Here is a 57,396-nt window from a genome sequence, read left to right as displayed (position 1 = left end):
GCGGTCCATTTCCAGCGGGTGGCCGATGGATTCATGGATCTGCAGCATCATCTGGTCGGGCATCAGCAGCAGGTCGCGCACACCGCTCGGGGTGTTCGGCGCCAGCAGCAGTTGCAGGGACTGGTCAGCGACCTTGGCCCCGGCACCGACCAGGCCGCAACGCTCAATCACGTCCAGGCCGCCCTGCTGGCCGAAGTTGTCCCGGCCCAGGGTGCGGGTCTGGCTGTCCTGACCGTCGAAGGCTGTGGTGCTGAAGCCTGGGTAGATAAAACGCTGGGCCTGGCGCAGTTCGGCGCCGGCGGTGTTCAGGTAGATCTGCTCGATGTTGCTGACGCCAAGGCTGGCCTGCCAGTTCACCAGGCGGCTGTCATTCGGCACGCTGGCCGACTCTTGGGCGAGCAGGGCGTAGCAGTCGCCCAGAGACGGGAAAGCTTGCTCGAGGTTGGGTGAGCAGTAGTCGAAGCGGCCGGTGGCCACCGGTTGTTCGCGCAGGTCGAGCAGGGCGCGCCCGGCGATCTGCCGGGCCAGTGCCTCAGCCTGCTCCAGAGCGCGTTGCAAGCCGGATTGCGACAGGTCGGCGGTGGCCGCGTAGGTTTCCACGCCATTGAGGCGCACGGTGAGCATTGCGCCTTCGTCGCGGCCGAGGAACGGCGGCTCGGCGATATTCTTGCGCACCGACAGGTGCTGCTGGCTCTGCTGCACATAACGCAGGGAGAAAAATTCGCCACTGCTGCGCAGGGCGGCGAAGCGCTGGCGCAGCAATGCGGTCAACTCGAACATGCGGGAACCTCCGTGTGCGCGGTGGTTCCCCCTCAGAACCACTCGTCGTGCATGCTCAGGCAGGTATCGTCACGGGCCGCGAGCAATGCCAGCTCATTATGGCAGCCCGGCACTTCCCAGGTCAGGAAATAACGCGCCGCCTGCAATTTGCCCAGGTAGAAGTCGCGATCGGCCGGGTTGCCGCGGGCCAGACCCTGTTCGGCACGGACCGCCTGCTCCAGCCAGCGCCAGCCGATCACGCAGTGGCCGAAGGCCTTGAGGTACAGCGCCGAGTTGGCCAGGGCAGTGTTGACCTGACCCTGGGCCAGATCAGCGAGCAGGCCCAGGGTTACTTCCTGCAGGCGGTTGAGCAACTGCTCCAGCGGTACCCGCAGGCGATCCAGGCTGCTGTGTTGGTGGGCTTGCTCGCAAGTCGTGGCGATCAGGCGGACCAGTTGCTTGAGCCCGGCACCACCGTTCTGCGCCAGTTTGCGCCCGAGCAGGTCCAGCGACTGGATACCGTGGGTGCCTTCGTGAATGGGATTCAGGCGGTTGTCGCGGTAGTACTGTTCGACCGGGTACTCGCGGGTGTAACCATGGCCGCCAAGAATCTGGATGGCCAGCTCGTTGGCCTTCAGGCAAAACTCCGAAGGCCAGGATTTGACGATCGGCGTCAGCAGGTCGAGCAGTTCCTGGGCCTGTTGGCGAACCGCTTCGCTCCCGCCGCTCTGAGTGTCATCAAACAGCCGCGCCGCGTACAGGCCCAGGTCGAAGGCGCCTTCGACGTAGGCCTTCTGGGTCAGCAGCATGCGTTTCACATCGCTGTGGCTGATGATCGGCACGGCGGCGGTGGCCGGATCCTTGTTGTCTGGCAGGCGTCCCTGCGGCCGCTGACGGGCGTACTCCAACGAATACAGGTAGCCGGCATAACCGAGCATCACAGCGCCCATGCCGACGCCGATGCGCGCCTCGTTCATCATCTGGAACATGCAGGCCAGCCCCTGGTGCGGCTTGCCCAGCAGATAACCGACGCACTGACCGTTGTCGCCGAAGTTCAGCGCTGTCGAGGTGGTGCCGCGCCAACCCATCTTGTGGAACAGACCGGCCAGCAGTACATCGTTGCGCGGGCCCGGGCTACCGTCGGCATTGACCAGGAACTTGGGCACGATAAACAGCGAAATGCCCTTCACCCCGGGCGGCGCATCCGGCAGCTTGGCCAGGACCATATGCACGATGTTTTCCGACAGTGGATGGTCGCCGGCGGAAATGAAAATCTTGTTGCCGCGCAGCCGATAGCTGCCATCGCCAGCCGGTTCGGCGCGGGTGCGGATATCGGCCAGGGACGAACCGGCGTGCGGCTCGGTGAGGGCCATGGTGCCGAAGAAACGGCCTTCGATCATCGGCTGCAGGAACAGGCGTTTCTGCTCGTCGCTGCCAAAGCTTTCAATCAGGTTGGCGGCGCCCATGGTCAGGAACGGGTAGGCCGTGGTCCCGGCGTTGGCGGCCTGGAAGTGGGCGAAGCAGGCTTGCGACAGCAGGGTCGGCAACTGCATGCCACCGGCTTCGAAGTCACGGCAGGCATTGAGAAAGCCGGCCTCAAGGAAGGCATCCACCGCAGGCTTAACCTCGGGAATCAACACGGCTTCGCCATTTTCAAAACGCGGCTCGTGCTCATCGCCTTTGCGGTTGTGCGGGGCGAAGTACTTTTCGGCGATGGTCCGCGCGGTGGCCAGGGCGGCGTCGAAGGTTTCGCGGTTGTGCTCGGTAAAGCGCGGGCGTTGGGTCAGGGCCTCGGCGTCGAGCACTTCGTAGAGTTCGAAGGCCAGGTTGCGGGCGCTGAGCAGAGTCTCGGACATGGCGGCATTCCTGTCTGGGGATGGGCCGAGTCTAGGTAGTGACGTTGCTACTGCACAGCGAAATAGATGCGGGTGATGGCAGGGCACAAGGCGTTTGGGAATGTTCGTACCCTTGCTTCGGAGCCAGAGGGCAGATCTGTGATGCACGAGCAGGCTTAGATGGTCGGCCCATTACCGAAGGCCGTAGCCATGACCACTAACAGCACCGCTTCGATGAGCCCTGACCTCCCTGATACCCCAGGCAGCGGGCCAATGTTCTTCGTCGTATCGATCAGAAAGATGATTGTGATGAACCTGTTCACCTTTGGTCTTTATTGGGCTTTTTGCCATTACCAAAGCTGGGCGCTCTACCGGCGGGAAACCGGGGAGCGAGTGTTGCCGCTGGTAAGAAGCATCTTCGGCATTCTGTTTCTTTACAGCCTGCTGAGCAGGGTCGATCGGCAATTGCACCTGTCTGGTCGAAGCTACAGGTGGTCGCCGTTCTGGTTGGTATGCGCCTTGATCCTGCTGACAGCGCTCTCGTTGTGGGCAAATCAGATGATGGAGCTGGCGCCGCTGCCGTTGTTGAGTGCGGTATTGGCTATGGATGTCTTGATACTTTGGGTGGTGGCCAGAATTCAGGGGGCGATAAATACCTGCGTGGGCGACCCGAAAGGCCAGTCAAATTCCCGGTTGTCACTCCTGAACTGGGCATGGATGTCGGTTGGAATCCTGGTTTGGGTAGTACTGGTGTCTTTTCTCGTGGTTTTGCTGGCGGGGTTTTTCATCGTGACGTTTGCTGATGCCTGAGGCCTTCAGTCGTCAGCCTATGAATCAGCTCCCACTTATAACCCGGTATTGGTGGGGTGGGATGGATGCATTTTTTATTGTCTTGTATGTCCAGGGCAGTCTTCGTAGAGGTCAGATCCTCTATTACACCGACGCCCAAAACATGATCGGGTTGCTTCAGGATCATGGCATTTTCGCCAAGTGGCTCGCGGGTATGAGCTTCACCTTGCATCTGTCGATCATTGTCAGCTGTTTGCTGTTGTTGGCGGGGCGGAAGTCGGGGGTTTATCTCGGTTTGCTACAGATTCCATTTCGGCTGATGTTCATGGTGCCGTCCATTTCGATTCTATTGGTATGGGCAAAGCTGTCGCCAGCCTACAGCCTCTGGCTCATGCTTGTTTTGGTCATTGCTTCCGAGGTCGTGAAGGCGGGTAGCCTGTGGTGGCTGTTACATCATCAGCGTGCGAAATTTCTGGGCTAGAAAGCATCGCGGGCCAAGCCTGCTCCTACGTTGTAGGAGCGGGCTTGACCCGCGATAGAGGCGCCGCAGGCTATCAGCCGATAGTCATCAGGCTCGCGTTGCCACCGGCAGCTGCGGTGTTGACGCTCAGCGCGCGCTCGATCACCAGGCGCTCCAGGGCAATCGCGGTTTCACCCGACGACAGGCCGTGAACACCGACGATGGCACCGGCGCGCTTGGCCACCTGCTCGCACACGGCGCGCAGTTGGTCGGAGTCGCCGTGATGAAGGACGGCGTCGAACACCACTTCGTCCTTGTTCCAGTCGGCCACCAGCTGGATGCGCGCTTGCACTTCCTTCGGCAGACGATTGCGCAGGGTCTTGCTCAACTCGCCTTCCGGCCAGACAGCCGAGCTACCTACGGCCAGGACCGCGGCCAACTGGGTCAGCAGGTCAGCTTCGACCTCGGCCAGGCACAGCACGTGCTCGCGCGGCAGGATGGTGTAGCTGTTGCGCTCGCCAGTCGGGCCCGCCAGCAGGCGGCTGATACCGCTTTGCGATTGCTGGGCGAACTGTTCGCACAAGCCGCTCAGGTCGTTCAGCTGATTGCTCGCCGCCCAGGTTTTGAGGGCTTGCAGCGGTTTGCTCAGGCTGTCGCGCAGGCGGGTGTCCGGGGCGTTTTCGCCGTCGGTGCGCTGGAACGACTGCTCGATGGCGCCGGCCGGACGGGTCGACAGCAGGCGGTACAGGTACAGCGGGCCACCGGCTTTCGGGCCGGTACCCGACAGGCCTTCACCACCGAACGGCTGTACGCCGACCACGGCACCGACGATGTTGCGGTTGACGTAGACGTTACCGGCGTTGACGTTGTCGATGACCTTGGCAATGGTTTCGTCGATCCGGGTGTGCACACCCAGGGTCAGGCCGTAACCGGACGCGTTGATCTGCTCGATCAGCTGGTCGAGGTTCTTGCGGTTGTAGCGCACCACGTGCAGTACCGGGCCGAAGATCTCGCGTTGCAGCTCGTCGAAGCTTTCCAGTTCGATCAGGGTTGGCATCACGAAGGTGCCGCGCTTGATCTCTTCACCATCGGCGATTGCCATCTGGTACACGGTACGGCCTTTGTCGCGCATACCCTGGATGTGCTTCTCGATACCCGCCTTGGCTTCGGCGTCGATCACCGGGCCAATGTCCACGGCCAGGCGCTCGGGGTTACCCAGACGACTTTCAGCCATGGCGCCCTTGAGCATTTCGATGACGCGGTCGGCGGAATCTTCCTGCAGGCAGAGTACGCGCAGCGCCGAGCAACGCTGACCGGCGCTGTCGAAGGCCGACGACACTACGTCGATGACCACTTGTTCGGTGAGCGCCGAAGAGTCGACGATCATCGCGTTCTGGCCACCGGTTTCGGCGATCAGCGGGATCGGGCGGCCCTGGGCATCCAGGCGGCCGGCGATGTTGCGTTGCAGCAGGCGCGCAACTTCGGTGGAACCGGTGAACATCACGCCTTTGACCCGGTCATCACCGACCAGACGGGCGCCGACGGTTTCACCGCGGCCTGGCAGCAGTTGCACCACGCCTTCCGGAATACCGGCTTCGAGCAGCAGGCGCACGGCCTGGGCTGCAACCAGCGGCGTTTGTTCGGCCGGCTTGGCCAGCACCGGGTTGCCAGCGGCAAGCGCAGCGGCAACCTGGCCGCTGAAGATCGCCAGCGGGAAGTTCCATGGGCTGATGCATACCACCGGACCCAGTGGGCGGTGGGCGTCATTGCTGAAATCGTTACGTGCCTGCACGGCGTAGTAGCGCAGGAAGTCGACTGCTTCACGCACTTCGGCAATGGCGTTGGCGAAGGTCTTGCCGGCTTCACGGGCAAGCAGGCCCATCAGCGGCTGGATCTCGGCTTCCATTAGGTCGGCGGCACGTTCCAGGATCGCCGCGCGTTCGGCTGGCGGGGTGGCCTGCCAGATCGGCGCGGCATTGAGGGCGCACTGGATGGCGTTGTCGACGTCGGTAACGGTGGCTTCCTGAACATGACCGACCACATCGCGCAGATCGGACGGGTTCAATACCGGTGCCGCTGCCTCATTACTCGAAGCGCAACCGAGCATCGGCGCGGCTTTCCAGTCATTGTGGGCAGTGGCCAGCAGGGCGCAGGACAGCGAAGCCAGGCGGTGTTCGTTGGCCAGGTCGATACCGGCGGAGTTGGCCCGCTCGGCGCCATACAGGTCGCGCGGCAGCGGAATGCGTGGGTGCGGCAGGCCGAAGTTGCCTTCCTGGGTGGCCATCTGCTCGATGGTGGCGACCGGGTCGGCGACCAGTTCCTGGATCGAGATCGACTGGTCGGCAATACGGTTGACGAACGAGGTGTTGGCGCCGTTTTCCAGCAGGCGGCGAACCAGGTAGGCCAGCAGGGTTTCATGGGTGCCGACTGGTGCGTACACGCGGCACGGACGGTTCAGCTTGCCATCGGCGACCTTGCCGACAACCTGTTCGTACAGCGGCTCGCCCATGCCGTGCAGGCACTGGAACTCGTACTGGCCCGGGTAATAGTTCTGACCCGCAATGTGGTAGATGGCCGACAGGGTGTGAGCGTTGTGGGTGGCGAACTGCGGGTAGATGACTTCTGGCACCGACAGCAGTTTGCGTGCGCAAGCAATGTAGGAAACGTCGGTGTACACCTTGCGGGTGTAGACCGGGTAGCCTTCCAGGCCTTCGACCTGGGCGCGCTTGATCTCGCTGTCCCAGTAGGCGCCTTTTACCAGGCGGATCATCAGGCGATGGCGGCTGCGGCGGGCCAGGTCGATGACGTAGTCGATTACATACGGGCAGCGCTTCTGGTACGCCTGGATAACGAAACCGATACCGTTCCAGCCGGTCAGTTGCGGCTCGAAGCACAGGCGCTCGAGCAGGTCCAGCGACAGCTCCAGGCGGTCGGCTTCTTCGGCGTCGATGTTCAGGCCGATGTCGTATTGCTTGGCCAGCAGGGTCAGCGACAGCAGGCGCGGGTACAGCTCTTCCATGACGCGCTCGTACTGGGCGCGGCTGTAGCGTGGGTGCAGGGCCGAGAGCTTGATCGAGATGCCCGGGCCTTCATAGATGCCGCGGCCGTGGGAGGCCTTGCCGATCGAGTGGATGGCCTGCTCGTAGGACGCCAGGTACTTCTGTGCGTCATGTTCGGTCAGAGCGGCTTCACCGAGCATGTCGTAGGAGTAACGGAAGCCTTTGGCTTCGAACTTGCTGGCGTTGGCCAGGGCCTCGGCGATGGTTTCGCCGGTCACGAACTGCTCGCCCATCAGGCGCATGGCCATGTCGACGCCCTTGCGGATCATCGGCTCGCCGCTCTTGCCGATGATGCGGCTGAGCGAAGAGGTGAGGCCGGATTCATTGTGGGTCGAGACCAGCTTGCCGGTCAGCAGCAGGCCCCAGGTGGCAGCGTTGACGAACAGCGACGGGCTGTTGCCCAGGTGCGGCTGCCAGTTGCCGGTACTGATCTTGTCGCGGATCAGGGCGTCGCGAGTGCCTTTATCGGGGATGCGCAGCAGCGCTTCGGCCAGGCACATCAGCGCCACGCCTTCTTGGGACGACAGGGAAAATTCCTGCAGCAGGCCCTGAACAATGCCGGCACGGCCGCCAGCGCTCTTCTGGTTACGCAGTTTTTCGGCGATGCCGGCGGCCAGCTTGTTGGTGGCTTCGGCCATGGCGGCCGGCAGGCGTGCCTGCTCCAGCAGCATCGGCACCACTTCCGGCTCGGGGCGGCGGTAGGCGGCGGTGATGGCCGAGCGCAGTACCGATTGCGGCAGGATGCTCTCGGCGAACTCGAGGAAGCACTGGTGGGCGTGGTCGGCCTGGACTTCGCCGGCATCGTCGGCATGAATGCCTGGCTGACCGTTGAGTTCGGTCAGGGTGGCGCCACCCTCGAGCTTCTCCAGGTAATTGAAGATCGCTTGCTTGATCAACCAGTGCGGCGTGCGGTCGATGGACGTCGCAGCTGCTTTGAGTCGCTCACGGGTAGGGTCGTCGAGTTTGACCCCAAGGGTGGTCGTCGCCATTTCTTATCCTCATTATTGCCACAGGTTGTGGCTTAAGCTGGCGCCAAGATTATCCGTGCGCGAATTTGGGTGCAACCTAGTGCAACCCAAAATATGTAGGAAATAAGTGCTACTCGTCCGGAGGGTAAAACCACACAGCAAAAATGGCTGTTTGTGGTGCGTTTTCTTCTGATAACGGTGGTTCTTGCTCCGAAAGGGAGCAAAAAACGGCTGTTACGCTAAAAATCCGACGAGGTGCAACTTGAAAGTAAAAACAGGTTGCACCCTCTTTGCGTTGTTGCATAGGATTCGCGGCCTGGGTGCAACCTCCTCTGAGGCTGTCGCTACATAAAAACAAACGCCAGGGCGCAACAATGAGTGTAAGCAATCCAACCTTGATCACGTTCGTGATCTACATCGCGGCAATGGTGCTGATCGGCTTCATGGCCTATCGCTCTACCAACAACCTTTCTGATTACATTCTTGGCGGTCGCAGCCTCGGCAGCGTGGTCACCGCGCTTTCGGCCGGTGCGTCGGACATGAGTGGCTGGCTGTTGATGGGCCTGCCGGGCGCTATCTACATGTCGGGTCTGTCGGAAAGCTGGATCGCCATCGGCCTGATCGTCGGTGCCTACCTGAACTGGCTGTTCGTCGCCGGCCGCCTGCGCGTGCAGACCGAGCACAACGGTGATGCACTGACCCTGCCGGATTACTTCTCCAGCCGTTTCGAAGACAACAGCGGGTTGCTGCGGATCATCTCCGCGGTGGTAATCCTGGTGTTCTTCACCATCTATTGCGCCTCCGGCATCGTTGCCGGCGCCCGTCTGTTCGAAAGTACCTTCGGCATGTCCTACGAGACAGCGCTGTGGGCTGGCGCAGCGGCGACCATTGCCTACACCTTTGTTGGTGGCTTCCTGGCGGTGAGCTGGACCGATACCGTCCAGGCCACACTGATGATCTTCGCCCTGATCCTGACTCCGGTGATCGTGCTGATCGCAACCGGTGGCTTTGACACGACTTTTGCCGCCATCGAGCTGAAGGATGCGGGCAACTTCGACATGCTCAAGGGCACTACCTTCATCGGCATTATCTCGCTGATGGGCTGGGGTCTGGGCTACTTCGGCCAGCCGCATATCCTGGCGCGCTTCATGGCCGCTGACTCGGTCAAGTCGATCGCTAAAGCCCGTCGCATTTCCATGACCTGGATGATCCTCTGCCTGGTGGGTACCTGCGCCGTTGGTTTCTTCGGTATCGCCTACTTCTCAGCGCATCCTGAAGTGGCCGGTCCGGTTACCGAGAACCACGAGCGTGTGTTCATCGAGCTGGCCAAGATCCTCTTCAACCCTTGGATTGCCGGTGTTCTGCTGTCGGCCATCCTGGCGGCGGTCATGAGTACCCTGAGCTGCCAGCTGCTGGTGTGCTCCAGCGCCCTGACCGAAGACTTCTACAAGACCTTCCTGCGCAAGGGTGCCTCGCAGCTGGAGCTGGTCTGGGTCGGTCGCGCCATGGTGCTGCTGGTGGCCGTGGTTGCCATCCTCATCGCTTCCAACCCTGAGAACCGCGTACTGGGCCTGGTCAGCTACGCCTGGGCAGGCTTCGGTGCCGCCTTCGGTCCGGTGGTGCTGATCTCGGTCCTGTGGAAAGGCATGACCCGTGACGGCGCACTGGCCGGTATCCTGGTGGGTGCGATCACCGTTGTGGTGTGGAAGCACTTCTCCATCTGGGGTCTGTACGAGATCATCCCGGGCTTCATTCTCGGCGCCCTGGCGATCTACTTCGTCAGCCGGGCCGGCAACCCGTCGAAAGGCATGGTGTCGCGCTTCGAAGCTGCCGACGAGGCGTTCAAGGCCGGTCGCTGATCGGCTGCTGAGCTTCGCCTGACAACGGCCCGGCCTCGCAAGAGCCCGGGTCGTTGTCGTTTTGGCGGCCCGTGCCTGACGCCGCCCGCATGACAAGGTAAACTGCGCGGTCTTGCAGGAGTTGCCATGAACTATCGTCACGCCTTCCACGCCGGTAACCACGCCGACGTCTTCAAACACCTTGTGCTGACCCGCCTCATCGCTTTGATGTCGCGCAAGGAACAGCCGTTTGCCTACCTCGACACCCACGCAGGCCTCGGGCTTTATGACCTGCAGGGCGACCAGGCGACGCGTACCGGCGAGTGGCTGGAAGGTATCGGCCGTCTCTGGGGGCGCGACGACCTGCCGGAGGTAACCGCAGATTACCTGCGCATCCTGCGCAAGATGAACCCTGACGGCGAGCTGCGCTACTACCCGGGTTCCCCGGAGCTGGCCCGGCGCCTGGCCCGCCAGCAGGACCGTGTGCTGCTCAACGAGAAGCACCCCGAAGACGGCCGCCTGCTCAAGGACAACATGAAGAAGGACCCGCGCGTCGCCGTGCACCTGGGCGAGGGCTGGCATGTACCGCGGGCCTTGCTGCCAGTGCAGGAAAAGCGTGCAGTGATGCTGATCGACCCGCCGTTCGAGCAGGCCGACGAGCTCAAGCGCTGCACCCAGGCGATGAAAGAGACCATCAGTCGCATGCGCCAGACCGTCGCAGCCATCTGGTACCCGATCAAGGATCAGCGCCAGCTGGTGCGTTTCTACCAGGACCTGACCAGCACCGGTGCGCCGAAGCTGCTGCGGATCGAGCTCTATGTGCATCCGCAGGACAGCCCGCAGGGCCTTAACGGTTCTGGCCTGGCAATTGCCAACCCGCCATGGGGCCTGGAAGAGGAGCTGCGTGCACTGCTGCCGTGGCTGGCTCAGGTGCTGGCGCAGACCCAGGGTAGCTGGCGGATGGATTGGTTGATCGCCGAATAACCGCTGTAGGAGCGGGCTTGCCCCGCGATGCGGTATGTCTGAATGTATGCAATCGCGGGGCAAGCCCGCTCCTACGCTTTGCGTTATAATCCCGCGCTTTGGCTGCCGCCCGCCCCAACGGCCCGCGCGCATATTTACAGATTGAAGAGGCTAGACCCTTGGCATTGACGATTCTTGGCCTGTCCGGCGCCCTTAGTCATGACCCTTCCGCGGCCCTGTACATCGACGGCAAGCTGATTGCCGCCGCTGAAGAAGAGCGCTTCGTGCGCGATAAACATGCAAAGAACCGCATGCCCTACGAATCGGCGAAGTTCTGCCTGGAACAGGCCGGTATCAAACCGTCCGACGTTGACGTGGTAGCGATCCCGTTCGCCCCGATCAGCCTGTTCGGCAAGGCACGCTGGCACTACGCCAAGCGTTATTGGTATGCCCCGGACCGCGCCCTTGACGCGATCCTGATGGGCAACCGTCGCTACAAGCGCTACCGCAAGAAGATCGTCTGGTGCCTGGAGCAGCTGGGCTTCGACCCGAAAAAGGTCAAGATCGAGCCGGTCGAGCACCACCTGGCTCACGCCTCCAGCGCCTACCACTGCTCCGGCTTCAAGGAGAAGACCGCGATCCTCGGTATCGACGGTAAAGGCGAATACGCCACGACCTTCTTCGGCTACGGCGAAAACGGCAAGATCCACAAGATCAAGGAATTCTTCGATCCGGACTCGCTGGGCGGCCTGTATGGCGCGATCACCGAGTTCCTCGGCTTCGAAATGCTCGATGGCGAGTTCAAGGTCATGGGCATGGCGCCTTATGGCGATGCCAGCAAGTACGATTTCTCGCGCCTGGCCTCGTTCGAGAACGGCGAGCTGGTGATCAACACCGACTACGCCAACGTCATCGGCCTGCGTCGTTATAAAGAGAAGGGCAAAGGCTTCTACTTCTCGCCGAAGCTGATCGAGTGGCTGGGCCCGAAACGCGAAGGCGACATCGCCGACGAGCCGTACATTCACTACGCCGCGAGCATGCAGGCGCTGTTCGAGAAGCTCGCCCTGCAGATGATCGACCACTACCTGGGCGACATCCTCAAGGAGACTGGCAAGCTGGCCTTCGCCGGCGGTTGCGCGTTGAACGTCAAGCTCAACCAGAAGATCATTGCCCGTCCTGACCTCAAGGAGCTGTTCGTCCAGCCGGCTTCCGGCGACGCCGGTACTGCGGTCGGTGCTGCTGCCTATGTGTCTCACGCCCGTGGTGTGCCGGTCGAGAAGATGGAACACGTCTACCTCGGCCCTGCGTACTCCAACGAAGACGTGATCGCCGCCTGTGCCCGTCACCCGAGCCAGCCGAAATGGCGCAAGCTGGAGAACATGCCCGAGCAGATCGCCAAGATCATGGTCGACGGCAACCCGGTGGCCTGGTTCCAGGGCCGTATGGAGTTCGGTCCGCGCGCCCTCGGCGGTCGCTCGATCATCGGTTGCCCAAGTGTGGAAGGCGTTGCCGACCGCATCAACCACCAGATCAAGTTCCGCGAGCGCTGGAGGCCTTTCTGCCCGTCGATGCTCGACACCGTTGCCCCGCAGATGATCAAGATCGATCACCCGGCGCCGTTCATGACCTTCACCTTCGAAGTGGCCGAAGAGTGGAAGACCCGCGTGCCGGAAGTCGTCCACGAAGACGGCACCTCGCGGGCCCAGGTGCTCAAGCGCGAGTACAACCCGCGCTACTACGACATGATGAAGGCGCTGGAGACCCTGACCGGCAACGGCGTGTCGCTGAACACCTCGCTCAACCGTCGTGGCGAGCCGATGATCTGCTCGCCGACCGATGCGCTGAACATGTTCTTCGGCTCGGACCTGCAGTACCTGATCATGGAAGACATCCTGGTGGTCAAGGACGGCGCGGACACTTATGACGTCCAGGGCTGAAAAACGCGTCCTGCAGTTCTGTCATGGCTATGACGGTCCGTTTCTGGACTGCGCGCGCCAGTACGCCAGCCTGTTCGACGGCAGCGGCTACAAGGTCACCACGGTGTTCCTGACTGGCGCAGCCGACCCTCAGGTAGCGGCCGGCTGCGCCTCGGACGAAGTGATCTTCCTCGAGTTCAGCTCCAAGGCCATCCGTGGCCTGAAGCTGGGGGCGATCCGCGCATTGCGGCGGATCGTCGCCAGTCGCCAGTTCAGCTTCTGCATCGCGCACCGCTTCAAGCCGATCTATATCGCCTTGCTCGGCAGCCGCTTGCCGGTGATCGGCGTGCACCACGCCTTTGGTGACTACCTGCGTGGTAGCCGCCAGCTGTTTGCCAACCTGTTCAGCAAGCGCCTGAGCCTGCTCGGTGTTTCTGATGCGGTGCGCGACGACATGCGCAAGTGCCTGCCCAAGTGGCCGCTCGAGCGTATCCAGACTCTCTACAACCGCATCGACATCGAGGCGCTGCAGTCCAGCCAGGTACCTGCCGCGCAGGCGCGCGAGGCGTTGGGCCTGGATCAGCAGGCATGGATTGTCGGCAACGTCGGCCGCCTGCATCCGGACAAGGACCAGGCCACCTTGCTGCGTGGTTTTGCCCAGGCCCTGCCGCAACTGCCGGCCGGTGCTCGGCTGGCAATCCTCGGCAAAGGCCGTCTTGAGCAAGCGCTCAAGGCTCAGGCCGCCGAACTGGGAATTGCCGCGCAAGTGGATTTTCTCGGTCAGGTACCTGACGCCCGTCGTTACTTCCGTGCCTTCGACGCCTTCGCCTTGAGCTCCGACCACGAGCCGTTCGGCATGGTCCTGCTCGAAGCCATGGTCGCCGGTGTGCCGCTGCTGGCCACGGCTTGTGGCGGCGCGGTCGAGGTGGTCGAAGGTGTTGGCATCCTGTTCCCGCTGGGCGACGCCGAGCGCCTGGGGCAAGGCTTGCAGCACCTGGCCGCGCTGGACGAAGGGCAGCGCCAGGAATGTGCCGGGCGCATGCTCGAACGCCTGCGTGAGCGTTTCTCCGATGCCGCGGTGCGCGACGCCTTCTGGCAACTGCCGCACGTTCGTGCACTGACGGCGGAGGCCTGATGCTCAACCATATTCAAGGCTGGCGTGAGCGCGGCTGGACGCAGATCGATGCGCCTGCCTACGCCCAAGCCTGGGAAAAATTTGGTGGCAGTGTCGCCACTCATCCGCTGGTGGTCGAGCAACTGGCTGACCTGGCGCAAATTCCGGTGCGTTACCTGGGCTGGGAGCGCGACGGCGAGCTCAAGGCCGCGATTCCTACCTGGGGCCGCTACCTGGCGCTGTCCAAGGATGTGCTCAAGCGTCAGGGTAAAAAAGGCCTGTATGACCTGGGCAACGCCGAGCTGATCCTGCCTGCCGCCGCCGATGCCCAGGCGCCGCTGCGGCACGCCGGGCGCTATCTGTCCGAGCTCAATCAGGGTCGTTTTGCCCATCTCAAGCCGCAGACCGAAGCGCTGGCCATGGCGCGTATGCCGGAAGACCTGTCGAAGAAGTTTCGTTACAACCAGCGCCGCGAACTGCGTTTGCTGGAAGAGGCGGGCGGTCAGGTACGGCCGGTCACGGATTTCTCCAGTGCTGAACTTGCCGCAATCTACTGCGACCTGTTCCAGCGCCGGTGGGAGTTCCCGGCTACCGGTGCCGAACGCATGGCCGAGGTGATCGAGCGCCTGCGTGAGCTGTTGATCGGGTCGGTGCTGTTTCTTGACGATGCACCAATTGCCATCCAGTTGGTCTATCGGGTCGAAGCGTCGGAGTGGATCAGCGTTGAATACATCAACGGTGGTGTCGACCCGCAAACCAAGGCATTCAGCCCTGGCAGCGTACTGAGCTTCCTCAATACCCAGGCTGCCTGGGAAGACGCCCGTGCGCGCAACAAACCCCTGCGTTTCTCCTTCGGTCGTGCCGATCGCGAGTACAAGGACCGTTGGTGCAATCCCGTGCCGGTGTTTCAGGTGTGAGTCGCAAGCAGCAGTTGCTCAAGCGCCACCGGCGCAACAAGCGCCTGGGGCTGCTGGTCGGCCTGCTGGTACTGCTCGCCCTGGGCATTTTCGTTCAGTGGTGGCTGCCGCTGCTGTTGTTGCCGCTGCTGTGGGTAGCCCACGAGGCATGGTTTGCCGATCACCTGTTCTACTCTCCGGCCGAGGACTATCAATATCAGTTCCCGCCAGATTGCGTGGCGCATTCGGCCGAGCTGGTCGATGGCCTTGTGCACCTGCAGTCGCCGCTGCAGCTGGGCGGTGACGAAACGCTAATCCTGCAGGTGCGCCTGAAGGGTAGCTGGCTGGGGCGTTTCCTCGATCCTGCGGTAAGCCTGGGAAGTGAAGACGTTCAGACTTTCGAGCGGGGCGTAAACGGCCTTCGTTACCTGAACCTTACCGGGCTTGCCGAACCGCTTACGGCTGGGCGCCTGCGCCTGCGTGGGCGCTACTGTCGACTGATGGGTGAGGCGCAGCTGTGGGTTGCACCTTGCGCTGACCTGCGCCAGCGCCGGGTGATGGTGATCGCACCCCATGCCGACGATGCCGAACTCGCGGCGTTTGGCCTCTACAGCCAGGCTGAGGAAACCTGGGTGGTGACCTTGACTGCCGGCGAAATCGAAGCCGAACACTATCAGCAAATGGGTCTGGAAAAGTCCGAAGCTGCGCGCCTTAAGGGCCGTTTGCGGGCCTGGGACAGCATCGCCGTGCCACGCTGGGCAGGTGTCCCGGAGTCGCGTTGTGTGCAGCTTGGGTACTTCTGCCTGCAGCTCCCGGCCATGCAGGCCGCGCCTGCAGAGCCAATGGCTTCGCGAGAAGCCGGGCTTGTCGATACCCGCCTGTTCCGCCAGTTCAACCCGCTGTCCCTGCCGGGTGACCAGGACGGTGCGCCGACCTGGAACAACCTGCTGGCCGATTTGCGTGCACTGTTGCTCAAGGCCCGGCCGCAGGTGCTGGTGATGCCGCACCCGACCCTCGATCCGCACCCGGACCACATCTGCGCCCAGGCTGCTGTGCTTGAGGCGCTGCAGGGCCTGGAATGGCAGCCTGAAACCCTGTTGTGTTATGCCAACCATTTGCACGACAACGACCGCTGGCCCATGGGCGATAGCGGTGCGGGTATTGCCTTGCCGCCGCAACTCGAAGCGACCCAGGCCTGGACGCCCTATAGCCTGGTGCTGGGCCTGCCAGCCCAATGCGACAAGGCCATGGCCTTGGGCATGATGCATGACCTGCAGCCGCCTGCACCGTTCAAACGCCGCCTGCGCCGCCTGTTGCAACGCTGGCTGGCCGGGCGTCGGCCTTCGCCTTATGGCGAGAACGAGTTTTTCCGCAAGGCTGTGCGTCGACATGAACTGTTCTGGCGTCGTGACCTCTGATCATGACGCTGCAAGATTGAAAGCTGTGGCCCGAGCGCCGCAAGGAAAACGATGAAAGTTCTATTTCTGGTGCAGAAAGAACAACGGGCGATCCTCGATCGTTTGTATGACGGCGTTGCCGCGCATTGCGACTGCGACCTGCGCTGGCTGAGCAGCGACGACCAACGCAATCTGCGCAGTTATTTCCGTCGCGAGATCGACGTCGACAAGTACGACAGGATCGTGTTCTTCCTGCGTTTCAAGCAAGAGATTCGCCAGGTCGGTTTCATTCGCACGGTGCCCAACCTGGTCATCCTCGAACATGATGCCTACCAGAACTACATCCCGTGCAAGTACACCGGCAAGTTCAGTGCCCACTACCGCCAGTTGCCCTGGGCGCGGGTGATCAGCTCGGGTTACATGGTCAGTGAACGCCTGCGCCAGGAAGGCTTCGATGCCGAGTTCGTGCCCAAGGGCTACGATCAGCAGTTGCTGGCTGACCAGGGGCGCGAGCGGGATATCGAACTGGCCTTCGTCGGCAGCACCAACAGTGTTGCCTACAGCGGCCGCAAGGCCCTGCTCGATGAGTTGGCACAAGTGGAAAACCTGCTGGTGACACGCACCAATTCGGGCGAAGAATATTGCGACACACTCAACCGCATCCGTTTCTTTGTAAGCGCCGATGTCGGCATGGGCGAGTACATGATCAAGAATTTCGAGGCGATGGCCTGTGGCTGCGTTTTGCTGGCTTATGACCAGGGTGAAACGGAAAACCGCGCCCTGGGCTTGAAAGACATGCATAACGTGGTGCTGTATGACAGCATTGCCGCGTTGCAAGAGAAGCTGAAAGTGTTGCGTGGCGACCCTGCATTGGTCGAGCGTATCGGCAACAACGGTCGTGAGCTGGCCGTCTCGCAATTCAGCTTCGCTCAGGTAGGTCGTAGCATCGTGGAAAAAATGCAGCCACCTCTTCGTCCCCGTCCAGCCCTGTCCGGCTGGCAACGCTTGCGTTTGAGACTGGGCATATGAGCCGGCTGTCCTGGAACCAGGGAAGTAGTCTCGAACATCTGAATACAGTTTATGGGGAGGGGATCCGGTGCGATTCTGCCAAGATAGCGACGTAACCCTGGTGGTCACCAGTTGCGGGCGCTTCGATTTGCTTAAGCTCACGCTGGAAAGTTTTGACCGGTTCAATACCGCGCCTATTCGTGAAGTGTTCATCACCGAGGACTCGGGGGATGAAGCGGTTCACGAGGCTGTGCCCGAGCATTGGAAACCGCACTGCAAGGTTTTCGTCAATCGCCCGAAACTGGGTCAACTGGCTTCGATCGACCTTGCCTACAGTCATGTAAAAACCTCTTACATCTTTCATTGCGAGGATGACTGGGAGTTCTACCGGCCTGGTTTCGTCGAAGACTCGCATTCGATCCTGGCGGTCAGCCCTGAACTGCTTCAGGTTTGGCTGCGCAGTTATGTCTATGACCTGAAACTGCACAGCCCCTATATTCATCTTGGCGAGCGCCAGGTGATTGCCGGTGTTCCTTGCTACCCGTTGCTGTCGGACAAACCTGAATGGCAAAGCTTCTCGCTGAACCCGGGCTTGCGCCGCTTGAGCGATTATCAGCGCTGTGCGCCGTTCGCCGCCTATGCTGGTGAAAAGGCTCTATCAAAACGCTATGCCGAATTGAACCTGACCGGCGTAAGCCTGGAGGGTGATGCCGTGTTGCATACCGGCTTCGGCATGCATGTAAGTCTTCCAGAAGAGCGCCAGCGTAAAGCCCGGCGGCGTCAGCGTGAGCGGATGAAGCTGGCAGTAACCTTGTTGATCGGCTTGGCAGTGGGAGTGGGTATTGGCTTTCTTGCGAATTGAGTCAATTGGTTTGCCCGTTATCCAGTCCGATATAAGGGGTGTTTCCCCGTGAGTATCGTCAACATCATGTGGGCTGGCGGTTCGCCGTACGTTTCGGTGCACAAGGTGCATCAGCAGATTTTGTCCCAGGCCGAGCCCGGGGCAAAGGTCTTCAACTGGTTGTTGCAGGGACAGGGCTCTTGCTGCAGTTGTGAGTCGACACGTGAATGGCAACTGTCTCACCGCTTGGTGAAAGGTCGGCATGTCTGGGGACTTTTGCGCCCTTGGTTGCGCGGGCGTTTTCGGCAGGCGCTGGAGCACGTCAATGCCCAAGTGGTGTTGCTTGATGGTTTGGGTGTGTTGCGCTTGCTCTTGCCAATATTGCGAGAAATGCCGGCTGTGCGAGTGGCGGCGGTGTTCCATGGCAAAACCCGGTTGCGCCGTTCGGATATCGCCTTGCTGCGTGACTTCCCTGCTTTGCGCCTAACCATTGTTGCGGTGTCGCAAACCTTGGCCCAGGCCATCGAGCAGGACCTGGGTATGCCTGTCCAGGTGTTGCGTACGGCCCTGGAGCCAGAGGCTTTTCGTTCTGAACTGCTGGATCGCTCGGCCGCCCGCCAGGCGCTCGGGTTATCGAACGATGTCACCGTGATGGGCGCTGTGGGGCGTCTGGTCGATAGCAAGGGGTTCGAGTACCTGCTTGACGCCTTTGCCCAGGCCAGCTTGCAGCAGCCTCAACTGCACCTGGCCATTCTTGGCGAGGGGGTGCAGCGCTCGTTGTTGGAGGCTCGTATCAAGACGTTGAGGCTTGAACAAAAGGTTTCGCTGGTGGGGCATTGTAATGGTCTTGCCCGGCTTTATCGCGCCTTTGACTGGGTGCTTGTCCCGTCCTATTCCGAAGGTCTGGGCCTTGTTCTGCAAGAGGCAGTGATTGCCGATGTGCCGGTGTTATGCAGTGATATATCGGTGTTTCGCGAGCAATTGGGTTCGGCCGGTTGGTATGCCTCTGCCGGCGACATAGATGCCTGGGCTCAGGCAATTGCGGAATGCGCCACTTTGAATGCCGCTGAAGTTGCCCGGACGCAGTTTAAGGCATTGGAGCCTGAGCAAGCCTGGCAGCGCTCAAGCCTGATCGCTAAAACGCTGCTACGTCAGCCCTGAGCAATTCAGCCCAGTAGCTCGCGCTCCAATTCTGCCAGCGGGAACTGCTCGGCGAGCTGTTCTCGAGCGATGTAGCGAGCAAAGTGCTGCACATTGCGCTTGACCATGCGCGCCGAAAGAGGGCCGCGCAGAAAGCGCATGTCCGCGACATCGATCAAGCCCAGTTGTTGGTCCGGAGTCACGACGATGTTGCCTAAGTGCAACGACCGAAAATAGATCCCGGACTGGTGCAGCCTGCGAACCAGTGTTACCAGTTCGGGCAGACGTACCTGCCAGTCGAAGCCGGGTTGGCGAGACAACTGACGCAAGGTTTCTCCTGGCAGCGGCTGGTACAACACCGCGGTCATCCCCGGCGCATCAAGCTTGTAGTGCTTCAGTACCTTGAGCGTAGGAATTCCCTTTTTTTCTAGCTGCACAGCATTGTCGATAAAACGTTGGGAGTACGGGCGCAGTAGCGCAGATGAAATTAACCGCTTGCGCCTGAACAGCTTGAGGATATTTCCATCGGTAAGCAGGTAGACTTTGGCGCCGTAACTGTCGGCCTCCAGGATCTGGGCGCCAATGATCAGCTGGTTGAAGTCGTCCTGGGGGAGCCGGGAAGAATGCATGAATAGTGGCCTTGTCATCATCGGGCAAGCAAATGACCGGCAATAATGCCGAAAAGTTTAAGGATGCACCATGGCGGTGTTGGTTAATCGATGGGGAGTATCATGATCTACACGCGGCGCTGGGCTCAGGTCTGGCTGGCAATTGGCCTGTTGTGGTTCCTGGCGGCAATCGCCCTGGCTCCGAGTAACAAGATTTATCAGCAAGGCCTGCTTGCATTTTTGTGGCTGCCTACCCTGGCACTAATGTGGTCAGCACGTCGGTTGCTGCTCGAAACCTGGAGTGCCCAGCGCATGCTTTGGCTTTCCATCGCCCTGCTGCTTGGATGGTGTGTGTTGAGCCTTGTCTGGAGCAGCGTCGAAGAGCCTGGGCGTGAGGTGAAACGTCTTGTTTACATCGCTGTGTTCCTGCTGTTTTTCCCGTTGATGGCCAATGCCGATGGCACGCGGGTAATGCGGCTGCTGAACTGGGGGGGGATGGGCCTGGCTGTTGCTGCGGTCTATTCGATTGTTTTGTTCTATGGTGTTCAGACGCAACCCTGGGTTACCCGGTTGGCGGGTGTTGGGGAGATATCTCACCCGATTCTCGGGGCTTACGTGATCGCTGCTGCGATTATCTGGATGCTTCACTGGCCGCCGCAAAACCGTTGGCTCCAGGGTGTCTGGGGCTTGGCTTTGCTGGCTCTTGGGGTTTTCCTGGTACTTTGCCAAAGCCGTGGCGCAGCCCTGGCGCTGCTGATATCCGTGGTGGCCATGCCAATCTGGTGTCGTGATCGTCGCAGTTGCTGGATAGCAGGCGCTGCCGTGGCAGCTGCGGTAGCAGGTTTCGTGTTAATGCAGGCGCTGATCATGTCCCGTGGGGCGTCCTATCGTCCGGAAATTTTCCAGGCGAGCCTGCAAATGATTGCCGAGCACCCTGTGCTTGGCCTTGGCCTGGGCTCCTTCTACCAAGTGGTCGTTGCAGGTATCCAGTTTGACCACACGCACAACATGTTCACCCACATCGCTGTTGAGCTGGGCATTCCCGGCATGCTGCTGTGGCTGGCGGTCTGGTTGAGTGTTCTACGCGAAATCTGGAAAGCCCGTGATACCACCTTCGGCCAGGGCCTGATGGGGTTGTGGCTGTTCTCCACCCTGGCCATGCAATTCGATGCCGCCAGCCTCACCGGCACCCCGCGTGCCGAGTGGTTTATCAGTTGGCTGCCGGTCGGTCTGGCCACTGTCCTGGTCTGGGTGCGTGCCCGGGCTCCAGGCTGTGATAAAATTTCCGGTTCTATCTGAACAGCGAGCTCGACGATGGCCGAAACACCGCGAGAGGCGGAGCAGAGCTCCAGCCTGAAAATCTACTTCCGGCTACTGAGCTATGTGAAGCCGTACATCGGCATTTTTTTGCTGAGTATCCTCGGCTTTGTGATTTTTGCCTCGACCCAGCCAATGCTGGCCGGGATTCTCAAGTACTTCGTCGATGGCTTGAGCAACCCCCAGGCGGTGTTGTTCCCCAGCGTTCCTTACCTCAAGGACTTGCAGCTGCTGCAGGCCGTGCCATTGCTGATCGTGCTGATCGCAGCCTGGCAGGGCCTGGGTTCGTTCCTGGGCAACTATTTCCTGGCCAAGGTCTCCCTGGGCCTGGTGCATGACCTGCGGGTCGAGTTGTTCAACAAGCTGCTGGTGTTGCCCAACCGCTATTTCGATAACCACAACTCCGGCCACCTGATTTCACGCATCACCTTCAACGTGACCATGGTCACCGGCGCTGCGACCGATGCGATCAAGGTCGTGATCCGTGAAGGCCTGACCGTGGTGTTCCTGTTCGTCTATCTGCTGTGGATGAACTGGAAACTGACCCTGGTGATGCTGGCGATCCTGCCGGTGATTGCCCTGATGGTTGGCACCGCGAGCAAGAAGTTCCGCAAGCAGAGCAAGAAGATCCAGGTGGCCATGGGCGATGTCACCCACGTTGCCTCGGAAACCATCCAGGGCTACCGGGTAGTGCGCAGCTTTGGTGGCGAAAGCTACGAACAGCAACGTTTTGCCAATGCCAGCCAGAGCAACACCGACAAGCAGCTGCGCATGACCAAGACTGGCGCGGTGTATACGCCGATGCTGCAACTGGTGATCTACACCGCCATGGCTACATTGATGTTCCTGGTGCTGTTCCTGCGCGGTGATGCCACTGCCGGTGATCTGGTGGCCTACATCACTGCGGCGGGCTTGCTGCCCAAGCCTATCCGCCAGCTGTCCGAAGTCAGCTCGACCATCCAGAAAGGCCTGGCCGGTGCCGAGAGCATCTTTGAGCAGCTGGACGAGGCGCCAGAAGTCGATAGCGGCACTGTCGAGCTGGACCGCGTCGTTGGTCGTCTTGAAGTGCGCAACCTGAACTTCACCTATCCGGGGACTGATCGTCAGGTCCTCACCGATATCAACTTTACCGCCGAACCTGGTCAGATGATCGCCCTGGTGGGGCGTTCAGGCAGTGGCAAATCGACCCTGGCGGCGTTGATTCCGCGCTTCTATCACCATGATCAGGGGCAGATTCTGCTCGATGGTGTGGAGATCGAGAACTACCGCCTGCGCAACCTGCGCAAGCACGTCGCTCAGGTGACCCAGCATGTGACCCTGTTCAACGACACCGTGGCCAACAACATCGCCTATGGCGATCTGGCCGGGGCGCCGCGGAACGAGATCGAAGCCGCTGCTGCCGATGCTTATGCCAAGGAGTTCGTCGAGCAACTGCCCAAGGGCTTCGACACTCAGGTCGGCGAGAACGGCGTGCTGCTCTCCGGTGGCCAGCGCCAGCGTCTGGCGATTGCCCGGGCGTTGCTCAAGAATGCGCCGTTGCTGATTCTCGACGAAGCCACTTCGGCCCTCGACACCGAATCCGAGCGGCACATCCAGGCAGCCCTGGATCACGTCATGCAGGGACGCACCACCCTGGTGATCGCCCACCGGCTGTCGACCATCGAAAAAGCCGACATAATCCTGGTCATGGACCAGGGCAAGCTGGTCGAGCGTGGTACCCATACCGAGTTGCTGGCTGCCAATGGCTATTATGCCCGGCTGCACGCCATGGGCCTGGATGAGCCGGCCAAGGCCGACATCACCTGAGTTGCTTGCGCCGGGGCCTGTTGTGCCCCGGCTGCCTTTCCCTGGAGCGCTTGGCAACAAGGCGGTAAACAAGCCTTCGCTTTGCCTGTGCTAATATCCTGCCCCTGTTAATTATTTTGTATATGGGTTGCCCATGAAGTTGTCCATGCCGCGTTTCGATCAAGCCCCGGTACTGGTGGTGGGCGATGTCATGCTCGACCGCTACTGGCATGGCGGTACCTCACGGATCTCGCCTGAAGCACCGGTACCGGTGGTCAAGGTCGAACAGATCGAGGACCGTCCCGGTGGTGCGGCCAACGTTGCCTTGAACATTGCAGCCCTGGGGGCTCCGGCGGCGCTGGTCGGCGTGACCGGCCAGGACGAGGCTGCCGACAGCCTCGCCAATAGCCTGCTGGCTGCTGGCGTACGCTCGATCTTCCAGCGCATCGCCCATCAGCCGACCATCGTCAAGCTGCGGGTCATGAGCCGCCACCAGCAACTGCTGCGTATCGATTTCGAAGAGCCTTTCGCCACCGACCCGCTGTCCCTGGGCGCTGAGGTCGACGCGTTGCTCGATGGCGTCAAGGTGTTGGTGCTGTCGGACTACGGCAAGGGTGCGTTGAAAAACCACCAAAGCCTGATCCAGGCCGCACGGGCCAAGGGCATTCCGGTGCTGGCCGACCCCAAGGGCAAGGATTTCTCGATCTACCGTGGCGCCAGCCTGATTACCCCGAACCTCAGCGAATTCGAAACCATCGTTGGCCGTTGCGCCGACGAGGCTGAACTGGTGGCCAAGGGCGCCCAGTTGATGAGCGAGCTGGAGCTGGGTGCCTTGCTGGTGACCCGCGGTGAGCACGGCATGACCCTGCTGCGCCCCGACCACCCGGCCCTGCACCTGCCAGCCCGTGCCCGTGAAGTGTTCGACGTGACCGGTGCTGGCGATACGGTGATCTCGACCCTGGCCGCCGCCATTGCCGCCGGCGAAGAGCTGCCCCATGCAGTGGGCCTGGCAAATCTTGCCGCTGGTATCGTGGTCGGCAAGCTGGGTACCGCGGCCATCAGCGCCCCGGAACTGCGTCGTGCGATCCAGCGCGAAGAGGGTTCCGAGCGTGGTGTATTAAGTCTCGACCAGTTGCTGCTGGCCATCGACGATGCTCGCGCGCACAACGAGAAGATCGTCTTCACCAACGGTTGCTTCGACATTTTGCATGCCGGCCACGTGACCTATCTGGAACAGGCCCGAGCCCAGGGCGATCGCCTGATTGTCGCGGTCAACGACGATGCGTCGGTCAGCCGCCTGAAAGGTCCGGGCCGGCCGATCAACAGCGTTGACCGGCGTATGGCCGTGCTGGCGGGCCTCGGCGCAGTGGACTGGGTCATCAGCTTCCCTGAAGGCACGCCGGAAAACCTGCTGAGCCAGGTCAAACCGGACGTGTTGGTCAAGGGTGGCGACTATGGCATCGACCAGGTGGTCGGCGCCGATATCGTCAAGGCCTACGGCGGTACCGTCAAGGTGCTGGGGCTGGTGGAGAACAGCTCGACCACCGCCATCGTCGAGAAGATCCGCAAGAACTGAAGGGCATAGCGCCGCAGGAAGGGCCGGGCGACGCTCGCTTGCCCCGCGATTGTTCCTACTTGCGCACCCCGCCACGCGCCATCTGCAACAACTCCCGCGCCCTGCCGGTCAGCCGCTTCAAGCCGCTGTCCGGCTTCGCCGGCGTCAGGCCTTGCTGCCTGACCCAATCCTTCCAGCGAATCCGCTCATCCCTGACCAGCCATCCTTCCTGCCGGGCAAAGCTTTCCGCCAGGTACAGTCCACGAGTGCTGGCCGGTACCAGGCGATCCTTGCTCAGGGTAAAGAGCTCGGCGCGTGGTTGGCCATCGTCCAGGGGCATCAGATATAGATCGGGACGCTTGCGGTTGAGACGGGCGACGAGCTGGTCGCCTTCAAGACGTTCATCGACGTGGAACAGGCTCAGTGATTTCGCCTCGCGTGGCACTTGCAGGCACAGGTCGTAAATCAGCTGCAGCGAGGCGGTCGGCAAGTGCACATAGGCGCGCGGGCGCTCCAGTAACTGCAGGTTGGCGCAGCGCACCGGGCGCGCTGCGCCGGACTGCGGGGTAAGCACAAAGGGCAGGGCTTCGCGGTAGTGCAGGGCGTCAGCATAGGGCGCCGGCAGCCAGGTGTCGTTGAAGCGCCCGCCAAGCCAGCCTTCCGGGGTTTCCAGCAGGCATTCTTCAGCAACCTCCTGAATCGCCGTATGCAGCGGCAGGTTCAGCTCCTGGGCTGGCACATATCCTGAAATCAATTTCAGCACCACATCGCCCCGGTCCTGGCGGCGTTGGCGTACAAGCACCCAGTAATCGCGATTTTGCCAGCGCAGGGTCAGGCGCACCGAGACACCGAGGTTGGCCAGCTCGACGGCGAAGCGCTGGCTGTCGGCAAGCTGGATCGGTTTGCGCCGTTGCAGGGTCTGGGCAAAGTTCAGGGGCACGCCGATGCTCTGGTAGACGAGGCCCTCGGGGCTGGCCTCGACGTGCAGGGGCAGGGTCTTGAAGTTGCTCGGGTTCTTGCGGATCAGCGTTCGCGGCATGTCGGCTCCTTCTTGCGTTGGGGTCGGCCGCGGCGGCGGCGTGGATGTCAGCGGCGCAGGACGTTGGCAACGGTTGCCACGTTATGCGCCAGGTGCAGCGGGTTGATGGTGCCGACAATAGCACTGCTGACGCCGGGGTGGGCAAACAGCAATTCGAAGCTGGCACGCACCGGGTCGACACCCGGACTCAGGCACACATGACCACTGGCCAGGGCCTTTTTCACCAGGATCGCCTTGCCGTGTTCGGCGGCGTAGTCGATCACCGGGCGTTCAGCCTGCTCGTTGAGATTGTAGGTGACCATGGCGCAATCGCCGCGCTCTAGTGCCTTGAGGCCGCCTGCTGCGGTCTTGCCGGAAAGGCCGAAACCACGGATCTTGCCTTCCTGCTTCAGCGCTTCAAGAGTCTGGTAGACCTCCTCGTGTTCGAGGATATGCAGGTCATTGCCGTCGGAGTGCACCAGCACCAGGTCGATGCAGTCGGTTTCCAGGCGCTTGAGACTGCGCTCGACGGAGAAACGCGTGTGTGCTGCGCTGAAATCGAAGCGCGACCGGCCGTCTTCGAACTCTTCACCCACCTTGCTGACGATCACCCAGTGATCGCGCTGGCCGCGCAACAGCGGGCCCAGGCGTTCTTCGCTGCGGCCATAGGCTGGCGCGGTGTCGATCAGGTTAATGCCCAGTTCGCGGGCCTGGGCCAGCAGCATCCGTGCTTCGTCGTCGTCAGGAATGGTAAAGCCGCTGGGGTATTTGACGCCCTGGTCGCGACCGAGCTTGACGGTGCCCAGGCCGAGGGGCGAAACCGTCAGGCCGGTACCGCCGAGAGGACGACGCAAGTCATGCAGGGTCGGCAGGCTCATGGCAGCAATTGCTCCCACACCGGCAAGGCCATGGGCGGCCGGGGCAGTTCGGGCAAGGCGGCCTGGCCGGCTGGCTTGATGCCGTCGCGCTCAAGGTTGGCCAGCACCCGGTCACTGAAGTCCGGAGCCAACGCCAGTTTGGTCGGCCAGCCGACCAGCAGGCGTTGCTGCTCGGCGAGAAAAGCGTTGTCGGGGCGTACCAGGCCCGATTGAGCGGGCTCGGCGCGGTCAATGCGCACGGTCGCCCAGCGCACCTGGCTCAAGTCGATCCACGGCAGCAGGTTGGCGACTTCTTTTTTCGCCGCGGCGATCTGCGCTTCAGGCTCGCGAGCTACGCCGTCGGCTTCGGCCAGGTCGCCGCCCAGGTACCAGACCCACTGGCCGTCAGCGGCCGGATGGCTAGTGACGGTAATACGCGGCTTTGGCCCGCCGCCCAGGCAGTGGGCGTACAGCGGCTTGAGGCTGGCGCCCTTGGCCATGACCATGTGCAGCGGCCGGCGCTGCATGGCCGGCTGGCTCAGGCCCAGGGCCTCGAGCAAGGCGGCATTGCCGGCGCCGGCGCTGAGCACGACGCGTTGGGCGCGGATTTCGCGACCATCGACGCGCAAGCCGAGCAACTCGCCATTGTCGTTCAAGGGTTCGATGGTCTGCGCGGCGAGCAGGCTGTCACCGGCCAATTCCGCAAGCTTGTTGAGCAGGCTCGGTACGTCGATGACCAGTTCGGCCAGGCGATAGACCTTGCCCTTGAAGGCGCGGTCTTGCAGGGCAGGTGGCAACTGATCGCCCTTGACCTGATCGACGCGGCCACGCACCGCCTTGCTGGCAAAGAAACTGGTGAGATTGCCGGCCAGGGTGCCGGGTGACCACAGGTAGTGGGCTTCGGACAGCAGGCGCACACCGGACAGGTCCAGCTCGCCATTGCCGGCCAGGGCCTCGCGCCAGCGCCGGGGCATGTCGGCGATGGCTTCCGATGCGCCGGTCAGGGCACCGTGCAGGGCGTATTTGGCACCGCCATGGATGATCCCCTGGGATTTGAGGGTCTGCTCGCCACCGAGGCTGGCGCGTTCCACCAGCACTGTCGAATAGCCGAGCCGGCGCAGGCGGGCATTGAGCCAGAGGCCTGCGACCCCAGCGCCGACGATCAGCACATCGGTGGAAATTACGGTTGGCATGCATGAACCTCACAAGCTTGGACAGACGCCCAGTATACAGCCTGTGAGCCATTGCACCCGGTTGCGGATCAATGCCCGGCGGTTTTCGAGAAGACCTGGATCACCACCACGCCACCAACGATCATGGCCATGCCGAGCATCGCCGGCACATCCAGCTTCTGCCCGTAGATCACCAGTGCCGCGATGCTGATCAGGACAATCCCCAGGCCCGACCAGATCGCATAGGCAATGCCAACCGGAATGCTGCGCACCACCAGGGTCAGCATCCAGAACGCCACCGCGTAGCCACACACCATCAGCAGTAGCGGCAGGGGCGTACTCAGGCCCTTGACGGCTTTCATCGAAGCGGTGGCGATGACTTCGGCGCAGATGGCGATAGCCAGGTAGGTGTAGGCGTTCATGTCGGTGATCCTCTGTTCTGGCTGGGCATTCTAGAGCAAGCCTGAATGGGGTAAAGTCATTACCTATCTTTTCTGGAGATAGGTTGCATGGCCGAGCAGTGGAATCTGGAGCAGTTGCGCATGTTCGTGCGGGTCGCCGAGTTGCGCTCGTTCTCGGCGGTGGCGCGCGAGCAACGCAAGGCGCAATCGGCGGTGAGCAACGGCATTGCCCTGTTGGAGACCGACCTCGGTGTGACCCTGTTCGAGCGCAGCAGCGGCCGCCAGCCACGCCTGACCGAGGCTGGCGCGACCTTGCTGGAAGATGCCCGCGAACTGTTGCGCCAGTGCGAACGCCTGGACGGCCGGGCCCTGGCCCTGATGCGCGGGCAAGAGGCGCAGTTGCGTGTGGCCCAGGATGAGGCCATGCCCTATCAACCGGTGATCGACAGCCTCGATGAACTGGCCCGGCAGTTCCCCTTGCTCGAAGTGCAGATGGCCAGTGGCGCCCAGGGTGACGTGGCGCGCAAGCTGATCGAACGACGCGCCGATCTCGGGCTGTTGTTCCACCATGACCAGATGCCGGTGTCCCTGGAGCGCCGGGCGGTGGGGCGGATCGAGATGGTCACGGCGTGTGCAGTGGATCATCCACTGACTCGGCTGGAGCGGGTTACCCGCCAGGACCTGGCCCGCCACCGCCAGTTGCTGATCACCCCGCAGGAAAGCGGCTACCCCGGTGGCGAGCCGATCAGCCCGCAGATCTGGCGCGCCGACAGCTTCTACGCCATGGCCGAATTGCTCATGCGCGGCCTCGGCTGGGCCTGGCTGCCACGGCATGTGGTGCAGTACCCCACCTATCAGACGCAGATGGTCGAGCTGGCCAGCGAATGGACGCCGCCGGCGCTGGTGGTCGAACTGGTGTGGCGGCGTGACGAGCCTTTAGGCCCTGCCGCGCAGTGGTTGGCTGAACGCTTCGCAGTGCACTTGCGCGCAATTGGCTAGTACACTTCGGCGCCATGAACAGAACCCTCTATACCTTGCTGTTTCACCTGGGCCTGCCGCTGGTTGCGCTGCGCCTGTTCCTGCGTTCGCGCAAGGCGCCGGCCTATGGTCAGCGCATTGGTGAGCGATTTGCCCTGAACCTGCCGGCCATGGCCAAAGGCGGCATCTGGGTGCACGCGGTGTCGGTGGGCGAGAGCATTGCCGCCGCGCCGATGATTCGCGCCTTGCTGCAGGCTTATCCTCAGCTGCCGGTCACCATCACCTGCATGACCCCGACCGGCTCCGAGCGGGTCCGGGCGATGTTTGCCGATGAGCCGCGGATTCAGCATTGCTACCTGCCATACGACTTGCCCTGGGCTGCCGGGCGCTTTCTCGATCACGTGCAGCCCACGCTTGCGGTGATCATGGAAACCGAGCTGTGGCCCAACCACATTCACCAGTGCGCCAAACGGGGCATTCCCGTGGCCCTGGCCAACGCGCGGTTGTCCGAGCGCTCGGCCCGGGGCTATGCGCGCTTTGCCGGGCTGACCCGGCCGATGCTGGCCGAGATGAGCCTGATCGCGGTGCAGACCGAAACCGAGGCGCAGCGTTTCCGCCAACTGGGTGCGCGCTCCGAATGGGTGCAGGTTACCGGTTCAATCAAGTTCGACCTGAGTATCGATGAGCAACTGTTGCCCCGCGCCCGTGCCTTGCGTGAGCAGTGGCAGGCCGGCCAGCGGCCCGTATGGATCGCGGCCAGTACCCATGAAGGCGAAGACGAGATCATCCTCGCCGCCCACCGGCAGTTGCGAGAGCACCATGCCGATGCCCTGCTGATTCTGGTGCCACGTCATCCGGAACGCTTCAACAGCGTGTTCGAGTTGTGCCGGGGGCAGTTCCCGACGGTTCGCCGCTCCAGTGGCGAACCGGTGGCTGCTGATGCCGCAGTGCTGCTCGGCGACACCATGGGCGAGCTGCTGTTTCTCTATGCCCTGGCCGATATCGCCTTCGTTGGTGGCAGCCTGGTGCCTAACGGTGGGCACAACCTGTTGGAGCCGGCGGCGTTGTCGTTGCCGGTGCTCAGTGGTCCGCACCTGTTCAACTTCCTCGAGATCGCGGCGATGCTGCGTGAGGCCGGTGCCTTGCAGGAAGTCGATGATGCCCAGGGGCTGGCGGCCGAGGTGCGGCGGCTGGTCGAGTTGCCGCGAGATGCGCAGCGCATGGGGGCGGCGGGGTTGGCGGTGATGAAGGCCAACCAGGGGGCGTTGCAGCGCTTGCTGGATGCGCTGGGGCGGTTGATCTAGGCAGGCTTCGCCTGCCATCGCCGGCAAGACCGGCTCCCACAGGTTTTTGTGGGAGCCGGTCTTGCCGGCGATTGCTTTTCAGGGCCGGGCTTCGAAATTGGCCTTGGCCGCTGCTGCCAGGTCGGGCGGCAGGAAGTCCTTGTCCGGGTTGTAGTCCGGCTTCAGGTAGCGGCTCAGGTCGGTCAGATCCTGCGGGCTGAGAGTGCCGGCAGCTTGCTTCAGGCGCAGGTTGTCGAGGATGTAGTCATAGCGGGTATTGTTGTAATCACGCACCGAGGTGTACAGCTGACGCTGGGCATCGAGCACGTCGACGATGTTGCGGGTACCCACCTGGTAGCCGATTTCCGTGGCTTCCAGCGCGCTCTGGTTGGAGATGATCGACTGCTTGCGCGCTTGCACCTGCTCCACGTCGGTGTTCACCGCGCGGTGCAGGTTGCGGGTGTTTTCCACCACCTGGCGGCGCAGGCTCTCGCGCTGCTGTTCGGTCTGGCTCAGGCGCTGGTAGGCCTCGCGCACCTGCGAGCTGGTCAGGCCGCCGCTGTAGATCGGGATGTTCAGTTGCAGGCCGATGCTGGTCTGCTCGACATCGCCGCTGTAATTCTGCCCGGTGAGGTTGGGGTTGGTGAAGTCCAGGCTGTCGTTGTCGCCTTTCTGGAAGCGCGCTACCGCGTCCACGGTCGGCGCGTGTCCGGCCTTGCGCTGGCGCAGGGTTTCTTCGGCGGCGCTCACCGCGTAGTTGGTGGCGAGCAGGTTGAGGTTCTGCTTGCCGGCGGTCTCGACCCAGGCCTTGGCGTCGTTCGGTGTCGGCAGTTGCACCGGCAAGGTGTGGACGATGCCCTGGACCGAGTTGTAGTCGCGGTTGGTCAGGGTGATCAGCGCCTCGAAGGCGTCGTCGACCTGGCGCTGGGCAACGATGCGGTTGGCCCGGGCGGTGTCGTAGCTGGCCTGGGATTGCAGCACGTCGGTCTTGTCCGAGAGGCCAACGTCAAAGCGCTCGTTGGACTGGTCGAGCTGGCGCTTGAACGCCGCTTCTTCGGCCTTGGTCGAGGCCAGGGTGTCCTGGGCACGCAGCACGGCGAAATAATTTTCGGCGCTTTGTAGAATCAGGTTCTGCTCGGTTGCCGACAGCTCCAGGGCTGCTTGCTCGTTGACCGCTTCGGCGGCCTGCAACTGGAACCAGCGGTCCGCGCGGAACACCGGCTGCGCCAGGGTCGCGGACCAGGAGTTGCCGCTGCGGTTGGCGGTGGCCGAGGGGCTGTCTATCTTGGTACGGCTGTTCATCATCTCGGCGCCGGCCGAGAGGTTCGGCAGCAGGCCGGCACGGGCCTGAGGCACCACTTCCTTCTGGGCGCCGTAGTTGGCGCGGGCGGCCGCCAGGTCGGCGTTATTGTTCACGGCTTCCTGGTAGACACTGACCAGGTCGGTCTTCGCCGACAGGGGCACATCCGCTGCCCAGGCCATTCCGTTGGTAGCACAAGACACGGCGAGGGCCAGTGAAAGTTTGCGCAGCATAGGGCAATCCTTGAACGGTGAGTATTTCTGAACCGGTGAGTGTAGTTGCGCCGGCATTTTGCAACAATCCGCTATTTGCGCCATTTATCGTGTCCGTGTCCAGATGCTTGGCTTTGCATGCCACTCCAGTCTAGACTGGCCCCGTTCTTGTCGGGGTGCCTTGCGTTGAGGCTGAGATCGGATAATCCGGATCCCGTTGAACCTGATCAGGTTAGCGCCTGCGTAGGGAACAAGATTTCTCGCTTTCCCGGCGAGTCTCTTGTGCCAGGTCCGGGAATGTCGAGTCAGCCAACACAGCTGCAGGCATCACCGCGCATTTGGCACAGCACCACTCATGGTGCGTCCGTGCCTTTCAGGTTCTCCCCGACATTCCACTGCTAGGAAGCCGTCTGGAGAGCCTGTGATGAGTAAACAAGAAAAATATACCAATCTGAGTGAATCGGCCCAGGTCGATCAACAGTCCGTACAGCCGTTCACCCGCTCGCGCAAAATCTATGTCGAAGGCTCGCGCCCGGACATCCGCGTGCCCATGCGTGAAATCAGCCTCGACGACACCCCCACCGATTTCGGCGGCGAAGCCAACGCCCCGGTGCTGGTCTATGACACCTCCGGCCCCTACACCGATCCCAACGTCATCATCGATGTGCGCAAGGGCCTGGGCGACGTACGCTCGGCCTGGATCGACGCCCGCGGCGACACCGAGCGCCTGGACGGGCTGTCGTCGAACTTCGGCCAGCAGCGCCTGGCCGATGCCGAGCTGACCAAGCTGCGTTTCGCCCACGTGCGCAACCCGCGCCGGGCCAAGGCCGGCGCCAACGTCAGCCAGATGCACTATGCGCGCAAGGGCATCATTACCGCCGAGATGGAATACGTTGCCATCCGCGAAAACATGAAGCTGCAGGAGGCCCGCGCCGCCGGTCTGCTCAAGCAGCAACATGCCGGGCACAGCTTCGGTGCCAGCATTCCGAAAGAAATCACCGCCGAATTCGTCCGTGACGAGATCGCCCGCGGCCGCGCGATCATCCCGGCCAACATCAACCACGTGGAGCTGGAGCCGATGATCATCGGCCGCAACTTCCTGGTGAAGATCAACGGCAACATCGGCAACAGCGCCCTGGGTTCGTCCATCGAAGAAGAAGTGGCCAAGCTGACCTGGGGCATCCGCTGGGGTTCGGACACGGTGATGGACCTGTCCACCGGCAAGCACATCCACGAAACCCGCGAGTGGATCATCCGCAACTCGCCGGTGCCGATCGGTACCGTGCCGATCTACCAGGCGCTGGAAAAGGTCAACGGTGTGGCCGAAGACCTGACCTGGGAGCTGTTCCGCGACACCCTGATCGAGCAGGCCGAGCAGGGCGTGGACTACTTCACCATCCACGCCGGCGTGCTGCTGCGCTATGTGCCGCTGACTGCCAAGCGCGTCACCGGCATCGTCAGTCGCGGTGGCTCGATCATGGCCAAGTGGTGCCTGGCGCACCACAAAGAGAACTTCCTTTACACCCACTTCGACGAAATCTGCGAAATCATGAAGGCCTACGACGTCAGCTTCTCGCTCGGCGACGGTCTGCGTCCGGGCTCGATTGCCGACGCCAACGACGAAGCGCAGTTCGGCGAGCTGGAAACCCTCGGCGAGCTGACCAAGATTGCCTGGAAGCATGACGTCCAGTGCATGATCGAAGGCCCGGGCCACGTGCCGATGCAACTGATCAAGGAGAACATGGACAAGCAGCTCGAATGCTGCGACGAAGCGCCGTTCTACACCCTTGGCCCGCTGACCACCGACATTGCCCCGGGTTACGACCACATCACCTCGGGGATCGGTGCGGCGATGATCGGCTGGTTCGGCTGCGCCATGCTCTGCTACGTCACGCCAAAGGAGCACCTGGGCCTGCCGAACAAGGATGACGTCAAGACCGGCATCATCACCTACAAGATCGCCGCGCACGCTGCGGACCTGGCCAAAGGTCATCCGGGCGCGCAAATCCGCGACAACGCGCTGTCCAAGGCGCGCTTCGAGTTCCGCTGGGAAGACCAGTTCAACCTCGGCCTGGACCCGGACACCGCGCGCAGCTTCCACGACGAGACGCTGCCCAAGGACTCGGCCAAGGTCGCACACTTCTGCTCCATGTGCGGGCCGAAGTTCTGCTCGATGAAAATCACCCAGGAAGTGCGTGAATACGCCGCCAACCAGCGCATCGAAGCGGTGGACGTGGCGGTCGAGGATGGCATGCGCGAGCAGGCCGAACGGTTCCGCCAGGAAGGCAGCCAGTTGTACAAAAAGGTCTGATCGGGCTGTTCAGGCGGTGTGCTGGCGCGCACCGCATCGCCGGCAAGGCCGGCTCCCACAAGGGCCCTGCAGTCAGGCTTTTGTGGGAGCTGGCCTTGCCAGCGATAGGGCCCCGAAGAACAACAAATTACCTCCTGTCGAGACCACTCTCGTGAGCACACCCAGCCAGTTTTCCCCCGATCATCCGGTCACCGCCGCGCAACGCGTGCTCAGCGGCCGCGACCTCTGTTCCTTGTGGTTTTCCCTCGGCATTGGCCTGATGGTGCTGCAGACCGGCGCCTTGCTCGGCCCCGGCCTGGGCCTGGCCAATGCGGTGCTGGCGATCATCATCGGCACCAGCGTCGGCGTGCTGCTGCTCGCTGCCGTCGCGGTCATCGGCAGCGACACCGGCCTGTCGTCCATGGCCGCCCTGCGTCGCAGCCTGGGCCGCAATGGCGCGCGCCTGCCGGCCATGCTCAACCTGCTGCAACTGATCGGCTGGGGTTCGTTCGAAATCATCGTCATGCGTGATGCCGCCAGCTTGCTCAGCGAGCGCGCCTTCGGCGCAGGCAGTGCGCTGACCAATCCTTTGCTGTGGACCTTGTGCTTCGGCGCTTTGGCCACCTTGCTGGCGGTCAGCGGGCCGTTGACCTTCGTGCGCAAGATCCTGCGCAAGTGGGGCATCTGGCTGCTGATCGGTGCTTGCCTGTGGCTGACCTGGAACCTGGTTGCCAAGGCCGATCTGGCCGCGCTGTGGGCGCGTGCCGGTGATGGCTCGATGCCGCTGGCTATCGGCATTGATATCGCGATCGCCATGCCACTGTCGTGGCTGCCGCTGATTGCCGATTACTCACGCTTCAGCCAGCGTGCCAGCCGGGTATTTGCCGGCACGGCGCTGGGCTACTTCGTTGGCAACGTGTGGATGATGAGTCTGGGCGTGGCCTACACCCTGGCGTTTGCTCCGGCCGGCGAGGTCAATACCCTGCTGCTGGCGCTGGCCGGCGCGGGCCTGGGCATTCCGCTGCTGCTGATCCTGCTCGACGAGTCGGAAAAGGCCTTCGCCGACATTCACTCGGCGGCCGTCTCCAGCGGATTGCTGGTGCGCCTGAAGGTCGAGCACCTGGCCCTGGCCATCGGCGTGTTGTGCACCCTGATCGCCAGTTTCGCGCCGCTGGCGCAGTACCAGAACTTTCTCTTGCTGATCGGCTCGGTGTTCGCGCCACTGTTCGGGGTGGTGCTGGTCGATCACTTCATCGTCCGTCGCCGCCGCAGCGATGCCAGCCCGATCCACAGCCTGCACTGGCCGGCATTGTTGGCCTGGGCGATTGGTGTAGCGGCTTACCATCTGCTGGCGCACTACGCCCCGAACGTCGGCTCGACCCTGCCGGCCTTGCTGCTGGCAGGGTTGGTGTACTGGACGGCAGCGCCGGCGGTCAGCCGCGACCGGGAAACAACTCCGGCTTGATTACGCCGTTCAGGCGCGGGTAGGGGATTTTCAGCTCGATGTGGCCCATGGAGTACGGGGCGATGGCATAGACCTCGTACTTCAGCACCACCGCACCGTAGGTCAGGGCGATGTGCGGGGTCTGGCGGAACGGCCAGGTCTTGACGAATTCGGCGTCCTTGTCCATGCCGGTGCTGATCAGCCAGCCTTTGTGGGCTTCTTCGGCGGTTTTCCAGAAGGTCGCTTCCTGGCCCGGTACCAGCATGTCCTGCAGGGTCAGAACCTTGTCCTGCTGGCGCGAATAGTTGATGAAGCCGCGCCCGGGCATGCCGTGGGCGCCGCCGGTATCGAGATAGCTGGACAGTTCGATGATCACCAGTCCGTCATGCTGCTCGCGTACCTTGGCTTGCAGGTAGCTGCTGTTGCGGCTTTCGGCGCTGGCCATGAACTGTTCTTCATAGGCTTTGAGCGAGCTGGGCAGGGCGCTGCGCTCGTTGTCCTGGGTCAGTTGCAGCAGGCGTTTCTCGACGATCCCGTCCAGCTTGGGGTTGGCCGGGAAGTGGATGGTGTCGATGTTGACCAGCGGGCAATCGGCATTGCTGCAACCGGGCTTGATGTGCTCCCAACGGTCGCGCTTGACCTCCAGCGGCGTGCGCATATTAGGCTGGAACAGGCTCTGACAAGCGCCCAGGGCCAGGGCCAGCACGGCCACGGAAGTCAGTTTCACAAGCGTCATGATGATCCTTGTAAGGCAAAGGTGATCGGACTTGGACCGTCGGCAAGGCCTTCAGTTCGCCACTAAGCTGAATAGACCAGCGGGGTGTCTATCCTCGCAGCCTGGACGGTATCTTTAAAGAGGTGAAACACGGCGGTGCGCAGGTTAGGATGGCGCGATGCGGTAAATGAGGTAATGAGGATTCCCATGTCAGACACGTTCAACAACGCAACGCCCGGCAAGGTCGAGATCATCGATCAGGTCAATTGCTACAAGGGCTTTTACCGGCTCGACAAGGTGCGTCTGCGCCACGAGCTGTTTGCCGGAGGCATGGGCCGCGAGATCAGCCGCGAGCTGTTCGTGCGTCACGATGCTGTGTGCGTGCTGCCTTACGATGCCCAACGCGATGAAGTGGTACTGATCGAGCAGTTCCGGGTCGGCGCCATGGGCAAGGTCGAAAACCCCTGGTTGATCGAACTGGTCGCCGGTCTGATCGACAAGGACGAGCAACCGGAAGAAGTTGCGCACCGCGAAGCCGAGGAGGAAGCTGGGCTTGTGTTCAGTACGCTGTGGCCGATGACCCGATATTTTCCGTCACCGGGTGGCAGCGACGAGTTTGTGCATCTTTATCTGGGCCGTTGCAGCAGCGTTGGGGCCGGAGGCCTGCACGGGCTGGAGGAAGAGGGCGAGGATATTCGCGTCAAGGTCTGGGCGTTCGAGGATGCGCTGCAGGCCGTGCGCGACGGCAAAATTGCCAACGCGGCAACCATCATTGCCTTGCAATGGCTGGCCTTGAACCGCGCTGAAGTAAGGGGGCTATGGTCGTGAATCTGCTGCGCGAGCGCTACCGGGTCGATCTGGTCGGGTTGCAGGCTGCCTGCGAGGCCAACTATGCGCGCTTGATGCGCCTGTTGCCCGACATGCGCAGCACCCAGAGCTCGCGCCGGATCGGCATGACCCAAGGCGACCAGATGCTCGGCGTCCTGGTTCTCGATGTAGTGCTCGCCTGCCCCTACACCACTACCCTGCGCGTGCGCCAGGAGCACAGCTTGCCCTGGCTGCCGGTGCCGCAGCTGGAGGTGCAGGTCTACCACGACGCGCGCATGGCCGAGGTGGTCAGCGCCGAGCACGCCCGGCGTTTTCGCAGCATCTATCCGTACCCCAATGCCGCCATGCACCAGCCGGACGAAAAAGCCCAGCTCAATCTGTTCCTCGGTGAGTGGCTGAGCCATTGCCTGGCCTGTGGCCATGAGCTGGCCGTCGTTCGCTGAAATGTGATGGCGGTCGTTTTCGAGTATTTGCGCAAAGCCCGCCAGCCGCCATAATCGCGCTGAATCCGTTCAAGGAGTCGGCCCTTGCCGCAACCATCGATCCCACTTCGCGACGCGCCGGTGTACCTGGTGCAACTGACCGACAGTCATCTGTTTGCCGACCCGCAAGGCACGCTGCTGGGCATGAACACCCGCGACAGCCTGCAGCGCGTGATTGAACGGGTGCGCGACGAGCAACCGCGGATCGACCTGGTGCTGGCCACCGGTGACCTGTCCCAGGATGGCTCGGTGGAGTCCTACACCTGTTTTCGTGACCTGACCGCCAGCCTCCAGGCCCCGGCGCGCTGGCTTGCCGGCAACCATGACGAACCGTTGCCGATGGAGCAGGCGACGCAGGGCACCGCGCTGCTCGATCCCGTGGTGGATATGGGCAACTGGCGAATTCTGATGCTCAACTCGGCAGTGTCGGGTTCGGTGCCGGGGTTGCTCGATGACGGGCAGCTCCGCTTGCTTGAGCAGGCCTTGAGCGAAGCGCCCGAACGCCATCACCTGATCTGCTTCCATCACCAGCCGGTGCCTATCGAATGCGCCTGGATGGCGCCGATCGGCTTGCGCAACGCTGATGCGCTGTTTGCCGTACTCAAAGGTTATCCACAGGTGCGCGCCTTGCTCTGGGGGCATATCCACCAGGAATGGGACCAGGTTCGCGACGGCGTGCGGCTATTGGCCTCACCGTCGACCTGCATCCAGTTCGAGCCGCGCAGTGAAGACTTCAAGGTTGGCGAGCAGGCCCCCGGCTACCGCTGGCTGCGCCTGCAGCCGGATGGCTCGATCGACACCGGCGTGTCGCGGGTGACTGGCTTCGAATTCACTGTCGATTACGAAGGCGACGGCTACTAGAGTGTTGCCAAATCGCTGAAACTGCTCCATCTGCTGTCGAACAGGCTAAAATGCGCGCTTTCCTGCCTGGCGTTCCAGGCACTCAAGGCGCATCGGGGGCGGCATGTCGGGTTCGATTCTCTATATTCACGGGTTCAACAGCGCGCCGTCGTCGAAGAAGGCCTGCCAGCTGGTAGCGGTCATGGAGCAGTTGGGGCTGGGCGAGCGTCTGCGGGTTCCGGCTCTGCATCATCACCCGCGCCAGGCCATCGCCCAGCTGCAAGCTGCCATTGCCGAGCTCGAATCGCCATTACTGGTCGGCAGCTCGCTCGGCGGCTACTATGCCACCCATCTGGCCGAGCGCCACGGGCTCAAGGCCCTGCTGATCAATCCGGCGGTCAACCCGCACCGGCTGTTCGACGGCTACCTGGGACCCCAGCAGAACCTCTACACCGGCGAAACCTGGGAACTGACCCTGGACCACGTGCAGGCCCTGGCCGAACTGGAAGTGCCAGCGCCGATCGATGCTGGGCGCTTTCAGGTGTGGCTGCAAACCGCCGATGAAACCCTGGACTACCGCCAGGCCGAGCAGTTCTACCGTGCCTGCGCGCTGCGCATCCAGGCCGGTGGCGACCATAGCTTCCAGGGTTTTGCCGAACGCTTGCCGACCCTGCTGAGCTTTGCCGGTATTGCCCCGCAGCAGTATCAAACGCTCGATTTTTCTGTATTTTGATAACCTATTTTCACCCACGACTGACGACGAGAACCCATGGCCATTCCCAGCGCTAGTGCCTATAACGCAGACGCCATCGAAGTCCTCTCCGGCCTTGACCCGGTGCGCAAGCGCCCGGGCATGTACACCGATACCAGCCGGCCGAACCACCTGGCCCAGGAAGTGATCGACAACAGTGTCGACGAAGCCCTGGCCGGGCACGCCAAGTCGGTGCAGGTGATCCTCCACGCCGACCATTCCCTGGAAGTGTCCGACGATGGTCGCGGCATGCCGGTGGACATCCACCCTGAAGAAGGCGTCTCCGGGGTCGAGCTGATCCTCACCAAACTGCACGCCGGCGGCAAGTTCTCCAACAAGAACTACCAGTTCTCCGGCGGTCTGCACGGGGTCGGTATTTCGGTGGTCAACGCCTTGTCCAGCCAGGTGCGGGTCAAGGTCAAGCGCGACGGCAACGAGTACCAGATGACCTTCGCCGATGGCTACAAGGCCACCGAACTGGAAGTGGTCGGTAGCGTTGGCAAGCGCAACACCGGCACCAGCGTGTATTTCGCCCCCGACCCGAAGTATTTCGATTCGCCGAAGTTCTCCATCAGCCGCCTCAAGCATGTGCTCAAGGCCAAGGCCGTATTGTGCCCGGGGCTGCTGGTCAGCTTCGAAGACAAAGGCACCGGCGAGAAGGTCGAGTGGCACTACGAAGACGGCCTGCGTTCCTATCTGGTCGATTCGGTCAGCGACTACCTGCGCCTGCCCGACGAGCCGTTCTGCGGCAGCCTGGCCGGCAACAAGGAAGCCGCCGACTGGGCCCTGCTGTGGCTGCCCGAAGGCGGCGACAGCGTCCAGGAAAGCTACGTCAACCTGATTCCCACGGCCCAGGGCGGTACCCACGTCAACGGCCTGCGCCAGGGCCTGCTCGATGCCATGCGCGAGTTCTGCGAGTTCCGCAACCTGCTGCCGCGCGGCGTCAAGCTGGCGCCGGAAGACGTCTGGGAGCGCATCAGCTTCGTGCTCTCGATGAAGATGCAGGAGCCGCAGTTCTCCGGGCAGACCAAAGAGCGCCTGTCCTCCCGCGAGGCCGCCGCGTTCGTTTCCGGCGTGGTCAAGGATGCCTTCAGCCTGTGGCTCAACGCCCACCCCGAGCTGGGTATGCAACTGGCGGAACTGGCGATCAACAACGCCGGCCGGCGTCTGAAAGCGAGCAAGAAGGTCGAGCGCAAGCGCGTCACCCAGGGCCCGGCACTGCCTGGCAAGCTGGCTGACTGTGCCGGGCAGGACCCGATGCGCGCCGAGCTGTTCCTGGTCGAGGGTGACTCGGCAGGTGGTTCGGCCAAGCAGGCGCGTGACAAAGAGTTCCAGGCCATCCTGCCGCTGCGCGGCAAGATCCTCAACACTTGGGAAGTCGATGGCGGCGAAGTGCTTGCCAGCCAGGAAGTGCACAACATTGCCGTGGCCATTGGTGTCGATCCCGGCGCTGCCGACATGAGCCAGCTGCGTTACGGCAAGATTTGCATCCTCGCCGACGCCGACTCCGACGGCCTGCACATCGCCACCTTGCTTTGCGCGCTGTTCGTCCAGCACTTCCGCCCGCTGGTCGAGGCTGGCCATGTGTATGTAGCCATGCCGCCGCTGTACCGCATCGACCTGGGCAAGGAAATCTACTACGCCCTCGACGAAGCCGAACGCGACGGCATCCTCGACCGCCTGGTGGCCGAGAAGAAACGCGGCAAGCCGCAGGTCACTCGATTCAAGGGCCTGGGTGAGATGAACCCGCCGCAGCTGCGCGAGACCACCATGGACCCGAACACCCGGCGCCTGGTCCAGCTGACCCTGGACGATCTGGACGGCACCCGCGAGATAATGGACATGCTGCTGGCCAAAAAGCGCGCCGGCGATCGCAAGAGCTGGCTGGAATCCAAAGGTAACCTGGCCGAGGTCCTGGCTTGATACGTCTGGCCCTGACTGCAGCACTGGCGCTGTTGACGCTTCCCGCACTGGCAGCGCCGTGGCCTGAACTCAAGCTGGTCGCCGAGCACCCGGTCGAAGGCATGCGCGGCGGCAACCTGTCCGGCTTGAGCGAATGCCGTGGCGGCCTGTGGGCGGTTTCTGACCGTGACGACGAGCTGCTCTACCGCCTGGATACCTCGGCCTCCGTGTGGCAAGCGCAAGCGCTGCACATGGAGGTACCACCGGTACCGGAAAGCGGCTTGCCGTGGGGCTTGCGTTCGCGTACCTGGGCCGCCTCGCAGGTGCGCGGCGGCGAGCTGGATTTTGAAGGCCTGAGCTGCGATGCCGCCGGCAATCACTACCTGGTCAGCGAAGCCCATGCGGCAGTGCTGCAGGTCCCGGTGGAGGGCGCGCCCAACTGGCTGAAGATCGACTCGAGCATGGTCCGCCAGGCGCGGGCCAGCGGCATGTTGTTGCATTTCAACGCGCTGTTCGAAGGCCTGGCGGTGAGCCCGGCCGGTGACCGTATCTGGCTGGCGGCCGAGCGCGAGCGCCGTGGCCTGCTGTTGATCAATCGCCAGCAAACCACCTGGAACTGTGGCAACGGCTGCGTGCTGCTCAGCGAAGCCGGGGTCGAGATGCAACCGCCGCAGATGGCCAAGCCGCGCCCGGTCGCGCGGGACTTTGCCGACCTGGCGCTGTTCAACGACAAGCTTTTTACCCTGGAACGCAATGCCTACCGGATCTGCCGGCGGGACGCGCAGACTGCCAAGGTCGAACGCTGCTGGTCATTTGCCGCCGATGCCCTGGCCGAACCTCGGCGTTACTCACAACCCTTTGGCTTGGCCGAAGCGCTGGTGATCGATGACAAGGGCGCCTGGATCGGCCTGGACAACAACGGTGCGACCCGCCAGGACGGCGAATCGCGACCGATCGTCTGGCGCTTTGCCGCGCCGGCCGGTGGCTGGAGTGCCAAATCGTGAGCCAGCCGCCGGGCAAGCGTGCAGGCCGGATACTGCTGATCCTCGCCTGGGCGGCCGGTCTGTTCCTGGCCACGCGCTTTTTCGGCGAGTGGGAACAGCGTCAGGCCAACCCCAATGCCGTGGTCACCTCGCAACATGGCGAGGGTTACATCGAAGTGCAGCTGGCCGGTAATGGCCAGGGACATTTCGTCGCCGATGGCCGGATAAACGGTCAGACGGTACATTTTCTGCTCGATACCGGGGCGACCGACGTGGCGATTCCCGAAGCCCTGGCCGGCAAGCTTGGCCTGGAGCGCGGTGCGCCGGTGATGCTGAGTACCGCCAATGGCCGCACCCAGGGCTACCGCACGCGGCTGGATCAGCTGCAACTGGGCGATATCCTCCTGCGCAATGTGCGCGCGCTGGTGGTGCCGGGGCTGGATGGCGAACAGGTATTACTGGGCATGAGTGCCCTGAAACAACTCGAATTTACCCAGCGTGGCGGCACCTTGCTGCTGCGCCAGAACCTGAAATGATGAGGCCCGCATGAGCGACTCCCTTGATCTCAGCCTCGATGGCGTAGAGCGCCGGTCACTGGCTGACTTCACCGAACAGGCCTACCTCAACTACTCCATGTACGTGATCATGGACCGGGCCTTGCCGCATATCGGCGACGGCCTGAAGCCGGTGCAACGGCGCATCGTCTACGCCATGAGCGAACTGGGCCTGGACGCCGACTCCAAGCACAAGAAGTCGGCGCGTACCGTCGGTGACGTGCTCGGCAAGTTCCACCCCCATGGCGATTCGGCTTGCTACGAAGCCATGGTGCTGATGGCGCAGCCGTTCAGCTACCGCTACACCCTGGTCGATGGCCAGGGCAACTGGGGTGCGCCGGACGATCCGAAGTCCTTCGCTGCCATGCGTTACACCGAGGCACGCCTGTCGCGTTACTCAGAAGTGCTGCTCAGCGAACTGGGCCAGGGCACGGCAGACTGGGTGCCGAACTTCGACGGTACCCTCGACGAGCCTGCGGTGCTTCCGGCGCGTCTGCCGAACATCCTGCTCAACGGTACCACCGGTATCGCCGTGGGCATGGCCACCGACGTGCCGCCGCACAACCTGCGCGAAGTCGCCTCGGCCTGCGTGCGTCTGCTCGATGAGCCCAAGGCCACGGTCGAGCAGCTTTGCGAGCATATCCAGGGCCCGGACTACCCGACCGAAGCCGAGATCATCACCCCGCGCGCCGAGCTGTTGAAAATCTACGAAAGCGGCCGTGGTTCGGTGCGCATGCGCGCGGTGTATCGCATCGAGGACGGCGATATCGTCGTCACCGCGCTGCCGCACCAGGTCTCCGGGGCCAAGGTGCTGGAGCAGATCGCCGCACAGATGCAGGCCAAGAAGCTGCCGATGGTCGCCGACCTGCGCGACGAGTCGGACCACGAGAACCCGTGCCGAATCGTCATCATCGCCCGTTCCAACCGGGTCGACCTCGACGAGCTGATGCAGCACCTGTTCGCGACTACCGACCTTGAGTCCAGCTACCGGGTAAACGTCAACATCATCGGTCTGGACGGCCGCCCGCAGTTGAAGAACCTGCGGGCGCTGCTGGTCGAGTGGCTGGAATTCCGCGTGCAGACGGTGCGCCGCCGACTGAAATTCCGCCTGGACAAGGTCGAACGCCGCCTGCACCTGCTCGAAGGCCTGTTGGTAGCCTTCCTCAACCTGGATGAAGTGATCCACATCATCCGTACCGAGGACCAGCCAAAAGCCGCGCTGATCGCCCGTTTTGACCTGACCGAAACCCAGGCCGAGTACATCCTCGAGACGCGTCTGCGCCAGTTGGCGCGCCTGGAAGAGATGAAGATCCGCAACGAGCAGGACGAGCTGGCCAAGGAACAAGCCAAGTTGACCGCCCTGCTCGGCAGCGAAACCAAGCTGCGCAAGCTGGTACGAGCCGAGCTGATCAAGGATGCCGAAACCTATGGCGACGACCGCCGTTCGCCAATCGTCGAGCGTGCCGAAGCCAAGGCCCTGTCGGAAAACGAGCTGATGCCGACCGAGCCGGTCACCGTGGTGCTGTCGGAGAAGGGCTGGGTGCGTTGCGCCAAGGGTCATGATATCGACGCCACGGGGTTGTCGTACAAGGCGGGCGATGGCTTCAAGGCCGCCGCCGCCGGGCGCTCGAATCAGTTTGCCGTGCTTATCGACTCCACTGGCCGCAGCTACTCGCTGGCCGCCCATACCTTGCCATCGGCTCGTGGCCAGGGCGAGCCGCTGACCGGCCGCCTGACGCCGCCGCCGGGCGCGAGCTTCGATTGCGTGCTGTTGCCTGAAGATGACGCCCTGTATGTGATCGCCTCCGACGCCGGCTACGGCTTCGTGGTCAAGGGCGAAGACCTGCAGGCCAAGAACAAGGCCGGTAAAGCCTTGCTCAGCCTGCCGAACGGCGCCAAGGTCATTGCGCCGCGGCCCGTGGCCGACCGTGAGCATAACTGGCTGGCAGCGGTGACCACCGAAGGTCGGCTGCTGATCTTCAAGATCAGCGACCTGCCGCAGCTGGGTAAAGGCAAGGGCAACAAGATCATCGGTATCCCGGGTGACCGGGTCGCCTCGCGTGAAGAATTTGTTACCGATCTGGCGGTCATTCCTGACGGTGCGACGCTTGTATTGCAGGCCGGCAAGCGTACCCTGTCTCTCAAGGCCGACGATCTCGAACATTACAAGGGTGAGCGCGGGCGCCGTGGCAACAAGCTGCCCCGTGGCTTCCAGCGGGTTGACGCGCTGTTGGTCGAAATACCCGGATAAGCCGGGTTAGACAGCCTGAACGGGTATTTTCGTGCCCGTTCGCGGTTGAAACACTGGAGTCGAGCCGCTATTTCGCGGATGATAGGCTCCTTGCGGTACCAGCGTGGCTGTGTATCCAAACGAATCTATATGAGTATCACTGCGGTTTGCCTTGTGGCGACCGCCTGGATGGGATGATGAAATTTCTGCGCCTTCCGTTGGTTCTGCTGTGTGGCGTGCTCGGATTGGCCGGTTGCAGCATGCACCAGCCGGTATCCCTGTATCAGCTCGACAGCGGTGAGCCTGGCCAACCCAAGCAAAGCGCTGGCATGGCGGTGGTGCTCGGCCCTGTGTCGATCGCCGATTACCTGCAACGCGAGACCCTGCTGCAGCGTCAGGCCGATGGTAGCCTGACCGCAGCCACCGATGGCCGTTGGGCCGGTAGCCTGTCGGCAGACATCGACCAGTTGCTGGTCCGTCAGCTGGCCTGGCGCCTGGACAGCCAGCGCGTGGTCCTGGCCCCGGCCAGCACCGGCTTTACCCCGGATGTACAGGTTCTGCTGTCGATTACCCGCCTGGACTCCGGTACCAACCAGCCAGCGATCCTCGACGCCCAGTGGCGCCTGCTGGACCGCCGTGGCCAGGTCCGTGACAACCGCATCGTGCACCTGGAGCAACAGCACCAGGGTAGCGAGTCTGCCCAGGTTCAAGCCCAGGGCCAGTTGCTGCAAAAGCTCGCCGAGCAGTTGAGCATTGCCTTGAAGCCGCTGGCCAATCAGCCTGCAGTGGTTGAAGAACAACCGAAGAAGGCCGCGCCGGTTCAGGTGCGTAAAGAGCCGGAGAAATCGAAGATTCCTTTGGCTACGCCGATTCGTACTGATCTGGAAGTGTTCCGCTTCTGAGTCGAGTGGTTACAAAAAGCCCGCAGTGATGCGGGCTTTTTTGTGGGCGCTCATCCTACCTGTGGGAGCTGGCTTGCCAGCGATCGGCCGTGAAGCGGTCGTAAGTCAGCCAGAACGGGTCTGTCCTCATCGCTGGCAAGCCAGCTCCTACAGGGCAATAAAAAAGCCCGCATCACTGCGGGCTTTTTGTGTAGCAGGGGCTCAGCTCTTGACCCGGCGCTCATGCATCCGCGCCAATTGCCGCTCCAGCATCGACGGATACGGCTCCATCAAGCGCTCGACACAGCAGGCGCCTTCGGGGCTGGCGATCGGGCGAATGCGCGCGCGCTGGCGCACCAGGGCATCGTCGCTGATCTTGCGCTCGACCAGCAGCAGGTTGCGGCTGTGCTGCGACAGGGCCAGGGCGTCCTGGGCCTTTTCAGTCAGCAGCAGGTCGATCTGGCTCAGGCCGTGCAGGTCTTCACCCAGGGCCAGGCCCAGTTGCAGCTGCAGGGTGATGCCGCTGTCAGCCACTTCGATCTGCAGGGCATGACCCAGGGCACGCAGCAGCTCGCCACAGCAGATGGCATTGGTGAGGTAGTCCTCGCCGCTGTCCTGGCTGTGGAACAACAGCAGGGTGCTGCCGTCGTTGAGGGTGTGCACTTCGCTTTCATACAGCGAGGCAGCCTGGTCGAGGCAGTCGCGGTAGCGTTCCAGCAGCTCGGTCAAGCGCGTGCGTGGCAGACGCCGTAGTTGCTCCTGGGAGCCCAGTTGCACCGCCAGCACGGCGCTGGCCTGTGGCTCGCGGTTGATCGGGGCAGCCGGGGCAGGGGCGGCGCTGTGGTCTTCGTCGAGCAGGTCGGCGAAGGCATCATCGCTGTCGTCATCCGCCGCAGGTTTTACCGGTTTGGCGGCCTTGCTCACGGCAGGTTGTTCGTCGAAGCTCGGGTCACGCAAGTTGCGCACTTCGAACTCCGGTTCATCCTCGTCGAAGGATTCTTCGGCTTCTTCTTCCGGCTCGACTTCCCGTGGCGGCGGGGCCAGGCGCGTGTGCAGCTGGCGCGCCAGGTCACCGATTTCATCCTGGCGCTCGATCGCCGGGGTGAACTCGTTGATGTCGCGCAGCCAGACCCGCAGCTGCAACAGCGGCGTGGAGATATAGCGACCCAGGCGCAGGCTCATGGCCAATGCCAGGGCCAGCAGGATACCGGCGAGGATGCCCATGCTCTGCAGGCTGATGGTCAGCGGCTGCTGGAACTGGCTCATGTCCAGGCTGATGCGCAGTTGCCCGGCAGTTACATCCTGGAAGGTGATCTTGGTCTGGTACAGGCCTTCGGCCTCGCCCAGCAGGCCGTTTTTCGGGCGCTGGCCGGCTTCGGCGAGGATCCGGTTGTCGACGCTGTAGATCGCCGCGTGGGCCACCAGCGGATTCTTCACCAGGTTGCCGAGCAGCACGTTGAGGCTGAGGATGTCGTTGGACACCAGCAGCTCGGTGGCCGAGGTAGCAGTCTGGGTGGTCAGGCTCTGCCCAAGGGCATCGGCTTGCTCATGCATGGCCTCCTTGAACTGCAGGCCCATCACGCAGGCGTAGATCACCAGCGCCAGTGCCACCAGGAACACGTTATGGCAGGCGATACGCAGCGCCAGCGGTATTCGGCGTTGGCGCAGGGCGTGGAAGATCAGCAGGAAGAAGTTGTCGGTCTTAACGGGCGTGGGCCGGTTCACAGAGCGCGGCTCTTTATGTCGGAGAAGTTGCTGCGCAGTATAGCGAGCGCTCAGGGGCGGGCAAAGTATCGACTGCGCCCGATGGTCAGCGAAAATCGGTAGAATGCGCTTTTTTTCAATGAGTCGGAGCCCGTCTTGCGCGAAATCGTTCTGATTAACATCACCGGTGAAGACCGCCCGGGTCTTACCGCGGCCATCACCGGCGTCCTGGCCCAGGGTGGTGTGAACATCCTCGACATCGGTCAGGCGGTGATTCACGACACCCTGTCCTTTGGCATCCTGGTCGAAATCCCGGATACCGAGAAGGCCTCATCGGTGCTCAAGAACATCCTGTTTGCGGGCTACGAACTCGACCAGCAGGTACGTTTTACCCCGGTTTCCGAAGCCGACTACCAGAATTGGGTCGAAGGTCAGGGCAAGGCCCGACATATCGTCACCCTGCTGACCCGCAAGGTCACTGCCGAACAATTGCAGCGCGTCAGCTCGATCACGGCCAAGTACGGCCTGAATATCGACCATATCGATCGCCTGTCGGGTCGTGTGGCACTGGATACGCCGGCTGAGCAGAGCAAGGGCTGCATCGAGTTCTCGGTACGTGGCGAGCCGGCTGATCCGCAAGCCCTGCGCGCCGAGTTCCTCAGCGTCGCCCAGGAACTGAACGTCGACATCGCCTTCCAGCAGGATTCGCTGTTCCGTCGCAACCGCCGCCTGGCGGTGTTCGACATGGACTCGACGTTGATCGAAGCCGAAGTCATTGACGAGCTGGCCAAGGCCGCCGGTGTAGGCGAGCAGGTTTCCGAAATCACCGAGCGGGCCATGCGCGGCGAGCTGGATTTCCGTGCCAGCTTCAAGGAGCGCCTGGCGCTGCTCAAGGGTCTGGACGTTGGCGTACTGGACGAGATCGGTGCTTCGCTGCGCCTGACCGAAGGCGCCGAGACGCTGTTCGCCGAGCTCAAGCGCCTGGGCTACAAGACGGCCATCCTCTCCGGCGGCTTCACCTATTTTGCCAAGCAACTGCAAGCCAAGCTGGGCATCGATTATGTGTTCGCCAACGAGCTGGAAGTGGTCGATGGCAAGTTAACGGGTGTGGCGGTCGAGCCGATCGTCGATGCCCAGCGCAAGGCCGACCTGCTTGGCGAGCTGGCGCGCAAGGAAGGCCTGCAGATGGAGCAGACCATTGCCGTCGGTGACGGCGCCAACGACCTGCCGATGCTGGCGATTGCCGGCCTGGGCGTGGCTTTCCGGGCCAAGCCGCTGGTCAAGCAGTCGGCCAAGCAGGCGATCTCGACCCTGGGCCTGGATGGTGTGCTGTACCTGTTGGGTTTCCGGGATCGCGACGGTCGCGTCTGACGGACCAGGCGTCACCGATTTGGTTTTACCGGCCTCATCGCGGGGCAAGCCCGCTCCCACAGGTATGAAAAAGCCCGCATTGATGCGGGCTTTTTCATTTTCAGGCTTGTGCCGGCAGTGCCAGGCGCTGGCCCATGCTCACCGCCGAGCCGGCGCCAAGTTCTTCGGCCCACTTCACTTGCTCTGGCCCGAACAGCACGACAGCAGTCGAACCCAGCTTGAAACGGCCCAGTTCGGCGCCTTTTTCCAGATGGATCGGCGCACGGCTGGCTTCGTCGTAGCGCACGGTTTTCAGTTCACGCTTGGGTGGCGTGACCAGCCCAGCCCAGACGGTTTCGATCGAGGCGACGATCATCGCGCCCACCAGCACCACGGCCATCGGCCCGCGTTCGGTATCGAACAGGCAGACGACTCGCTCGTTGCGGGCGAACAGTTCCGGAACGTTTTCGGCAGTGGTCTGGTTGACCGAGAACAGCCGGCCCGGCACGTAGATCATCTCGCGCAGGGTGCCGGCCAGCGGCATGTGCACGCGGTGGTAGTCCTTGGGCGACAGGTAGATGGTAGCGAACTCGCCACCCATGAACGGCGCGGCATTGGCAGGGTCGCCGCCCAGCAGTTCCAGGGCGCTGAAGCTATGGCCCTTGGCCTGGAAGATGCGGCCGTGCTCGATCGGGCCGAGCTGGCTGACGGCACCGTCGGCCGGGCAGAGGATCGCCCCCGGGGTTTCGTCCAGCGGACGCGCACCCGGCTTGAGGGCGCGGGTGAAGAAGGCGTTGAAGTGCTCGTAGGCAGTGACGTCTTCGACCAGGGCCTGGGACATGTCCACCTGGTAGCGCTTGGCGAACCAGCTGGTGAAGGCGTTCTTGAACCAGCGCACGCGGCATTCGGCGATGCAGCCGGCCAGGCGCGAGAGCAGGTGGTGAGGCAGCAGGTACTGGCTGATGATGAACAAGCGGGATTTCATTAGGTTTCCTTAAACTTCGACAGGGGTGTCGGGGTGGTTGCCCCATTCGCCCCAGGATCCGGCATAGGCTTTGACCCGAGGGTAGCCCAGATGCTTGGCCACCAGGTAGGTAAAGCCGGAACGGTGATGAGTCTGGCAGTGGGTGACCACTTCCTTGTCTTTGCTGATGCCGAGCTGTTCGAGGATCTCGGGCATGTCCTTGCGGATGCGCAGGGCATCGTTCATGTCCATGCCGGCGGTCCACTCGAAATTGACTGCGCCGGGAATGTGCCCGCCCTTGGCAGCCAGGACTTTCTCGCCCCGGTACTCAGCCGGGCTGCGCGCGTCCCAGATCGCCAGGTCGGCGGCGCCGAGGCGGCTTTGCAGGTATTCGCGGGTGGCCGTTGGCTCTTCGTGCAGGGTCAGGTTGAGCGTGCCGCTGGCATTGGCCGGTACTTCAGTGCTGAGGGTGCTCGCCGGCCACGCCTGAGCGCCACCGTTGAGGTAGTGGTAACGGCAATGACCGATGACATCCAGCAACCAGATGAAGCGCCCGGCCCAGCCGCCGCCTTCGTCGTCATAGACCACGTAGACCGCATTGGCGTTATGGCCGAGCTCGGCAAACAGTTTTTCCAGGTCGGCCTTGGCCGGCAACAGGCCCGGCGCTGGAGGCTGGCCCAGTTGCGTGCGCTTCGGGTCGACGAAGCGTGCACCGGGAATATGCCCGCTGGCGTAGCGGTTAACGCTGGTCAGGTCGACCAGGATCAGCTCTGGCGCATCCAGCCGGGCTTGCAGGTCAGCCGGCTCGATTACCAGGGGCAAGCCAGAAAAGTCAGTCATCCAGAGTCTCCAGAGCGGAACAGAGGGGGCGATTGTAGCGCATGGCTCAGGCGCTGCGGTTGCTGAAGGCGGTCAGGGCCCGCTCGATACATTGCGCAGTTTTGCCGAAGGCTTGCACGCTGACGTCCGCCAATGGCTTGCCGCCCTGGTCGGCGACCAGCAGCATCACCCCCCGGCCATTGCTCGACAATGAGCGCAGCAACAGGTGCTCGCTGCGAAACAGTGCGCGCAGGCTGGTCGGCAGCAGGGCCGAGAACTGGGCGTGGTTTTCCGGGGTCAGGCGCAGTTGCGCCGATTTGCTCAACAAGCGTTGCAGCAATTTGCTCTGGTCGATGGGCAGCACCAGGCTGGCGGCATCTGCCGGCACGCCGGCAATCTGATGGACCCGCAACTGGCTCTGGGTCTTGTCGGTCATCAGTAGCATCACCCGCTGCATGCCGCAGGCGATCAGGGCGTCGCGGGCAAGGGTGGTCAGGTGGATGGCATTGCTGAACGGGCTGGGCTCGGCCAGCAACTCGCCGCAGAGCTTGCGCCAGATACCCAGGGCTTGAGCCGAAGGGGGCGCAGGGGCGATCTGACCTTGGTGCAGGCGTTGCTGATGCCAAGGCCAGAGCAGGGATTCGGCCGGGTGGAACAGGCCTGGGCAGGCGTGATGACGGGCGCTGATCGCGGCTTGTTGGTGCACCAGTTGCTGCACGTCGTCCAGCGGAGTTTGCAGGTAAAGGCTGGTGAGCAATTGCCAGCGCTGCACGTGCGGATTGGTCCAGCCCACCTGCGCGGCCAGGGCCAGGCCGTTGGCCAGTAGCACGGTATTGGCCGGCTGATTGAACCAGCGGCGCAAGCTCGGCTGATCGTCGAGGTGCTGTTGCTGGTGCAGACTGTCCTGGTCACGGGCGATGAGGATCGCCTGGGCCAGTAACCGGCGCTCTTCCTGGAGCAAATGGTAACCGCGTGTTACCCAGTCCGGCAGGCGCCAGTGTTCCGCCAGGGCCTTGCACAGGCTCATGACCCGGACGCCGAACAGCTCTATTTCCACCCTGGGTGCCGATTCGCCCCTATGCACCACGCGCAGCTCCCACTCATCAAGGAGCTTGGGATGAGTCAGCGCCAGCGGCCACAGCGGCGAGAGGAACAACAGGCTGCCCCAGTGAATCTCTTGCCACAGGCGCGCCAGGCGGCTGGCGAACAGGCCGTTGGCTTGCTGGCTAGCATGCTGGCTGACAACCTGCAACTGACGCAGGGTTGGCGCAATCTCGCCCTCGGGCATGGCCGGCAGGCGTTCCAGCAACTCCGCCGTGCGCGCCAGGCCCAGGCGGTTGAGCGCGACCTCCAGGCTCTCGGCTGCCTCGCCGGTGCTGGTATTGCTGTGGTGGTTGGCCTCACGCATGACACTGAGCACCAGTGCCGGGCTGTCCTGCATCAGTTCGGCGATGTCGCGCAACGAGCGGCGGCTATCGCCGATGGCGATTTTTACCCGCTCGTAACTGGCCAGCGGAACTGGCAAGCGTACGCTGTCGAGGAGCTTGACCCAGGCATCGAGTGTTTTTGGTGTTTGACTTGGCACGATGGTTTCAATAGGCATGCTGGAGGTAGGCCGAACTGGCTTTTCGCCTTGACTGACTATAGTCTGGCGCAGTTCTGCCGATAAGTAGAAGAAGAGTTTTTTTAACTTCCGCTCACGACCCTGACCACGACAGTAAGTGCTTTCTATCTATGGCTAAAATTATCGGCATCATCGTCGTATTCGCGAGTGTGCTCGGCGGATATGTACTTTCCCACGGCAAGATTGCGGCCCTGATCCAGCCTTTCGAAGTGCTGATTATCGGTGGCGCTGCATTCGGTGCGTTCCTCCAGGCCAACCCTGGCTACATGACCATGCATGTAGTCAAGAAGTCGCTGAAGATGTTCGGCACGCGTTTTACCCACACCTTCTATATCGAGGTGTTGGGCCTGGTCTACGAGATTCTCAACAAATCCCGTCGCGAAGGCATGATGGCGATCGAAGCCGATATCGAAGACGCCGCTGCCAGCCCGATTTTCGCCAAGTATCCGGCGGTACTGGGTGATGAACGCATGACCGCGTTCATCTGTGACTACCTGCGCATCATGTCCACCGGCAACATGGCCCCGCACGAGCTTGAGGGCCTGTTCGACATGGAACTGCTGAGCATGAAGGAAGAACTCGAGCACCCGTCCCATGCCGTCAACGGCATCGCCGACGGCATGCCGGGTTTCGGTATCGTTGCCGCGGTACTGGGGATCGTGGTGACCATGGCCTCGCTGGGCGACGGCGACCAGAAGTCCATCGGCCTGCACGTCGGTGCAGCGCTGGTCGGTACCTTCTTCGGTATTCTCGCCGCGTACGGTTTCTTCGGCCCGCTGGCCACGTCCTTGCGCCATGACGCCAAGGAAGAGCTGAACGTCTATGAGGCGATCAAGGCCTCGCTGGTGGCTTCGGCCTCGGGCATGCCGCCATCGCTGGCCGTGGAATTCGGGCGCAAGGTGCTTTTCCCTGCCCACCGCCCGAGCTTCGCCGAGCTGGAACAAGCAGTTCGCGGTCGCTAAGCCATGGAAAATAATCAGCCCATTATCGTCAAGCGCATCAAGCGCTTTGGCGACGGCCACCACGGTGGCGCCTGGAAGATTGCCTTCGCCGACTTTGCCACGGCGATGATGGCGTTCTTCCTGGTGCTGTGGCTGCTGTCGACGGCCACGCCCGAGCAGAAGATTGCCATTGCCGGCTATTTCAAGGACCCGATCGGTTTCTCCGAAAGCGGTACACCCTACATCATCGATCTGGGCGGTTCGCCCCAACTCGCCCCGGAAAAGACCATTAACCCGGAAGTGAAGTCCGAGCCAACCCCTGACACCAGCCTGCAGCTGGACCAGGACAAGGTCGAGAGCATGGCCGAGCAGGTCGAGCGCGAGCGCCTGGAATTGCTGCTGCAGGAGCTGCAGAACAAGGTCGAAGAGAACCCGCAACTGCAGAAGTTCAAGGACCAGATTCTCTTCGAGATCACCCAGGACGGGCTGCGCATCCAGATCATGGACGCCGAGAACCGGCCGATGTTCGACCTTGGCAGCGCGCGCTTGCAGCCGTACTTCGAGGACATCCTGCTGGCGATGGCCGATACCATCAAGGCGGTGCCGAACAAGATCAGCATCAGTGGCCATACCGATGCCAAGCCGTACGCCGGTACTGGTGACTTCGGCAACTGGGAGCTGTCGGCCAACCGCGCCAACGCGGCCCGTCGCGCGCTGGTCGCCGGTGGCTACCCGGATACCCAGGTGGCGCGGGTGGTGGGCTATGCCTCGTCGTCGTTGTTCGACCGGCAGAACCCGCTCAATCCGGTCAACCGCCGTATCGACATCATCGTCCTGACCAAGAAGGCCCAGCGCACCATCGAAGGCGAGCAGAACCAGCCTGCCGCCCCCGATGCCGCACAGCCAGGCACCGCGACGCCGGCACCGGGTGCAACGCAAGAGCAGGCCCCGGCGGCCGAGCCCGAGCCGATGCAGCCACGGGAGTTGCGTCAGAAGCTGAACATCTTCGAAGACGGCGTGTTGAAGATGGACGAAAACAAGCAGTAAGCCTGCTTGCGTGAAAACGCCCGTGCGCAGCGATGCCCACGGGCGTTTTTTTGCGCTACAGGCTAGAAGCCGCGGCGGATCTTGGCCTTCAGGTCGGCATGGAAGAAGTCGGCGTTGGAGCGGTTGGTGGCATTGGCCTCGCAGGCTTCACTGTCAATGGAGCGCTTGAAGGTCTGCTCGTCATGGTAGGCGCGAACGTACAGGTCGATGTGTTCGCGGTTGGTCATGGTTGGCCACTTTTCGAGATACGCCGGCAATGTAGCCTCTGCGCACTGGTAGAAGGCTACCCGGCGGTTGACCAGGGTGGCGGCGCCGAGCTGGAAGGGTACCCACCAGGCATCGGCGGTCTCGGGGGCGAGCACGGCGATCAGATGAGTGCACTGGCTGATGTTGCGGCGGATGATGCCGCTGATATCGTCGGTGGTCTGCTGTGCCCCACTGTCGAACAGGTCCAGTTGGGTACTGATGCCTTCGAGCTTGAGCCGTTCATTGATAATGAAGGCGTCCAGGCGTTCGCTGTGGCGATAACTGATAAAGACTGGCATCAGTAGTGCCCTCCCACGCTGGAGGGAGTGGCATCGATGCGCAAAAGCTGAATTGTCATGGTTGATTCCTTTCATACGCAGGGCATGGGTTGATTCGCTTCATGGCGGCGAATCTTGAAAGGTGACAATCAGCGAAAGTCTTCCGGACAGCAAGGTACGACCAACAAACAAGATGCGCCCTACTTGTTTGGGTAAAAAGTCCTACAGGCTGGTCCTACAAAACAGCGGGTTGAGGCTCGTTTCCGAGCCTCATGCGTTTCAGTAGCTGTCTTGCGGCAGGCTGGCGATGATCGAGCGATAGCTGTTCATCCGCTGTTGTTGCACGCGGCCGTCTTCGAGGGCCTTGAGCAGGGCGCAACCGGGCTCGCGGTCGTGTTTGCAGTCGCGGAAGCGGCAGGTGCCGAGCAGGTCGGTGAACTCGATGAAGCCGGCTTCGACATCGGCGCGGCTGACATGGCCCAGGCCGAATTCGCGGATGCCCGGGGAGTCGATCAGTTCGCCACCACCGGGGAAGTGGTAAAGACGGGCGGTGGTAGTGGTGTGGGTACCCTGGCCGGACCATTCCGACAGATCACCGACGCGGGTCTGCACTTCAGGTAACAGGCTGTTGACCAGCGACGACTTGCCAACCCCGGACTGCCCGACAAACACACTGATATGGCCGTCGAGCTGTGCCTGCAACTGCGCCATGCCATTGCCGTGGTGGGCCGACACTTCCAGTAGCGGGTAGCCGAGCTGCCGGTACACCGCCAGCAATGCATTGAGTGCCGGGGCATTCTGCTCGTCGATCAGGTCCGCCTTGTTCAGCAGCAGCAAGGGCCGGATGCCGGCATGTTCGGCCGCTACCAGATAGCGGTCGATCAGGTTGGCATGAGGTTCCGGTGCCGGTGCGAAAACGATCACGATCAGGTCGACGTTTGCCGCCACCGGCTTGAGCTGGCCGCGGCTGTCCGGGCGGCACAACTCGGTGTGGCGCGGCAATTGCGCTACGATCACGCCAATGCCCTGGTTGCCCGCACGCCACACCACCTTGTCGCCAGTCACCAGCGCCGGCAGGTTTGCCCGCAGGTGGCAACGGAACACCTGGCCGGCAACGTCGCCGTCCTGGGCTTCGACTTCGACCTGCACGCCAAAGTGGGCGATGACCAGGCCCAGTTGTTCCGGGCCGAGGTCGCCGCCTTCGAGCTCCTTCAGGGTCTGTTGTTCGCGTTTGGCGGCGCGGGCAGCGCGTTCACCCTGGATTTTTTCGATGCGCCAGTTCTGGCGTCGATTGAGCTGGCGTTTGGCCATGAAGGTTCCGTGTTCGGGAGGCAATATTTAACGGCGGGGAGTTTAGCACGCTCCACTAGGCTAAACTGCGCACCTACCGAGGAGCAGAATCATGCAGAACCCACAGAACCTGATCTGGATCGACCTGGAAATGACCGGTCTGGATCCGGATCAAGACGTCATTATCGAAATGGCCACCATCGTCACCGACAGCGACCTCAACACCCTGGCTGAAGGCCCGGTGATCGCTATCCACCACAGTGACGAGGTGCTGGCGCGCATGGATGAGTGGAACACTCGCACCCACGGCGCCTCCGGCCTGACCCAACGGGTCAAGGACAGCAAGGTCAGCATGGCCGAAGCCGAGGCCCGGACCATCGCCTTCCTGGAGCAGTGGGTAGCGAAGGGCAAGTCGCCGATCTGTGGCAACAGCATCTGCCAGGACCGCCGGTTCCTCTACCGCCACATGCGCAACCTGGAAAACTACTTCCACTACCGCAACCTCGACGTTTCGACCCTCAAGGAGCTGGCGGCACGCTGGGCCCCGGAAGTGCGCGACAGCTTCAAGAAGGGTGGCACCCACCTGGCACTGGACGATATTCGCGAGTCGATCAACGAACTGCGCCATTATCGCGAGCACTTCATCAAGTTCTGAGTGCAGCGCCGCCGGCTTGTACAGACAATCCGCGCGGCGCCCCCTTTTGGTGCCTGTGGCAACTGGTTAGACTGCGCGCCCCTTTGCACGGATCTGCGCCATGTTGTTGATGCTCTACCTCATTGCTATCACCGCCGAAGCCATGACCGGTGCACTGTCTGCTGGCCGTCGCGGCATGGACTGGTTCGGTGTGGTGCTGATCGCCTGCATCACCGCTCTGGGCGGTGGTTCAGTGCGCGATGTGTTGTTGGGGCATTACCCGCTGACCTGGGTCAAGCACCCGGAATACCTGGTGCTGACCAGTTTCGCGGCGCTGATGACCATCTTTATTGCACCGCTGATGCGCCACCTGCGCTCGCTGTTCCTGGTGCTCGATGCCCTGGGGCTGGTGGCCTTCACCCTGATTGGCTGCATGACCGCGCTGGAAATGGGCCAGGGCATGCTGGTGGCATCGATCAGCGGGGTGATTACCGGGGTGTTTGGCGGCATTCTTCGGGATATCTTCTGTAACGATATTCCGCTGATCTTCCGCCGCGAGTTGTATGCCAGTGTGTCGTTCGCTGCGGCCTGGTTCTATCTGGGCTGTGTGTACTTCAATGTGCCGGGCGAGCAGGCGATTTTGCTGACCTTGTTTGGCGGCTTCCTGCTACGGCTGCTGGCGATTCGGTTCCATTGGGAGATGCCGAAGTTTCATTACAACGACGAGCATTGATTTGCTTGTGCCGGCCTCATCGCTGGCAAGCCAGCTCCCACATAGCCCCTGACCGGTCTCAATAATGCAACCCGCCTGGTCCCCTGTGGGAGCTGGCTTGCCAGCGATGGCCGCGCCGCTGATTCAGCCAGCCTGCCGCTCGGCATGCTGCGCCAACGCCCACTCCACATGCTCGCGCACCAGCTCCGACGGAAAATCCTGCCGCGCCTTGAGCGCCTCCAGTACCTGGATAGTCGACGGCGCATTGCCCAAGCCCACCGCCAGGTTGCGCAACCAGCGCTCATAACCGGCACGGCGCAGCGGTGAGCCTTCGGTGCTGTCGAGGAAGGTCTGCTCATCCCACATGAACAGCTCGGCAAGCCCGGCGCTATCGAGGTTGTGCCGGGGCTTGAAGTCA

The 57,396-nt window shown here is 62.4% G+C and carries 49 protein-coding genes and 1 riboswitch (2 of these 50 only partly in view); of the genes, 32 read left to right on the top strand and 17 right to left on the bottom strand.

All coding sequences use genetic code 11. The features are described from left to right. Window positions 1-780: the 5' portion of a TldD/PmbA family protein gene (locus tag CCOS864_RS25815; RefSeq protein WP_115089190.1), read on the bottom strand. Its footprint begins 663 nt before the window's first position; the window shows 780 of its 1,443 coding nt (coding positions 1-780); the start codon lies at window positions 778-780; its stop codon lies off the left edge, out of view. A 32-nt stretch (window positions 781-812) separates the two neighbouring features. Beyond that, window positions 813-2,615 carry an acyl-CoA dehydrogenase gene (locus CCOS864_RS25810; RefSeq protein WP_115089188.1) on the bottom strand — a complete coding sequence of 601 codons (1,803 nt, stop codon included), beginning with the start codon at window positions 2,613-2,615 and terminating at the stop codon, window positions 813-815. A gap of 189 nt (window positions 2,616-2,804) precedes the next feature. Here CCOS864_RS25810 and CCOS864_RS25805 point away from each other — a divergent pair, with 189 nt between their 5' ends. Both CCOS864_RS25805 and CCOS864_RS25800 read left to right on the top strand, forming a co-directional pair. Beyond that, window positions 2,805-3,404: a hypothetical protein gene (locus CCOS864_RS25805; RefSeq protein ID WP_148708576.1), complete on the top strand. Its 600-nt coding sequence runs from the start codon at window positions 2,805-2,807 to the stop codon at window positions 3,402-3,404. Between the two features lie 61 nt (window positions 3,405-3,465). Continuing rightward, on the top strand, window positions 3,466-3,864 hold the full coding sequence (locus CCOS864_RS25800; RefSeq protein ID WP_148708575.1) for a hypothetical protein: 399 nt from the start codon (window positions 3,466-3,468) through the stop codon (window positions 3,862-3,864). A 73-nt stretch (window positions 3,865-3,937) separates the two neighbouring features. Here the strand turns inward: CCOS864_RS25800 and putA are convergent, their stop codons facing one another. After that, window positions 3,938-7,891, bottom strand: a complete 3,954-nt coding sequence (gene putA / locus CCOS864_RS25795; RefSeq protein WP_115089182.1) for a trifunctional transcriptional regulator/proline dehydrogenase/L-glutamate gamma-semialdehyde dehydrogenase — start codon at window positions 7,889-7,891, stop codon at window positions 3,938-3,940. A 353-nt stretch (window positions 7,892-8,244) separates the two neighbouring features. Here putA and putP point away from each other — a divergent pair, with 353 nt between their 5' ends. The 9 genes from putP (at window position 8,245) to CCOS864_RS25750 (ending at window position 19,004) form a co-directional block, all read left to right on the top strand. Beyond that, window positions 8,245-9,729 carry a sodium/proline symporter PutP gene (gene putP, locus CCOS864_RS25790; protein ID WP_115089180.1) on the top strand — a complete coding sequence of 495 codons (1,485 nt, stop codon included), beginning with the start codon at window positions 8,245-8,247 and terminating at the stop codon, window positions 9,727-9,729. A 126-nt stretch (window positions 9,730-9,855) separates the two neighbouring features. Continuing rightward, the gene (locus tag CCOS864_RS25785) at window positions 9,856-10,692 is read left to right on the top strand and encodes a 23S rRNA (adenine(2030)-N(6))-methyltransferase RlmJ (RefSeq protein ID WP_115089178.1); all 837 of its coding nucleotides are present in this window, start codon (window positions 9,856-9,858) and stop codon (window positions 10,690-10,692) included. A gap of 158 nt (window positions 10,693-10,850) precedes the next feature. Next, a complete protein-coding gene (locus CCOS864_RS25780; RefSeq protein ID WP_036995471.1) occupies window positions 10,851-12,608 on the top strand; it encodes a carbamoyltransferase family protein in 1,758 nt (585 codons plus the stop codon). Then, window positions 12,592-13,722 carry a glycosyltransferase gene (locus CCOS864_RS25775; protein ID WP_115089176.1) on the top strand — a complete coding sequence of 377 codons (1,131 nt, stop codon included), beginning with the start codon at window positions 12,592-12,594 and terminating at the stop codon, window positions 13,720-13,722. Before CCOS864_RS25780 ends, CCOS864_RS25775 begins: the two co-directional genes overlap by 17 nt. Further along, window positions 13,722-14,618, top strand: coding sequence for an antimicrobial resistance protein Mig-14 (locus CCOS864_RS25770; protein ID WP_115089174.1), 897 nt, complete (start codon window positions 13,722-13,724; stop codon window positions 14,616-14,618). Before CCOS864_RS25775 ends, CCOS864_RS25770 begins: the two co-directional genes overlap by 1 nt. Next, entirely contained in the window at window positions 14,615-16,015 is a 1,401-nt protein-coding gene (locus CCOS864_RS25765; RefSeq protein WP_115089172.1) for a PIG-L deacetylase family protein, read from the top strand. The genes CCOS864_RS25770 and CCOS864_RS25765 overlap by 4 nt, the downstream gene beginning before the upstream one ends. Window positions 16,016-16,066: 51 nt before the next feature. Continuing rightward, a complete protein-coding gene (locus CCOS864_RS25760; protein ID WP_115089170.1) occupies window positions 16,067-17,023 on the top strand; it encodes a glycosyltransferase family protein in 957 nt (318 codons plus the stop codon). A gap of 67 nt (window positions 17,024-17,090) precedes the next feature. Then, complete coding sequence (locus CCOS864_RS25755; protein ID WP_115089168.1) at window positions 17,091-17,864, top strand: glycosyltransferase family 2 protein; 774 nt, start codon at window positions 17,091-17,093, stop codon at window positions 17,862-17,864. Between the two features lie 48 nt (window positions 17,865-17,912). Then, the gene (locus tag CCOS864_RS25750; protein ID WP_115089166.1) at window positions 17,913-19,004 is read left to right on the top strand and encodes a glycosyltransferase family 4 protein; all 1,092 of its coding nucleotides are present in this window, start codon (window positions 17,913-17,915) and stop codon (window positions 19,002-19,004) included. A gap of 5 nt (window positions 19,005-19,009) precedes the next feature. On the opposite strand, the gene CCOS864_RS25745 is transcribed toward CCOS864_RS25750, so the two are convergent. Next, on the bottom strand, window positions 19,010-19,612 hold the full coding sequence (locus CCOS864_RS25745; RefSeq protein WP_115089164.1) for a BUD32 family EKC/KEOPS complex subunit: 603 nt from the start codon (window positions 19,610-19,612) through the stop codon (window positions 19,010-19,012). A 102-nt stretch (window positions 19,613-19,714) separates the two neighbouring features. On the opposite strand from CCOS864_RS25745, the gene CCOS864_RS25740 reads away from it, so the two are divergent. From CCOS864_RS25740 to hldE, 3 genes are all read left to right on the top strand, one after another. Continuing rightward, window positions 19,715-20,890, top strand: coding sequence for an O-antigen ligase family protein (locus tag CCOS864_RS25740; protein WP_115089517.1), 1,176 nt, complete (start codon window positions 19,715-19,717; stop codon window positions 20,888-20,890). Between the two features lie 15 nt (window positions 20,891-20,905). After that, on the top strand, window positions 20,906-22,714 hold the full coding sequence (gene msbA / locus CCOS864_RS25735; RefSeq protein ID WP_115089163.1) for a lipid A export permease/ATP-binding protein MsbA: 1,809 nt from the start codon (window positions 20,906-20,908) through the stop codon (window positions 22,712-22,714). 133 nt (window positions 22,715-22,847) lie between these two features. Beyond that, a complete protein-coding gene (gene hldE, locus CCOS864_RS25730) occupies window positions 22,848-24,269 on the top strand; it encodes a bifunctional D-glycero-beta-D-manno-heptose-7-phosphate kinase/D-glycero-beta-D-manno-heptose 1-phosphate adenylyltransferase HldE (RefSeq protein WP_115089161.1) in 1,422 nt (473 codons plus the stop codon). 55 nt (window positions 24,270-24,324) lie between these two features. On the opposite strand, the gene CCOS864_RS25725 is transcribed toward hldE, so the two are convergent. The 4 genes from CCOS864_RS25725 to CCOS864_RS25710 all read right to left on the bottom strand — a co-directional run bounded on the left by CCOS864_RS25725 (window position 24,325) and on the right by CCOS864_RS25710 (window position 27,717). Then, window positions 24,325-25,287, bottom strand: a complete 963-nt coding sequence (locus tag CCOS864_RS25725) for a metal ABC transporter ATPase (RefSeq protein ID WP_115089159.1) — start codon at window positions 25,285-25,287, stop codon at window positions 24,325-24,327. A 47-nt stretch (window positions 25,288-25,334) separates the two neighbouring features. After that, window positions 25,335-26,144 (bottom strand): aldo/keto reductase, encoded by an 810-nt coding sequence (locus tag CCOS864_RS25720; protein WP_115089157.1) that lies wholly within the window; start codon window positions 26,142-26,144, stop codon window positions 25,335-25,337. Next, entirely contained in the window at window positions 26,141-27,316 is a 1,176-nt protein-coding gene (locus CCOS864_RS25715; protein WP_115089155.1) for an NAD(P)/FAD-dependent oxidoreductase, read from the bottom strand. Before CCOS864_RS25715 ends, CCOS864_RS25720 begins: the two co-directional genes overlap by 4 nt. 68 nt (window positions 27,317-27,384) lie before the next feature. Then, window positions 27,385-27,717, bottom strand: coding sequence for a DMT family transporter (locus tag CCOS864_RS25710; RefSeq protein WP_010221561.1), 333 nt, complete (start codon window positions 27,715-27,717; stop codon window positions 27,385-27,387). Between the two features lie 87 nt (window positions 27,718-27,804). Between CCOS864_RS25710 and CCOS864_RS25705 the strand changes: the two genes are divergently transcribed. Next, window positions 27,805-28,695, top strand: a complete 891-nt coding sequence (locus tag CCOS864_RS25705; RefSeq protein ID WP_115089153.1) for a LysR family transcriptional regulator — start codon at window positions 27,805-27,807, stop codon at window positions 28,693-28,695. 14 nt (window positions 28,696-28,709) lie between these two features. Continuing rightward, window positions 28,710-29,978, top strand: coding sequence for a lipid IV(A) 3-deoxy-D-manno-octulosonic acid transferase (gene waaA / locus CCOS864_RS25700; RefSeq protein WP_115089151.1), 1,269 nt, complete (start codon window positions 28,710-28,712; stop codon window positions 29,976-29,978). Window positions 29,979-30,056: 78 nt separating this feature from the next. Here waaA and CCOS864_RS25695 read toward each other — a convergent pair whose 3' ends face one another. Then, entirely contained in the window at window positions 30,057-31,490 is a 1,434-nt protein-coding gene (locus CCOS864_RS25695; protein WP_115089149.1) for a TolC family outer membrane protein, read from the bottom strand. A 141-nt stretch (window positions 31,491-31,631) separates the two neighbouring features. After that, a riboswitch (TPP riboswitch) is annotated at window positions 31,632-31,736 on the top strand. Window positions 31,737-31,893: 157 nt separating this feature from the next. Between CCOS864_RS25695 and thiC the strand changes: the two genes are divergently transcribed. Both thiC and cytX read left to right on the top strand, forming a co-directional pair. After that, window positions 31,894-33,780, top strand: a complete 1,887-nt coding sequence (gene thiC / locus CCOS864_RS25690) for a phosphomethylpyrimidine synthase ThiC (protein WP_115089147.1) — start codon at window positions 31,894-31,896, stop codon at window positions 33,778-33,780. 151 nt (window positions 33,781-33,931) lie between these two features. Beyond that, window positions 33,932-35,224, top strand: coding sequence for a putative hydroxymethylpyrimidine transporter CytX (gene cytX, locus CCOS864_RS25685; protein WP_115089145.1), 1,293 nt, complete (start codon window positions 33,932-33,934; stop codon window positions 35,222-35,224). Here the strand turns inward: cytX and CCOS864_RS25680 are convergent. Further along, complete coding sequence (locus tag CCOS864_RS25680; protein ID WP_115089143.1) at window positions 35,193-35,939, bottom strand: RsiV family protein; 747 nt, start codon at window positions 35,937-35,939, stop codon at window positions 35,193-35,195. The genes cytX and CCOS864_RS25680 overlap by 32 nt on opposite strands. Before the next feature lie 186 nt (window positions 35,940-36,125). On the opposite strand from CCOS864_RS25680, the gene CCOS864_RS25675 reads away from it, so the two are divergent. The 9 genes from CCOS864_RS25675 to CCOS864_RS25635 all read left to right on the top strand — a co-directional run bounded on the left by CCOS864_RS25675 (window position 36,126) and on the right by CCOS864_RS25635 (window position 45,390). Then, the gene (locus CCOS864_RS25675) at window positions 36,126-36,746 is read left to right on the top strand and encodes an NUDIX domain-containing protein (protein ID WP_115089142.1); all 621 of its coding nucleotides are present in this window, start codon (window positions 36,126-36,128) and stop codon (window positions 36,744-36,746) included. Beyond that, complete coding sequence (locus CCOS864_RS25670; protein ID WP_045193762.1) at window positions 36,737-37,189, top strand: DUF1249 domain-containing protein; 453 nt, start codon at window positions 36,737-36,739, stop codon at window positions 37,187-37,189. Before CCOS864_RS25675 ends, CCOS864_RS25670 begins: the two co-directional genes overlap by 10 nt. A gap of 84 nt (window positions 37,190-37,273) precedes the next feature. Further along, window positions 37,274-38,089: a 3',5'-cyclic-AMP phosphodiesterase gene (cpdA, locus tag CCOS864_RS25665; protein ID WP_115089140.1), complete on the top strand. Its 816-nt coding sequence runs from the start codon at window positions 37,274-37,276 to the stop codon at window positions 38,087-38,089. A 103-nt stretch (window positions 38,090-38,192) separates the two neighbouring features. Next, complete coding sequence (locus CCOS864_RS25660) at window positions 38,193-38,801, top strand: YqiA/YcfP family alpha/beta fold hydrolase (RefSeq protein WP_115089138.1); 609 nt, start codon at window positions 38,193-38,195, stop codon at window positions 38,799-38,801. Between the two features lie 36 nt (window positions 38,802-38,837). Further along, a complete protein-coding gene (gene parE, locus CCOS864_RS25655; protein WP_115089136.1) occupies window positions 38,838-40,742 on the top strand; it encodes a DNA topoisomerase IV subunit B in 1,905 nt (634 codons plus the stop codon). After that, a complete protein-coding gene (locus tag CCOS864_RS25650; RefSeq protein WP_115089134.1) occupies window positions 40,739-41,725 on the top strand; it encodes an esterase-like activity of phytase family protein in 987 nt (328 codons plus the stop codon). Before parE ends, CCOS864_RS25650 begins: the two co-directional genes overlap by 4 nt. Continuing rightward, window positions 41,722-42,240, top strand: coding sequence for a retropepsin-like aspartic protease family protein (locus tag CCOS864_RS25645; protein WP_038997467.1), 519 nt, complete (start codon window positions 41,722-41,724; stop codon window positions 42,238-42,240). Before CCOS864_RS25650 ends, CCOS864_RS25645 begins: the two co-directional genes overlap by 4 nt. A 10-nt stretch (window positions 42,241-42,250) precedes the next feature. Then, window positions 42,251-44,509 carry a DNA topoisomerase IV subunit A gene (gene parC, locus CCOS864_RS25640; protein WP_115089132.1) on the top strand — a complete coding sequence of 753 codons (2,259 nt, stop codon included), beginning with the start codon at window positions 42,251-42,253 and terminating at the stop codon, window positions 44,507-44,509. 176 nt (window positions 44,510-44,685) lie between these two features. Further along, on the top strand, window positions 44,686-45,390 hold the full coding sequence (locus CCOS864_RS25635) for a PqiC family protein (RefSeq protein WP_115089130.1): 705 nt from the start codon (window positions 44,686-44,688) through the stop codon (window positions 45,388-45,390). A 201-nt stretch (window positions 45,391-45,591) separates the two neighbouring features. Here CCOS864_RS25635 and CCOS864_RS25630 read toward each other — a convergent pair whose 3' ends face one another. Beyond that, window positions 45,592-47,094, bottom strand: a complete 1,503-nt coding sequence (locus CCOS864_RS25630) for a HAMP domain-containing protein (protein ID WP_115089128.1) — start codon at window positions 47,092-47,094, stop codon at window positions 45,592-45,594. Window positions 47,095-47,229: 135 nt separating this feature from the next. Here CCOS864_RS25630 and serB point away from each other — a divergent pair, with 135 nt between their 5' ends. Further along, window positions 47,230-48,444: a phosphoserine phosphatase SerB gene (gene serB / locus CCOS864_RS25625; RefSeq protein WP_115089124.1), complete on the top strand. Its 1,215-nt coding sequence runs from the start codon at window positions 47,230-47,232 to the stop codon at window positions 48,442-48,444. Window positions 48,445-48,544: 100 nt separating this feature from the next. Here the strand turns inward: serB and asd are convergent, their stop codons facing one another. From asd to CCOS864_RS25610, 3 genes are read right to left on the bottom strand one after another with little or no spacing between them, the layout of a single operon-like run. Beyond that, window positions 48,545-49,408, bottom strand: coding sequence for an archaetidylserine decarboxylase (asd, locus tag CCOS864_RS25620; RefSeq protein ID WP_115089122.1), 864 nt, complete (start codon window positions 49,406-49,408; stop codon window positions 48,545-48,547). 9 nt (window positions 49,409-49,417) lie between these two features. Then, window positions 49,418-50,227, bottom strand: coding sequence for a rhodanese-like domain-containing protein (locus tag CCOS864_RS25615; RefSeq protein WP_115089120.1), 810 nt, complete (start codon window positions 50,225-50,227; stop codon window positions 49,418-49,420). A gap of 46 nt (window positions 50,228-50,273) precedes the next feature. Next, complete coding sequence (locus tag CCOS864_RS25610) at window positions 50,274-51,809, bottom strand: HDOD domain-containing protein (RefSeq protein ID WP_115089118.1); 1,536 nt, start codon at window positions 51,807-51,809, stop codon at window positions 50,274-50,276. Between the two features lie 131 nt (window positions 51,810-51,940). Between CCOS864_RS25610 and motA the strand changes: the two genes are divergently transcribed. Both motA and motB read left to right on the top strand, forming a co-directional pair. Continuing rightward, complete coding sequence (gene motA / locus CCOS864_RS25605) at window positions 51,941-52,792, top strand: flagellar motor stator protein MotA (protein WP_115089116.1); 852 nt, start codon at window positions 51,941-51,943, stop codon at window positions 52,790-52,792. Between the two features lie 3 nt (window positions 52,793-52,795). Then, window positions 52,796-53,818 carry a flagellar motor protein MotB gene (gene motB / locus CCOS864_RS25600; RefSeq protein ID WP_115089114.1) on the top strand — a complete coding sequence of 341 codons (1,023 nt, stop codon included), beginning with the start codon at window positions 52,796-52,798 and terminating at the stop codon, window positions 53,816-53,818. Window positions 53,819-53,880: 62 nt separating this feature from the next. Here motB and CCOS864_RS25595 read toward each other — a convergent pair whose 3' ends face one another. Together CCOS864_RS25595 and rsgA are read right to left on the bottom strand one after the other, a co-directional pair. Further along, window positions 53,881-54,363: a TIR domain-containing protein gene (locus CCOS864_RS25595; RefSeq protein ID WP_115089112.1), complete on the bottom strand. Its 483-nt coding sequence runs from the start codon at window positions 54,361-54,363 to the stop codon at window positions 53,881-53,883. A gap of 258 nt (window positions 54,364-54,621) precedes the next feature. Continuing rightward, window positions 54,622-55,653 (bottom strand): small ribosomal subunit biogenesis GTPase RsgA, encoded by a 1,032-nt coding sequence (gene rsgA, locus CCOS864_RS25590; RefSeq protein ID WP_115089110.1) that lies wholly within the window; start codon window positions 55,651-55,653, stop codon window positions 54,622-54,624. Window positions 55,654-55,744: 91 nt separating this feature from the next. On the opposite strand from rsgA, the gene orn reads away from it, so the two are divergent. Next, on the top strand, window positions 55,745-56,287 hold the full coding sequence (gene orn, locus CCOS864_RS25585) for an oligoribonuclease (RefSeq protein ID WP_115089109.1): 543 nt from the start codon (window positions 55,745-55,747) through the stop codon (window positions 56,285-56,287). Between the two features lie 100 nt (window positions 56,288-56,387). Next, window positions 56,388-56,999 carry a trimeric intracellular cation channel family protein gene (locus tag CCOS864_RS25580; protein ID WP_038997454.1) on the top strand — a complete coding sequence of 204 codons (612 nt, stop codon included), beginning with the start codon at window positions 56,388-56,390 and terminating at the stop codon, window positions 56,997-56,999. Window positions 57,000-57,122: 123 nt separating this feature from the next. On the opposite strand, the gene queG is transcribed toward CCOS864_RS25580, so the two are convergent. Further along, window positions 57,123-57,396 carry the end of a tRNA epoxyqueuosine(34) reductase QueG gene (gene queG, locus CCOS864_RS25575; RefSeq protein ID WP_115089107.1) on the bottom strand. Its footprint extends 800 nt past the window's final position, so only the last 274 of its 1,074 coding nucleotides appear in the window; its start codon lies off the right edge, out of view; its stop codon occupies window positions 57,123-57,125.

Origin of the sequence: Pseudomonas wadenswilerensis (assembly GCF_900497695.1) — a bacterium.
Taxonomy (GTDB): Bacteria; Pseudomonadota; Gammaproteobacteria; order Pseudomonadales; family Pseudomonadaceae; genus Aquipseudomonas; species Aquipseudomonas wadenswilerensis.
The sequence above is the reverse complement of the archived record's forward strand: the minus strand, read 5'-3'. Positions and strand labels throughout refer to the sequence as shown.

Coding starts and splice junctions, on each gene's coding strand:
- CCOS864_RS25810 (WP_115089188.1), bottom strand. CDS start 2,615: ATGTCCGAGACTCTGCTCAGCGCCCGCAACCTGGCCTTCGAACTCTAC.
- CCOS864_RS25805 (WP_148708576.1), top strand. CDS start 2,805: ATGACCACTAACAGCACCGCTTCGATGAGCCCTGACCTCCCTGATACC.
- CCOS864_RS25800 (WP_148708575.1), top strand. CDS start 3,466: ATGGATGCATTTTTTATTGTCTTGTATGTCCAGGGCAGTCTTCGTAGA.
- putA (WP_115089182.1), bottom strand. CDS start 7,891: ATGGCGACGACCACCCTTGGGGTCAAACTCGACGACCCTACCCGTGAG.
- putP (WP_115089180.1), top strand. CDS start 8,245: ATGAGTGTAAGCAATCCAACCTTGATCACGTTCGTGATCTACATCGCG.
- CCOS864_RS25785 (WP_115089178.1), top strand. CDS start 9,856: ATGAACTATCGTCACGCCTTCCACGCCGGTAACCACGCCGACGTCTTC.
- CCOS864_RS25775 (WP_115089176.1), top strand. CDS start 12,592: ATGACGTCCAGGGCTGAAAAACGCGTCCTGCAGTTCTGTCATGGCTAT.
- CCOS864_RS25770 (WP_115089174.1), top strand. CDS start 13,722: ATGCTCAACCATATTCAAGGCTGGCGTGAGCGCGGCTGGACGCAGATC.
- CCOS864_RS25760 (WP_115089170.1), top strand. CDS start 16,067: ATGAAAGTTCTATTTCTGGTGCAGAAAGAACAACGGGCGATCCTCGAT.
- CCOS864_RS25745 (WP_115089164.1), bottom strand. CDS start 19,612: ATGCATTCTTCCCGGCTCCCCCAGGACGACTTCAACCAGCTGATCATT.
- CCOS864_RS25740 (WP_115089517.1), top strand. CDS start 19,715: ATGATCTACACGCGGCGCTGGGCTCAGGTCTGGCTGGCAATTGGCCTG.
- msbA (WP_115089163.1), top strand. CDS start 20,906: ATGGCCGAAACACCGCGAGAGGCGGAGCAGAGCTCCAGCCTGAAAATC.
- hldE (WP_115089161.1), top strand. CDS start 22,848: ATGAAGTTGTCCATGCCGCGTTTCGATCAAGCCCCGGTACTGGTGGTG.
- CCOS864_RS25725 (WP_115089159.1), bottom strand. CDS start 25,287: ATGCCGCGAACGCTGATCCGCAAGAACCCGAGCAACTTCAAGACCCTG.
- CCOS864_RS25720 (WP_115089157.1), bottom strand. CDS start 26,144: ATGAGCCTGCCGACCCTGCATGACTTGCGTCGTCCTCTCGGCGGTACC.
- CCOS864_RS25715 (WP_115089155.1), bottom strand. CDS start 27,316: ATGCCAACCGTAATTTCCACCGATGTGCTGATCGTCGGCGCTGGGGTC.
- CCOS864_RS25710 (WP_010221561.1), bottom strand. CDS start 27,717: ATGAACGCCTACACCTACCTGGCTATCGCCATCTGCGCCGAAGTCATC.
- CCOS864_RS25705 (WP_115089153.1), top strand. CDS start 27,805: ATGGCCGAGCAGTGGAATCTGGAGCAGTTGCGCATGTTCGTGCGGGTC.
- waaA (WP_115089151.1), top strand. CDS start 28,710: ATGAACAGAACCCTCTATACCTTGCTGTTTCACCTGGGCCTGCCGCTG.
- CCOS864_RS25695 (WP_115089149.1), bottom strand. CDS start 31,490: ATGCTGCGCAAACTTTCACTGGCCCTCGCCGTGTCTTGTGCTACCAAC.
- thiC (WP_115089147.1), top strand. CDS start 31,894: ATGAGTAAACAAGAAAAATATACCAATCTGAGTGAATCGGCCCAGGTC.
- CCOS864_RS25680 (WP_115089143.1), bottom strand. CDS start 35,939: ATGACGCTTGTGAAACTGACTTCCGTGGCCGTGCTGGCCCTGGCCCTG.
- CCOS864_RS25675 (WP_115089142.1), top strand. CDS start 36,126: ATGTCAGACACGTTCAACAACGCAACGCCCGGCAAGGTCGAGATCATC.
- CCOS864_RS25670 (WP_045193762.1), top strand. CDS start 36,737: ATGGTCGTGAATCTGCTGCGCGAGCGCTACCGGGTCGATCTGGTCGGG.
- CCOS864_RS25660 (WP_115089138.1), top strand. CDS start 38,193: ATGTCGGGTTCGATTCTCTATATTCACGGGTTCAACAGCGCGCCGTCG.
- parE (WP_115089136.1), top strand. CDS start 38,838: ATGGCCATTCCCAGCGCTAGTGCCTATAACGCAGACGCCATCGAAGTC.
- parC (WP_115089132.1), top strand. CDS start 42,251: ATGAGCGACTCCCTTGATCTCAGCCTCGATGGCGTAGAGCGCCGGTCA.
- CCOS864_RS25635 (WP_115089130.1), top strand. CDS start 44,686: ATGAAATTTCTGCGCCTTCCGTTGGTTCTGCTGTGTGGCGTGCTCGGA.
- asd (WP_115089122.1), bottom strand. CDS start 49,408: ATGAAATCCCGCTTGTTCATCATCAGCCAGTACCTGCTGCCTCACCAC.
- CCOS864_RS25615 (WP_115089120.1), bottom strand. CDS start 50,227: ATGACTGACTTTTCTGGCTTGCCCCTGGTAATCGAGCCGGCTGACCTG.
- CCOS864_RS25610 (WP_115089118.1), bottom strand. CDS start 51,809: ATGCCTATTGAAACCATCGTGCCAAGTCAAACACCAAAAACACTCGAT.
- motA (WP_115089116.1), top strand. CDS start 51,941: ATGGCTAAAATTATCGGCATCATCGTCGTATTCGCGAGTGTGCTCGGC.
- motB (WP_115089114.1), top strand. CDS start 52,796: ATGGAAAATAATCAGCCCATTATCGTCAAGCGCATCAAGCGCTTTGGC.
- CCOS864_RS25595 (WP_115089112.1), bottom strand. CDS start 54,363: ATGCCAGTCTTTATCAGTTATCGCCACAGCGAACGCCTGGACGCCTTC.
- rsgA (WP_115089110.1), bottom strand. CDS start 55,653: ATGGCCAAACGCCAGCTCAATCGACGCCAGAACTGGCGCATCGAAAAA.
- orn (WP_115089109.1), top strand. CDS start 55,745: ATGCAGAACCCACAGAACCTGATCTGGATCGACCTGGAAATGACCGGT.
- CCOS864_RS25580 (WP_038997454.1), top strand. CDS start 56,388: ATGTTGTTGATGCTCTACCTCATTGCTATCACCGCCGAAGCCATGACC.